This window comes from Marinobacter caseinilyticus (genome assembly GCF_011074955.1).
Taxonomy (GTDB): domain Bacteria; phylum Pseudomonadota; class Gammaproteobacteria; order Pseudomonadales; family Oleiphilaceae; genus Marinobacter; species Marinobacter caseinilyticus.
In genome coordinates, this window is the sequence record NZ_WUQJ01000013.1 from 115,344 (window position 1) to 172,182 (window position 56,839).

Here is a 56,839-nt window from a genome sequence, read left to right on the forward strand (position 1 = left end):
CAGTTCCCTGGCGAGCAGTTTTTTTAGTGGCTTGTTGTTCAGTAACGCCATCGATTTGCCGGTATCGCTCCCCAACGCCATACGGCTAACTATGCTGGTCATATTGCGAACGATATCGGCCGCGCCACCTTTGTAGACCTGAGTGATGGTCAACTCCGACCATAGGCGTTCAAGATTGGCGACATTGTGTCGGAAGATGGCATTGCCACTGGCGAGTGCCGCCGCATTGATGGCGCCCGCCGACGTGCCCACGATGACCCGGAATGGATGCGACCAGTCCGGATACATGTCGGAAATCGCCTTGAGCACCCCCACCTGATAAGCGGCCCGTGCACCACCGCCCGTCAGAATCACTCCGGTTTCCGTCATTTGACCTCACCTGGGATGGCTCAACGCTTGCTGAACGGTCGTTGTGAAACACCCTGGAGACCACGCAACCCCATGAGTCATGGCAAACATCAGAATGACCAGCCACCTTCCAGTTCGGCTCACCTCTTGGCTAAACCCCGGACGATGGAACGCCGTCCACGGCAAGAATCGAGGTTTTTTAAGCATAGCTCAGGCCTATCGCTTTGCCGATGTGGGCGGAAAATACCGCCAGCTCGCCACGACCAGCAAAGCAAAAACGGTATAGGCCACCCCAAACACCCAGGCCGGCGCGTCGTAATACAGCAGCTCTTGCAACCAGTGCGCGACAAAGCTTCCGCCATAGACCGGTGCATCCGCTTGGGTTCGAAGCCACATTTCCAGAGTGGTCAGGGGGCAGACGACACCCAACCAGGCCTCGGCCACAACAACAAATATGACGGCAAGATGCAGCAGGCGAAACCACACATTGTTGACCCACCCCCAATGGCGAGCATTGCCTATCACCACCAGCACCAAGCCCAGCACAACAAACCCCACAAGGCTCACATGGACAACCAGCACTGCGTCCGCAAGCCACTGATACAGTGTCGAGGGTTTCACATTCGGCCTCCTGTCTGCGTTGCTATCCCGGCAAACATGGCTATGCCCCGCGGGATCGCCAACCTTTGCCGTCGAACGGGTTTGTGTCGCCGACACTTCAGCTTCGGAAACCCGCCATAGCCCAGAGGGTCTGTCAGGCAGCTCTAGCCTGCGTTAAAGCGGAAGCGGGGTGACATTTGCAAGCTGCCGTCTTCGCTGACCATTTGCAACGTCTGTGCTTTCGCGCCCAGCTGCGATGAACCTCAAAATGCCCCAATAGCCTATGTGCAAAGACCCTACCCCGACACTAACCGACTCAGTTGCCGGTCGTGGACGCGCGACAGAACCGCCAGCGAAACCAAAGCGCCTGCCAGCGCCCACGCCATGTCCGACTGGGTATCCCATATATACCCCTGAGTCCCTAAAAAAGCATCTGCGCCCTGACCGCTGGCGATTGCGACCCACCATTCAATCAGCTCATAAAATGCGCTGAAAGCAAGACAGATTGAAACGACAAACAGGTAAAGCCAGGCTTTTCCGTTCACGACCCGCTTGCGGATCAGGATCTCCCGGGCCAGCAAGGCAGGGACAAAACCCTGGAAAAAGTGGCCTAGTTTATCGTAGTTGTTTCGACCGGAGTCCGTCAGCTCTGCCAAGGTGTCAAACAGCGGCACCTCGGCGTAGGTGTAATGGCCACCCACCATCAGAACGATGCAATGGGCCAGAATAAATCCGTAAAGCATTGGGGTTAACGGAAAGGACCTGTACGTGGTGACAACCAGAATGCCCGCAATCATCGCCGGCGAAGCCTCCAGGAACCACGTAAAGGGGTCTTTTGGCGCAATTCCAGACCAGACCAACACACTCAGAAACACCACCAGCCATGCGTATTTGATAGCGTAACCTCCGGGTAATGGGCCGGACGACCGATTCATCCCACCTGAGACGTTCGTCACTGCATCCTTCACACGCTCTTAATCATTACGTGATTCGACAATACACAACCGTTGATCGTAAAACTCCGTACTCCGGCAGACTGAAAACCAAAGTGTTCAAAAAAAGGCAGCGCGGTATGGCTGACATGGGAGTGACAATGCTCAAGCCCCCTTTCACGAGCGGTCTTTAGCAGAGTTTCCATCAATGCCCGACCAATGCCCTGTCCCTGGTAGTTTGCATGGCAATAGAACACGTCGATGTAGCCATCTGACTGGAGATTGGCAAACCCGACAATCTCGCCGTCCCTGACTGCCACAAACGGGTCGCAGGCGCGGATGCGCTCACACCAATCGGCCGGATCATAGCTTTCCGGCGCCCAGGCGCTGACCTGAGCCTGGGTGTAGTGCTTGCGGTTCACTCGCCTGACCGTATCGAAGAACAGCTGCCGCAGCGCTGATTCCTCGCCTGGTTGGTATTTGCGAATGCTGAGCACGCCAGTCTCGCGGTTGCCCATCAACGTTGCTAGACGCCCAACTCAGACCAAACGGCGTATTCGTTACCGTTTGGGTCCGTGAAATGAAAACGACGGCCACCGGGAAATGCGAATATCGGCTTGGTCATTGCTCCCCCTGCCTGTTCCACCCGCGCCAGCGTGTCTTCCAGATCGGCACTGTATAGCACCACCAGGGCGCTGCCCTTGGCGGTGTTAAATTCAAGATCCGAGTGAAAGAAACCACCGTCCATGCCCGCATTGGAAAACGCCGTGTATTCCGGCCCGTAATCGGTGAAGCGCCAGCCGAAAACACTGGAAAAGAACCGCTTGGTAGCCGCTAAATCGTGGGTGGGAAATTCCAGATAATCGATTTTTCCTGATTCTCTCATGTCACTGTCCTTTGTAACGATGAAAAACGTAACGACGAAAAAACACCAAGCCGATTGATGACTACCACCAAGTCTCGCGTCTTACTCCATCGGCCCTTCATATTGCAGTTTCAATTGCTGGTATTCAGGCGTTTCCCGGTACTCGCGAAGACTCCGGTCAAACCCCTCCACCAGCGATTTTGGCACATTGGCAGAGAACGCCAGATAGACGTACCCGCCACTGATGGCTTGCCTCGACGCGACCAGTTCCTCTGCGACACCCAATGCCCGCGCCTCAAACCAGCCGACGCCGCGGTCAACCACGAAAGCGTCCGCGCGACCTAACAAAACCATCTTCAGGCCTGCGTCAATGCTGGACACTTCCAAGCGTTCAAACTGCGTCGACGTCCACACTTCTTTGGTATAACGATAACCTGCGGAAACCGCCACTGTCAGGCCTTTCAGGCTCTCAATACCCTGAAAATTGACAGGCGTTTGCCGTCGGGAGAAGACGACGGTTTCAATCAACAGCAGTGGCTCCTGCGGAAACTGGAGCTGCCGGACCCGTTCCGGACTGCGGGCCACGCCCACAACCCCAGTCATTTGTTCGCGAGCCACCAGGTTCAAGGCACGCTTCCAGGGCACAAACGTCAGCGTGGCATCGTGGCCCATACGCTTAAGCACCTGCTCGCTGAGCGCCCATAACCGACCCGCCGGTTTACCGTCGATTTCCTGTACCAGTGGCGGCCAGGCCTCCGTCACCAACGGCAAGGTTTGCGCCGGCAGTCTCTGACTGGCAACGGCCATTATCATGACGATCATGACCCCCGCGGTATTGCCAACACATTTACAGTTCAGTAACACCTGCCACATAGGAATACCGCTCTTAAGTTCCTGGCATTGCAGCACACCATGCAGTAGCACTGCCGCTGTGGGTCAGGGGCAGAACAGAACGGCCTCGTCACCACAACCGACAAGCCTGGCACTGCGCCGCACACGTCATTGATTTTCATGCTGAAAATGCGCGCTTAACTGCTCTCGAATGCTGTCCGGAATCGGTCTGGAACGTTCGGCTTTATAATCGAAATAGACCAGCACCGACACCGCCCGGGCAACCAGTTTGCCGGCCTGCCATGCCTCCTGAACCAACTGGCACGACGCCGTGCCAAGGTGCCCGATCCAGGTCTGTATCTCAACCGGCTTTGACCAATACGTCTGGGCTTTAAAATCCACTTCCAACCGGGCCAGAATCAACGGCCAGTCGTCCATCGTCAGCGCCGGATGGAAAATGGCAAACACCGGCGTCCGGGCTTGCTCAAACCAGACGGGGAATGCGGTATTACTGATATGCCCGAGGGCATCGGTATCGTTAAAGCGCGGTTCTACGGTTAACTGGAACATGGCTGGGTCTCTGTTCGGGCCGAAATGATAAACGAGTGTCACGCGCCTCAGTCAAAATCACAAACTTTTATCGGCGCCAGCCGGGGGCTCGTCGCTGGCCACCGCGCGGATTTGTCAGATCCGAGAATCACTGATCCAGTGATGCTTTCATAGCGGGCCAGAATTGAAAAACCGCCCTTTCGCCCCAACCGTTGAGACCTCGCCCGACGGCTGGCCAAAGGACACAGCATCCATGCCAGAATCATCGACTGCCAGCGCTGAGCCATCCGCCAAGACGGCGACCAACCTGCGCCCCAATGACCTGCTCACCTTTGTGATGGCCGTCGCCTGCGGCGTCGCCGTGGCCAATATCTATTACGCACAACCACTGCTGCATACGTTGGCCCGGCAGTTTGACGTTCGCCAGGGCACCGCCGGCATCATTATCACCACGACTCAGTTGGGGTATGCCGCCGGACTGATCTTGCTGGTTCCGCTTGGCGACTTACTGGAACGCCGGAGCCTGATCGTCGGCATTACCTCAATGACCGCTGTGGCACTGATAGGCATGGCCCTTGCCCCCACGATTGAGACCTTTATTATCACCGCGCTGGCGACTGGTGTCACCGCCGTGGTGGCACAGATTCTGGTTCCATTCGCCGCCCATCTCGCCAATGACGCCGAACGTGGGCGGGTGGTCGGCCGAGTCATGACCGGTCTTCTGCTCGGTATTTTGCTGGCGCGTACCGTGTCCGGCGCGGTTGCCGACGTCTTTGGCTGGCGCGCCATGTATTGGATTGCCGCTGGCCTGATGCTCGTCCAGGCCCTGATGCTGTCGCGTTTGCTACCCAGGGAGCCGGGGCAGAATTCCCTCAAATAGGGTCGCTTGCTGACGTCGGTAATGGCCCTGATGCGCGATGAGCCACTGCTGCGTCGGCGGATTTTTTACGGTGCCATGGGGTTTGCCGCCTTCAGTGCGTTCTGGACAACGCTGCCTTTCCTGCTGGCACAACCGCCTTATTCCTACTCGGATTCAATGATCGGATTGTTCGGATTATTGGGCGTCGCGGGGGCGCTGTGTGCCAATTTCGCCGGTAATCTGCACGACCGGGGGCTGTCCCGCAAGGGCACTGGGCTTTTTCTTGGCCTGATTGCGCTGTCGTTTCTGGTGATGGGCCTGTTTGCCGATCAACTCACCGCCCTCGTCGTCGGCGTCATCCTTCTCGACCTCGGGGTTCAGGGCAATCAGATTCTCAACCAGAGTGCGATCTACCAGATCCGGCCAGAGGCGCGCAGCCGCATCACCACCGCGCACATGACTTGTTACTTTCTCGGCGGCGCGGTCGGCTCCGCCGGGGCCGCCCTTCTTTTCGAACGGACAGGTTGGGTCGGCGCCTGCGGTCTTGGTGGCGCCCTCGGACTCGCCGGGTTGTTATTCTGGCTCACCGAGTGGCGCAGCGATGCCGCCGTTCAGGAAACTCCTTCGTAAGCTTTTATTTCGGGTGACAAAACGCCGCCCGGATTAGGCAGGCCGGTGTCAGGCTTTTTTGCCGGCATGCCAGAGCGGTGTTTTGAAAAACCGATCAAACTGTTTCCGTTCAGACTGCACACGGGCAACGCTGGCAAACTCGAAGGCAACCTTGCTGCCGGGCACGCATTGACTCAGCCGGGCGGCATCCAGGGACGCGACGCATCCGATTTTCGGATACCCACCAATGGTCTGACGGTCTTTCAACAATACGATGGGTTGGCCATCCTGCGGGACCTGAATCGCCCCATAGGCAATGCCCTCCGAGATAAGGTGGCGCCGAGCGGCGGAGATCGGCGGTCCACGCAACTTGTACCCCATGCGGTCGACCTGATCGCTCACTTCGTACTCAGTCTGGGCAAACAGTTGTCGGTCGGCTTTGGAGAACTCTCGGTATTGATAACCTGGCACAACCTTCAGTGTCAGAGCCTGTGAATAATCGGGCACATAGTGCGGGTTGACCTGACGCAAGACCGATTCTCGATCGTACGCATAAGGCAGCACATCCTGTTTTTTGAGTGCGCCACCGTCCAGGCCACCGAGCTGTTCGCGCATCACCACCGAGCGGCTACCAAAGCAGACCGGCGTCTGCCATCCGCCAACCACACCCAAGTAGGCCCGCAGCCCCGATCTGGGCCGCTCAAAGGCAATCGCATCGCCAGCTTCGACGCGGTGAGTACACCAGGTCTCGCATTCAACACCGTTGATCCGGAAACTCAGGTCGGCGCCAGTCACCGAAATCACCCCAGCGGCGCTGAATTCGGCTTCAAACTGACCCATGAGCACCTCGATACAGGCACTGCTCAGGTCATTGTCGAGCAGCTTGTTGGCCCAATAAAAGGCGTGAACATCCATCGCCCCACCTTCGGATAAGCCCTCGCGGTAATAACCTCGCCGGCCTTCGTCCTGAATGGTGGACTGCCAGCCGGGCCGACGGATCACCAGCTCACTCATGGCTGCCCCCGAGCCGGTCAAATTCCTGGCGATCAATGGCCCGGAAGCGGACCCGGTCGCCAACCCGCAAAAGAGAGGCACACCGATCCCCGCGGGAACGATCAAACATGCGTTGGGGGCTTCGCCCGATGATGTTCCAGCCGCCGGGCGACTGCATTGGGTAGACCGCGGTTTGGGTGTCCGCAATACCCACACTGCCCCGAGCGACGGCAGCCCTTGGCGAACTCAGCCTGGGCATGGCGATGGCATCGTCGACTTTACCCAGAAACGCAAATCCCGGGTTAAACCCGATCGTGAACACCAGGTATTCCTTGGCGCAATGAATGTCTGCAATGGCCTGCACCGACAATCCCTTGGCATCGGCCAAAGTCTCCAGGTCATAGCCGACTTCGGGGTCATACCAGACCGGAATGTCCACCCGTGAACCTGACAGGCGTCGTTCAGTCTCAACGTTCACTTGCCTCGTCAGCTTTTGCAAGGCGTCCGCCATCCACTGGGTGTCCACTTTATTGTAATCGTAGACACAGAGCATGGTGGTGTAGGACGGAATCAGGTCAATCACAACGTCACTCAACTCTGCTTCAATCCTGCGCTGAACCGCCATTATTACCGGGACCAGAGCCTCGGAAATCACATCCCCGAATTCAAGCAGCATGGCATTTTCGGACACAGCATCAACCCTCATACCCAGAGCCTCCGATGCGCCTGGCATGAATGGGCGATCCAAATCGGACTTCGATGCCCGCAAGCCTGGTTGTGCGGCTAATAGCTGATCTTGTGACGATCAAAAATTTCTTTGACCTCCCGCTGTTCTTCCTGAGGGATAATGACCTTGATCACATCCTCATCCTCGTCAATGTAGATATTGTCGCGGGGAATGCCGGTTGCAATCAGATCGTCCCACACGTTCTTTGCCTGATCCTTTGACGTAAAATGCCCGTTCAGCGCCTTGCTCATTGGAATACCCTCCTGTTATCCCACACGCCTACAACTCCGTGCTCCTAACCAAAGATTAGAGGACTGACCAACAACTGTAAATCCGGCTTGAGCAACAGGGTTGAATGGCCCATGAGCGCGTTCAAAGACCTTCTCACCGGGCCTTTACGTTGGTTTTCCCCATGCCACCCTGCTACTTTTGGTCAGGGAACCTCGGATTAACGGAGTTGCAATGACAGGTTGGAGCAGAGCGGACCATGTCCTTTGACGATATATTCGACGCAAGCTACGACCGTGTCCTCAACGCTGAGCCCGATCATGTCGACTTTTTCGAGGCGTTCTATCAGCGTTTTCTAGGTTCATCCCCACAGGTTAGCGTGTTGTTCCGCCATACGGACATGGCCCGGCAGCGCAGTATGTTGAAAAAATCTTTCTATAGCCTGATTGCCTTCTACGCCAGTGGTGCCGTTGATAACGTACTGAGGAAAATTGCGTATCTGCACAGCGAAAGGGAACTCAACATTCAGCCATACCTCTACGACCTGTGGCTGGAAAGCCTGATCAGCACGGTGCGGGACTATGACCCGGCATTTGATGATGAGGTGGAACTGGCCTGGCGGCTGGTTCTTAGTCCGGGAATCACCTACATGAAATTCGGATATAACCATTTCTGATGCTAACCAGACCCGACCGGGCGCCGTTAGTGCCAGTACCCGAGCAACGTGACCAACAGCGGCAATGGTGCGATGGCAACAGCGATGGTGGCAAGGTAGGCGGGAAAGGGGTAAAGACCACTCATGCCGGCGGCCAGGGCGATACCGCCACCACCGCCTAACAGTGTATTCCCGGGCAGGTTGATGACCACCGCCAGTGCGACAAATCGGTGTCGCAGTAAGAATGGAACGATGCGGGCCGGAGCCCTTGACATCAGCAGTTTGAGCCGAGCATCTGTGGACAGGGGCTGCAAACGAAAAACCAGATTGCGGGCCCGGTTGAGTCCCAGAAAACCAAAACAACCCGCGATTGCCCGGGCCGGCAATAAGCGACCCACGAGATAGGCAAGGGTAAGCGCTGCCACCATGCTGATGTAGACCAGACCGGCCACTGAAGCCCCTAATGTCACCAACAGGGCAAAGCCAATTTCAGCACCGGGGATAAAGGGCACCGCAGCCGCGACAATGTAGACCAGGGTGGTGAACATGATCATGCTGTGTATTTCGGGCTCGTTACCAGGGCGGACATCCAGGTTCAGCACATCCGGCAAAAACCGTCCAACAGCGGCGCCCGTGATGAGCAGTCCAAAATAGATCAATACCACCACCAGTAAACGCCGACGCTTCATGGTGAACAATCGACACCATCCTGGGGCTCAAGTGCGGACGACACCGCCTGTGCCGTTGCGGCCTGAGGCTCACCGGCATCAACGCTCCGAATCGCCTGCCCACGAAACCAGAAATTGCGATGAACCGTCCGGTACCATCGAACCCGCGTCCAGTGGATGTCTACGGCCAGTGCCTCACCGTCAAAGAACCCCTGGTAGGTAAAAGTGCCTCGCTCGTCACTTTGCAATGTGCCGAAAAAGTGAATTCCCTCCCGTGTCTCGCGAACCCAGTAGGGCGCGGGCGGAAACCCGCAGGGAATACAATTTTCGGACCAGAACATGCCGTCGGAAAAATACAGCGTATCCCCCCGGTCCGCAGGCTTGCCCTCGTCGCCGAATTGGCCGCTGAACACCCTGCCATCCAATGGCTGCACCCCCGCCGCATTCGTTGCTGTCATGGCAAACATTAAAACAGCACAGACAGTCACCAAAACGCGGAAAATGCCCAGCCGACAATGTCTGCTGCTCATATCATCTGCTCATGGTGAATAAGCCCTCGGGTCTCATGTTAAACCCGGCGGTGAGGCCTGACAATCGGTGATCGGGCGGTCAGACGACCATCCCGGTCAGCCGCGTCCCCGCCGTCGCAGACTCAGACTGTTGTGCCGCAACGTCCCTTGTTTGAAATCGGCCTTGACCACAACAAACACCAAAATTGAGGAATGTGTGCCTTAATTCGACCATTTCACCCACTTAATGACGCATTAGCGGCTATAGTTGAGTCATTCTCCACCTTGCGCATTACCGGCGGTCAGGGCAACAGGCATGAACGAAACCGAAATCGAACAGCGGATTACTTTTGAGGCCTTGGTACCCCATTTCGAGAAAATGCGCGAATGGGCTTTTTTCACCACCTTGGTGCCGATCACCGTCGTGGTGGTCATGTGGTCCCAGGTTGATCAATGGATGCTGCTGGGTTGGCTGCTGCTGGTGCTTGCCGGCATTGGTGCCCGCTTCGTACTCACCACGGCCTACCACCGGCAAGCAGTGCATTATCAGAACGCTCGCAAATGGCACGTCCGATTACTGATGATGTCCGTCTATCTGGGCGGCCTGTGGGCAATCGCGGTGTTTGCCTTTTATGTTCCAGACTCTCCGCCCCATCAAATATTCATTATTACCCTGTCGGTCACCTTAGGGGTTGGTTCGATCACCTCGGGAACCTACTGGCTGCCGCTCTACTTCGTCTATGGCGTCCCCATTCTGACGGCACTGCTGATCCGCTTCGCACTGATGGGCACCCTGCCATTCGCCGCCCTCGTCCTGATGATGATGTTTGCGTTGCTGGCCTCCTTTTCCTTTGCAAAAAAGCTCAACATGCTTGTGCGTTCCGAAATGCGTTTACGACTCGAGTCCGCCGACATGACGCACAAACTTGAGGTTAAATCCGAAGAGCTACAAGACGCCGTTTATGCCAAGTCCCGCATTCTCGCCACCGCGAGCCATGACCTGCGGCAGCCACTGCATGCACTATCATTGTTCATTGATGCCCTAAAACAGTCCGACTCACCGGCCGAGAGCGCCCGTATCTTCCGGCGCATTGACCTGTCGATGGAGTCCATGCGCAAGCTGTTTGATGCACTGTTCGACATGTCCCGACTGGACGCCAATGTTGTGCAGCCGGAACTCAGTCATTTTGATATTGCCCAGTGCCTTGCCGAGCTGCGAGATGAATTCGCGGCAAAAGCCGAAAAAAAACAGCTTCGCCTGATCGTTCATGCCCGATCTGACGCCGTATGGTCGGACCAGGCATTGCTGGAGCGGATACTCCGGAATCTGATCGAGAATGCTTTGCGATATACCCGGTCCGGGGGTGTGTTGTTAACCGCAAGGCGACGCAAGGCAACCATTCTGATTCAGGTCTGGGACACAGGTATCGGCATACCCCAGGAAAGCCAAAACAAAGCTTTTGCCGAATTTCAGCAATTGGAACGTCCATCGGATGAACAAGATCAAGGCCTTGGGTTTGGTTTGGCGATCGTCCGGCGCCTGTGCAATTTACTGGATTATCCGCTCGAGCTGCATTCAAAAGTAGGCAAAGGATCCATTTTCAGCGTAGAGGTGCCGGTCGGGGAAATCGCATCGTCTCAGGTTCAGCACGACGGCAGTAACAAGCCGAGCTGGCACGCCTCGGGACAATGTATTGTAGTGATTGATGATGACATGAACGTGCTTAATGCCATGGAAACACTGCTGGCCAGTTGGCAGTTCGACGTGATTGCTGCCCCTTCTCTCACGGAAATACAGGATCAGCTGCGCACATCCGACCGGCGGCCGGACCTGATCTTGTCGGACCTTAGCTTGAATGGAGCGGACAATGGCATTGAGGCCATCAACAGCTTGCGAAACCAGTATGGTGACCCCGGAATCCCCGGCATCCTGATTACCGGTTCAACCGGAACTGAGCAACTCAAGTTGGCCGAGGAGAGCGGTTTGAAACTGGTTCAGAAACCGGTTCGCCCAGCCAGTTTACGAAGCATCATTCAGCATCACCTTTCTGCAACGACCCCACTCTCTGACGTGACGGTCTAGGTTCAGACGCTGGCTTAAAGCAATCCCCGGCTACTGGCGACATGCACGCATTCGGTCCTGCTTGAGGTTTTCGTTGCCTTGAGTAGAGCCGCAACATGAGCTTTAACGGTATGTTCGGTGAGGTAAAATGTCGCGGCAATCTGCTTGTTTGAGTAGCCTTGCGCCAACAGCCGGAGGACCTCCCTCTGACGCCGGGTGATGCTGCCACAGTCCAGTGTTCGGCGGGCGTCATAACCGGCCAGCCTTTTCTCGATATCCGGGGGTATGTAGACTTCACCGGCCAATACCGCCTCAAAAGCGGTGCGCATCTGCTCGCCATTGTGGGTCTTGGGAATGAAACCCGAGGCACCTGACGTCAACGTTTCATGGATTTTGGTTATATCCTCTTCAGCCGAGACGACAACGACCGGCGTGTAAATACCCTGCGCCCGCATCCGTCGTAAGACGGACAGGCCACTCATTCCCGGCATGCAGAGATCGATTAACACCAAATCAAAGGTCTTTCCCGATTCAAGAATTCGGATGGCATCCTCCGCCCGGAAGGCTTCCTCAACTTCCTTGGTCACCAACAGTTTTTTCAGCAAGTAGCGCATTCCGTCTACAAACAGCTGATGGTCATCCACGATGAGAATCTTCACTCCGAATCCTTTTTCTGAGTTTGAATACGCGGCACCCGTCGCCGGGACTGAAAATAGCTCTTATGGCTAGTACCGCTAATCGGCTCGCTGGCTAATACTTACATTTACAAATTAACAGCAATAGTCGGGCCAACCGTAAGGGCCTTTCACCAACTGCCTTACCCAAGCGGCGAGACGTCCGAAGCATTCCGGTCTGCCGGTTACTTCGATCGTTACATACGGCCAGGCGGCCGTTTCAGAGCAGTCTTTTCAAAATGCGCCTGGGATTGGCCAGAAACACAATAATTCCGGAGACCCCATGACGCTTCGCCCTGCCATTACCCTTGCACTTTCGGTATCGCTCACAGTGGTTATTTCGATTGCCGCGACCTATGGCCTTATAAAAGCCCATATCAATGAAGAAGTCGAGACGCAGGTAGCCCGCTACGTCGAAGAAAACCCTCGAATTTTCTTCAACGCGACCGTCGCCGTCGCCCGAGCGGATGCCGAGGCCCATAGCCAGTTGCAGCAAAAACAGCAATCCGAAGCACTTCAGTTAGCCGCCAATGGGAGCAACCTGTTGATCAAAGGCAACCCCGACGGCGATGTCAGCATTGTGATGTTTTCCGATTATCAATGTGGGTACTGCAAGCGCAGTCACGCAGTCCTCACCGAACTGCTCGAACAGGATTCGGGCATCAAGCTTATTGTGAAAGAATTCCCAGTACTCGGAGAGCTTTCCTTGACGGCGGCCCGCCTGGCCATTGCGATCCACACCATTGCACCCGAAAAATACCCCGCGTTTTCGGACCATGCACTTGAAGCCAACCTCAGCAGCGTTGAAAGCCTTCTCGACATCGCCTCATCACTGGACATCAGCAATGGCGACCTGCGCATTGCCTTGACTGACCCCGCTATTGATCAACACATCACCGACAATGCTGCCCTGGCTGAACAACTGGGCGTGAACGGCACACCGGCATTTATCGTTGGCAACACGCTCTATCCGGGGGCCCTGGAATTGCCACAACTCGCTGCGCTGGTTGAAGCGCAGCGAGGAACCGTTCAATAACAATCGTTCAATAAAATAGAGACCTCCTATTCAGCCCCTTGGCCTCGTGTGAAAGGCAGTGGATAAGAGCTCAGATCGGGTTAAGGAGAATGGATATGAGCCTGTTCCAGCGACTGTTCAAGCAAATCATGATCATCCTGGTGTTAACCATCGGGACCTTTGGCGTTGCCAACGCCGCCCTGGATTATTGCTGGAAAGACAGCTATGGGCGTGGGGTCGGAACCATTCCGAACAATTGCCCGGCCGGCATGAAAAAAGAAGGCGCACTCTGTTATCGGCCCTGCGAAGACGGCTACGAGTCCAGCACCCTTGGAGCCTGCCTGCAAAAATGCAAGCCTGGCTACCGGAATGACGGCCTATTCTGTCGCAAAGCGGAATATCACGTCGAAGAATTCCCCTGGCAATTCAGTGACCCGCTGGACGATTCCGGCATGTGGGACCGCTGCAAAGCAAGATATGGTGCCAACGGCTGCGAAAAACGCGGGGCCGTAGTGGTGCAAAAATGCCAAGCTGGCGAAACCCATATCCTCGGTTTTTGCCGCCCCCCCACACCCGATTGCAAGGCCGAAGGTTACGCCGGTCAATTTGATCTGTCGTGCACCAAGAACACCTATTTTAAAAAGATCTATGAGGCCCAGTGTGCCAGTGATCAAGAGATAGACGCGGGCCTGTGCTACAAGACATGCGCCGCTGGCTCTTACGGTGTCGGGCCAGTCTGCTGGAATCGATGCCCGACCATCCGGGGCTCGAAATGGGTGGAATGCGGTGCCGGATGCTCGGCAAGCGCGGCTGCCTGTGCGTCAAACACCACCGACATGGTGTTGTCGGTGCTTGATGCTGCCGTCAGCATTGCAAGTCTTGGCACTGCAAGCGGCGGCATCAGCGCCATCAAGAATGGCGTCAAAGAAGGCGCCACCGAAGGGATCAAGGCGGTTGCGAAGCAGTATGGCAAAAGCTTCAGCAATTCATTTACCAAGGGCTGGGGTGATCTTGGCTCTCTGAGTGGGCGGGTCCAAAAAGGCATCGATGCCGCTCAATTGGGCAACAACATACAAGCACAAACCCGAACCACAATCGCCTTTGTCGGCGGTGTTCAGGAGATTGTCGGGAAAGACATATCCCAAGCTGAAATGGATTTTCAGATTGCCCAACTGGCGCTGGGCACCGCCTCCTTACTGGATCCCTCTGGCGTCCTCGGTATTGCAGCGGCCTACACCAAGCCGGTGTGCAGTCTCGTGTCAGCCGGCAGCGAGGAGACACACCCGACCGGCCCGGCCGAGCTCATGATGAGCGATCCCAACTCACTGTATTCGGTTATCGCCCGTCGGCTGGACCTTCTCAACAGTGAACTCACAGTGATCAATGCAATGCGGGCCGAGGCCAAGGCAGCGACGGACAATTTCCACGCGGGCATGCAGACCTCCTATGCGTCAAAACGCGAACCCCTTGAAAAAAGCTTTCTCGCTCTAGAGCGCAAAGCAACCTTCTATGCCAGCCGAATGACGGATGCGCAAAAACAGTTTGTATCCGCCGAATTAGACGTGCTCAAGACTCAACTGGACCGAATCAATGGGTATCTGGGCATGTGGGGTAACGGCGTGCGGCAATACCCGGAGCCAAAGAAAACTCAATACGGTCATCTGATGAAGACTCTCAATAATTTCAACAATGAAGCCGCCGCGTTGGCTAAAGAGCGCACAGAGAAAATGGCCATGCTAAGAACGGTGATCGCCGATGCCGAAAGGCTGGCCGGCAGCGGTGCACCATCCACCGCTGCCAGGTCGGTAACCGCAGCCATCACCGCTGGCAACAACCTTGCCACCTACCTGTTTTACAGCGACGGCAGCTACGCCCGCAGCAGCAGCAATGTTGCCGTAGGCTTCGACGCGGGTTATCCGACCAACATGCCCGGCGGCTGGAAAGGCATTCCCTCCGGCTGGCAGTCGGGCATTAACGCCGGCCTTCCTTATCGGGGCACGGCCAAAGGCTACATGTGGTCTAGTGGAGACTACCTGCGCCTGAACGGTTTCACGGTCGATGCTGGGTACCCTATTGGGATGCCAGGCGGCTGGCGGAACATGCCGGCTGGCTGGAGCGGCCAGGTTGATGCTGCACTGTACTTCCCCCCGTGGGATAAACACTACTTCTTTAAAGGTAACGAATACGTCCGCCTCACCGGTGTGACGGTCGATGCGGGTTACCCGGCGAAGCTACCCGGCGGATGGCAAGGCATGCCGACGGAATTCAGCGCAGGTATTGACGCCGCCACCTTCCGCAACGGCCATGTCTACATGATCAAGGGTGACTATTACATCCGGTTTACCGGCACCAAAGTGGACGCCGGCTACCCGAAACCCATGTCGCGCTGGCCGGAATAGTCCTCCGGTCGCCGCGTTCATTGTGGGCAGAAGACGGGGACGGGCGAAGGATCGCCCCCTATCCGGCACAAGTGAAAATAGCTCTTTTGGCTAGTACCCGTAAAAAGGAACTTCCCTAATACTTATAACCAACCATTATTTCCAACCAATAACAGGGCTGCATTTTGACTATTCAAAAGTCCGCAATAACCCTTTCGGCTACTTTGTTTCTCAGTGCATGCTCCAGTCAGCCTGTTTCGGACACCCCGGAATCGATGCCGGTCAGCCCCCAGGTTGAGCTTATTACGGCCGCAAGGGATGCGGCGGCCCAGATGCCGGAAATCGATCCGGTGACAGCCTTTTATTCCGATATTGCAAGCTGCGAGAGTGGCTATTTCCAGTTGCGGGACTTGATGGTCGGTACCCTGGGTGTATCCAACAGCACGCTGCCAACCATCGCGGCATCATTATCTGCTATGGGCTACAACGTGATGGACCTGCAACAGCCCGCTCTGGGCGGCGCAGGCTACACCTGCCAGGATTTGCCAGTCGTCACCATGCTGTCTCAACCCGGTGATATGAAGGTGACCTTCGGAGACACTATTACCAGTGTTCAGGAGTATGGCCAGCAAGCGTCTGGAATGCAGCAGTATGGCCAGCAAATGCCTGGTATGGCTCCCAGCCCCACCAGCCCGGGAGCATCTCCGAACTCTTCGGAGCTGGACCATTTCCTGGTGTATTACCACCCCGACCAGGCCGGCAAGTTCGAAAAACTCCAATGGTTAGTCGCTAACAAACTCGATGCGCCGGCCGCTCAGGTGTACATCGAAACCATGGTACTGGAAGTGCGGGATGAGGACAGCCAGGAATTCGGCGTCGAATTTACCGAAAGCTTCAGAGACCGGACGCTCGGACTGGGCGCCCTTGAAGCGGGCGGTCCGTCGCTGTCGTACATTCGCAGCACACTGCGTGATGCAGAAACGGGGCTGCGCATTTTTAATCCCGGTACAGGCTACCGGGTTGAACTGAAGGCCCTCATCGAGGAGGGCAAAGCGGAGGTGCTGTCTCGCCCTAGCGTGTTGGCCATCAGTAACCGCCAGGCACTGATCCAGATCGTCGACGTCATCCAGACACCCATTGTCTCCAGTACGCTGACTGAATTTGGTGGGCTGCAAATCAGCTCTTACACGTTTGAACCGCTGCCCATCGGCATCACTCTCAATCTCAAACCCAGGGTATCGGCTGATCGCAAATGGTTGACCCTGGAGATTGACGCAACCGTAGACGCCGAAGATGACGAAAATTCAGGTGCCGTATTTGCGGATTCGGATGACGGCCAAGTCCTGCTGGCCGAGAAACAGGGGTCAAACAGCAAAAAAGTACGGACCTTCGCACGAGTTCCTGACCGGACACCCATCATCATTGGCGGACTGGTTGGCAAGAACAGTGAACAGGTCGAGCGTAAGATTCCCTTCCTGGGCGACATTCCCTACCTGGGCAAGCTGTTCACCTCCATAGACGACGAATATCAGAAGCGCGAGATTATCATCGTGCTGACGCCTTACATTCTGGCGGAAGAAGCCACCGGCATTCGCAGCAACCAGCCCGGTCAAACGGTAAGAGAAAAATCCGACGATTCCCTCCTATTCGAATCCGACGACAACTACTGATCATCTGCGGGTCAGGTAGCTCCCACACTAGGGCTTCCTGACCCGAATGCGTCCCGCCAGCGCTCGCAAAGCATGAACACACAATGCCCAGTCGGAATGGCTACCAGAAAATTCCATTTCGGCGCTTCATCTCGGGCGGTCCTGCGTTTTGCTTCATTACTCTATCGGCAAGGGGAAAGGTCACTGCGGTCACCCTGGCGATAAAAAAAGGAAAATAGTCGGGTGTACCGAACCCATTCCCGGCTTTCACCCGTGTCGGTAACCGGAAGCCGCTGAACTCCTGATACCCCGACGCAAATCCGACAAAGGGCTGGCGGCGGTACATTTTCTGTGGATTGGCGCTGCTCCAACGGGCAAAACAGATCTGCGTGAGTGCGCCATCGGCGGCGACCGTAACATCAACCGCCTGCCTCAGGCCATTATGCTCGATGAGAACTCTCGCTGTGCTGGCATCAACCGGCAGCCAGCGGACACCGGCTCCAGGCAACAGCGCTGCCGGGGTCCAGAACACCGCTTCCGCCACATAACGTCCGAATGCAGATCGTCGGTGATCCACGTCGTCCCCCAAACGTGTTACCGGCAAAAACCCCATCAGCCAGAACCGTGTCCAGTGCTCGCTGTCCGAGCCGGAGAGGCAAATCAACCCACGGCCTGCCCGCATCTTCCAGATAAAACCGGTTGGCATTGCCAGAGTTTCGCGCGCGGTCATGTTCAGATAGCCGGGCTTGCTGCGGGTGCCCAACCCGAAATGCCCTGTCATAGTGATCCGGGCCACCGTGTACAGAGGCGTTCCCGGAGCGATGCAGTGTAAAAAGTAGCGACGTGCCGGAGCCGGCAGTTGGCTGACCATGGACGGATGGAAGCACAGCGGGCTTTGGGGCTGCATCGCGGCTAACCGATTCATGGCTAACCGGTCGGCCCGGTGATCGGTCTGGCGCCACACCCACAGCGCCACCAATGTACCGGCCGCCGCCAACCACATGACGATAAAAAAGGTTGTCATAAAACGGTGCTCCGTAGAGACCATTCAGCCCCGGATGAACACACCTGCATTTAGCACTATACAATTGCGAAACGACTGAAACAGCGGCCTCCCGTCAGGCCGGATTGATGTCAGTGCGAACGACGACTCCGCGGCAAACAAATCAGAGTGCTCATATCACGCCCTGTTATGGTGATACCCCGGCATCACACTCAGGGGACGGTGCCCGCCAATCCTTGAATTCCGCCGGGGGCGACAACCCACTCCGGCTCTTCGAACTCACCCAACGGGTGAACCTCACAGTACGGTGCCGCACTGCGAATGATGCTGGCGATGGTGGGATTGTGCTGTGCCTCCATCGCGTCCCGGCTGGCCTTGCTGTCCCACTGCGCGATGGCGATCAGCGTTCTGGGATCTCCTATTTTCCGATGCAGAGCCGTACCGCGCGCACCTGGCGCACGTTGGATCAGTTCGCTGGCACGCACCCAGGCATTCGCATACTCTTCAACGCTGCACCCTTCGTGGATATACACTTCGAAGATGTATTTCATCGCCGCTTTCCTCTGGCCTGATCACAAAACGATCCACTACCGGCGCTGTATACCGATGATTACGCTGCCAGTACGGTCTGAAAAATCGCCTCGACATGCCGGTGGTTGGTCCCGCAACACCCGCCAAGCACATTGAGTTGGGGCAGTCGGTTGCGCAGATCGCCATATTGCCGGGCCAGTTCATCCGGATCACCTTCATCCAGCTCCTCGGCCTCGTCCAGTTCGGCATGGCTCTTGGTGGATGCATTCGCCCGCAGGCCATGAATTCTGGCAACCCAGGACGCATCCGGCTCCAGCACATCGGCAAAATGGGTAGGGTGGGCGCAGTTGATCATGTAATAGACCGGCGCCCTGTCAGTGGCGGCATCGACTTGTTCAATGGCTTGCCTGAGTGTCTGCCCGCTGGGTAGTTTGCCGTCGATTTCGACGGTGAAGGACAGGACAACCGGCACACCAAGCGCCTTTGCCGCCCGCGCGATACCGATGGCTTCATCGACATACGTCATGGTGATTGCCGTCACCAGGTCGGCGCCCGCATCACGGAAGGCCATCACCTGCGGAGCATGGTAGTTCTCTGCGGTGGTTGCGGTCATGAAATCCACCGGGTTGTAGCCATCGCCCCGCGGCCCGATACAGCCGCTGATAATGATGGGTGTCTGCGCCGTTTCGTAGCTCTGCCGCACTTCTTGCAGCATGGCAACGGCCCGACGATTGACCTCTGCCAGCGTCTCCGGGGTATAGCCGAGCTTTGCGCCCCAGTCTGCGTTGGCGCGCCAGGTGGCACTTTCGAGAATACAGCCTACGCCGTACTGTTTGGCCAGTGCTGCGTAGGTGCTGAAATAATTCCGCAAGGCCGCCTCTCCTGCTGGTGTTTTCAGCAGGTCGAACGCTGCGAAATACGGTAATTCAAGACCTTCATGGAAGATAAGCGTCGTTTCAATGCCGCCATCGGTCAAAAACACATCACCCGAAAGTTGCGGCAACGCTTTGCGATAAGTTGCCATGTCATCCCTCTGCGTCTTTGGGTGGAGGAGTATCCATACTGCCCTTAGAAAGTATCGGCCTGTTTTGTCCTTCGATAAAAGAACTTGAAGTAGTAAACGCAACCGGTCTTCTTCCAGTCTGTTCTGAGCATCCTACCGAGGCACTTTTTATCGCTACAAAAGCGTTGTATCGCCAGCATCGGCGAGACGCTCAGTCAATCCGGGTGCGCTATAATAAAAAAGTCCCTGGCGTACCTCCAACCAGGATAGGGCGACCCGACACGGCTGTGTTTGTGTATAAGGAGGACCATTATGGGTACGCGATACAACAGCATTCTGGATACCATCGGCCACACCCCAACGGTGCGTATTAATAACCTTGGCCCGAAAGGCATTAACCTGTTCGTCAAAATTGAGGCGTTCAACCCCATGGGCTCGGTCAAAGACCGTCTTGCCCTGGGCGTGATCGAAGATGCTGAACGCCGGGGTGAGCTTCAGCCTGGACAGACCGTCATCGAAGCCACCAGCGGCAATACCGGTATTGGGCTCGCCATGGTGTGTGCCCAAAAAGGGTACCCACTGGTGGTGACCATGGCGGAAAACTTCAGTGTCGAGCGGCGTAAACTGATGCGTTTTCTGGGGGCCAAGGTGATACTGACCCCGGCAGCCCTGAAAGGCTCCGGCATGGTGGCCAAAGCCGAGGAACTGGCTGAGGCCAATGGCTGGTGGCTTGCCCGGCAGTTCGAAAACCCGGCCAACGCCGCCATGCACGAAAAAACCACCGCAGTGGAAATTCTGGACGACTTCGCCGACGTCAAGTTGAACTACTGGGTCACGGGCTTTGGCACCGCCGGCACACTTAACGGCGTGTCCCGCGTCTTGAAGCGCCAAAGTCCGACCACCCGCATCGTGGTGTGTGAGCCAGACAACTCGGCCATTCTGGCCAGTGGCATCCCCCAGCCACGAAATGCCGCTGGCAACCATTCCGAAAGTCATCCAATGTTCCGGCCCCACTTGATGCAGGGCTGGTCACCGGATTTTGTGCCCAAGCTGGCCGAGGAAGTATTGCAGGCTCATGCCATTGACGAGTTCTTGCCCATTAATGGGAACGATGCCCTGAAATGCGCCCGTGATCTTGCCCGGCGGGAAGGGATCTTTGTTGGCATCTCCGCTGGTGCGACCTTTGCCGGGGCGCTGCAGATCGCCGAAAATGCCCCGGAGGGATCTCACATTCTATGCATGCTGCCGGATACCGGCGAACGCTATCTGACCACCCCGCTGTTCGATGACGTACCGGTGGAAATGACCGAAGAAGAAATGGCGTTGTCTCGCTCTACGCCTGGCTATCGGTTTGATATCACCGGGCCCCAGGCCCCCACCGCCTCAAGCGAGCCGGTCGACCTGGACCCGGCCGCCGTAGCGGAGGTCGACGCGTTAATCAGCGATCCGGACAACCCAGTGGTGATGTTCGCGCTGGAGTGGTGCGAATTCTGCTGGTCGGTCCGCAAGGTATTCAAGGAGTATGGCATCCCCTATATGTCAGTTGATCTCGATTCGGTGGCCTATCAGCAAGACAACAGAGGCGGTCTCATCCGCGCTGCGCTAAAAGAAAAAACCGGATGGGTTACTTTGCCGCAGATCTTCATAAACGGTGAGTTCGTAGGAGGCTGCACCGATGTGTTCGACCAGATCAAAGACGGCACGCTCATGCCCCGTTTGCAGCGTCAGAACATTGGGTTCAACCCGGCGGTCCATGTCGACCCCTACAGCTTGCTGCCAGGTTGGCTGCACCCCCGTTAACCCACGACAACACTCATTCAAAGGGGGCTTGCCGCCCCCTTTTTTTGTTCATCCGCTTGACCGGGATAAACCTAGCGACCTCCGGTACAAACGCCAGCATCCGCCGACAAATGGTTGTTGGTAACCGACGTTTGTGGTTCCAGGTCAATCCGCGATGAACGTTTAATGACTGGATGGCGTTGCGACGGGCCTGCAGTGCCGCACCCGGGTTCCTGGCATTTGGCACTCCCGTTCAATACTGCGGCGCCGTGTGCGAGTGTTTTTTTGGCCGTTCAGGGCTAACATGCGGGGAGCGGATGCACAGCAACGGCTGCGCTGGGTTAAAAAACTCATCAGGACCAGGCCTGTCAAGGGCGGCACATGAACGCCCGAGCCAGTCTCTCGCATGGACCACAGAGGTACAATGAACATGAGCACACTGGATACGACATCACCCGTCATGGTGACCGGCGCGACCGGCTACGTTGCCGGCTGGCTGGTCAAGAAACTGCTTGAAGAAGGCTTCACCGTACACGCAGCCGTGCGGGACCCAGCCAACAAGAACAAGGTTCAGCATCTGGATGCCATTGCCCAGACGGCGCCCGGCACGATTCGGTATTTTAAAGCCGACCTTCTGGACAATGGCTCCTACGCCGAGGCTATGGCTGGCTGCGGCGTGGTGTTTCACACCGCATCACCGTTCATTGTTGAGTTTTCTGACCCCCAGACCGAGCTGGTGGACCCCGCCAAGCTGGGCACCCGCAATGTGCTGGAACAGGCCAATCAAACGCCTTCGGTAGAACGTGTCGTTCTGACCAGCAGTTGCGCCGCGATCTACGGCGACAATGTCGACCAGGAACAGACCCCTGAGGGCGTGTTTACCGAAGAGGTCTGGAATACCTCATCAAATCTACAGCACAACCCCTACGCCTATTCCAAAACCGTCGCGGAAAAAGAAGCCTGGGCGATTAACGAAGGCCAGCAACGCTGGCAACTGGTGGTCATCAATCCGTCGCTGGTCGTCGGGCCGGGGCTCAACCCCCACGCCACATCGGCCAGTTTCGATCTGGTGCGCCAACTCGGCGACGGCACCATGAAAGCGGGCGTTCCCCACTGGGGCATGGGCGCCGTCGACGTCCGGGACCTGGCCGAGGCGCATTTCCGGGCCGCCTTTAACCCTGACGCCAAGGGTCGGCACATTGTCAGCGCACACAACACCAGTTTTCAGGCGATGGCTGCCACCCTGCTCGATACCTACGGAAACAGCTACCCGTTACCGCGCAGGACATTGCCTAAATGGCTGCTCTGGCTGGTTGGCCCACTGGCCAATAAGGCGTTTACCCGCCCACTGATCGCCCGCAACGTCGGCTATGACTGGACGGCGGATAACCGCAAGAGCCTCCGGGATCTGGACATGCAGTACCGCTCACTGTCCGAGTCCATGCATGACATGTTTCAGCAGTTGATCGACAGCGGTCAATTGAAACCCGCGAAAAAATAACCACACCCGCCCGAGCCTGGCGCAATGCCGCCAGGCTCGGGCGGGTGGCATGTTTGTTCGGGTGCCACCACGCCAACTGCTCCCTGGGTGGCCTCCGGCAATCATTAACAATCAGTAGTGTAAGCCACGCGTCACCCTCGATAGACTAGTGCCCTGTCTTGCACTGTGTACCATCCTACGAGATCCCTTTTATGAGTCGCATTTTTCGCTATCCCCTTGCGCTGATCACCGTGTTAGTGCTCTCCGCCTGTACCGGACCGGAAACGCCGCAGGAGGTCACCGAGGCTTTCTGGCACTCGGTCATTGAAAACGATGCCGGTGACGCAACTGAATTGTCGACCCTGACCGACGAGGCCGACTTTGATGGTTTCGCCCGTGACTGGCAGGACGTGACGGTTTCCTGGGGACGTGTGGTCATTGATGGTGACGAGGCCAGCATCGTAACAACGCTCGACGGACTGGGCGATGGCGATGGCGATGGCGACCGTGACCCCGTGCAAACCGCCACCTATCTGACCCGGCAGAATCAGCAGTGGCTGGTGGATCACCGCCGCACAGGTGACGCCCTTGCAGACCGCCCGATGTTTGACCAGGTTATGCGGCAACTGGGTGATCTGGGTGATAAATTTCGGGCCCGGTTCTCGGAATCCTCAGACGATGCTGCCCGGGAAATGGAGCGCATGGCAGAAGAACTCGAGCGCAAAATGACGGCCGCTGACCAGCAGTTCTCACGCACCATGGAAGCCTTTGGTGAACAACTGGAAAAAGCACTCGACGAACTGTCCCAGTCCATTGAAGACGCACTGAAAGACCAACCCTCGGCATCACCGGATGACCGCCGCACGCTCAACCAGGCGGTGATCCGTCTGGATCAGAACCGTGAGCAACTGGGGGACGAGACCGACCTGCGATCCATCTCCCAGGGCAGCAAGGCACTGGCAGAAACCCAGCTGTCCCTGAACTCGGTGGGGCGGGAATTCGAAGACTATAAAATACAGTGGCAACGACAGATGCGCCGCATTGAGAAAGACATGGCCCGGTTCATGGACGAGCTATAACGCCTGCATCGCGGTTTACCAACGATGACCGCCCCGGTGCCATGCACCATCATCGGCGGTCACTCTGCAAGCGCACGCTTGTATCTCAACACACTGGCTTCCGGCCAGTACTGGCTGCGCCGATAGTAAGCCTCCACCACGGGAATCCCGGTACTCAGCGTTACCCAGTGCTGTTTTGAAGCGGTGTAAATCTGGATATCCGGAGGGCATACGTCGGGGTTGTCCAGCGTACCGACTCGCAGAAAACTGACCCGATCACCGGCCGCACCGTAATGGCTCCACAATGCCGTATAGCAGGTACCGCACCGAACAACCTGCTGCCCTTTCCCGCTATTGGAAGGCAAGCAGGTTGTGACGGTTGCGCCCGTGAGCAACTTGATACACTCCGGTTCCACCATCGCATTGATTGCAAAGGCCGAGCCGGTTTCTCTCTGGCACCTGCTGCAATGGCAGCAATGCACAAACATGGGTGCCATCAGCAGGCGGTAGCGAACCTCTCCACAGGCGCAGGCGCCCTCGGCAGGAAATGTCTGTCCGTTGTCTGACATCGCAGGCTCCTCGTTTTTTCGAGACCCGGTTATCGGTTTCCCCAACAGGCTTACGCTGGCTTGGCCGCCGATTTTTTTCCAGCGGCCCTTCTAAAAATACCCCCGCCCGCCAGCGGCCGTTACTGATTTTTTAGCCAGTGGTGCAACACTGGCCGGTGCTCCCCTGAGGTCGCCGTCGCCAGTGCGCGGTCCCGTAAAAAAGGCCCCCAAATTGGCGGGCCCATTTCAGCCATGGCGAGATGCGACACACTGCATTAGCGGACGGCGACGGTTCGCTCAAGCTCGGCCATGTCGTGCACCAGTTGCCAGCGCCCGCCACTCTGTTCCACCTGCTGTTGCCAGGACGCCAACCGCTGATGGTACGAAGCCGGATCGTTATTATCGCTGACCTGACGCTTGACATTGATCGCGACGACCTCGACACCCTTGAGGTTCACGGCCATGTCTCGCTTCAGCCGGGGCGGCAAATCCTCATGCAGGTCCGACAGGATGAACAACTGCTTGTCGGTGGCGTCCATGCCCGCCAGGTAGTCCGACGCCAACAACACACCACCGGTGATATCGCTGTGGTAGCTGGGTTGGCGAAATTTGTCGACGAAGGTGTTCATCTCAGCCTGGAACGCCCGTTTCTGCTGATTGGCGACACTGGGACGAAAATCAAAGGTCTCCTGTGCGATGATGTTACGCTCGGTGAAACTGCTGTTGTCGATGAAAGCGATGGCCAGTGAATCACCGCTGTTGAGCCGGGTTAGCAGGTAGTGGGTCAGGCGCTTGGCCTTATCCAGTTCAACCGCATAATCCCTGGAGATATCCACCAGCACAAACGCGGCCCGGCTGTAATTCGCGGCTTCTCCGCAGCCCGCCATCATCAGGCTCAAGACCATGGCGACCGCGAAACGCATCTGAACGGAGCAAAAACGAATCGTCTTGTTGGTCCGGGCAGTCGTCTGAATTGTCGTCTGAGTAGCTGCCTGAAAAGTAGTTTGGGTAGTCATGGCTCACGCCTCCCCTGTGGTCAGTGGCATCTCGGTTCCGAACGATTCCTCGTCGGTTTTCTTGCTGTTACGGGCTTTACGCACCGGCTTTGGCGTTTTGCGCTCTGCGCTAGGCTCTGCCATCGCCTCGGGCTCGTCGTAAGCGGCCACCGCTTGCGGATCAGCGGATCCGGCCGGCGCCGCGACGGCCCCTGATGCACGAGCCTCCCGATGATGCAGAACCATGCGCTCCAGACTCAGCGGCACCATAATGAAAACGTCGTACAGGTTGACCAGAATTTTACTGAGGTGGTTGGAGAAGCCACCAATCAGGCGCAGCACCACCCGGATCGTGCGCAACACACCCAGAGCCACCAGCCCCATCACCGTGCGCAGTGAATGCACAAAAGACTCCAGCGGAATACCCACAAATGCGAGCGCAAAGGGCAGGATGAAGCCAAGCAGCATCTGACCAATGGACGGTACCCAACGGAACTTCGCCTCACCGGTAGCGGTTCCGGCCAGCGACTGCTGCAGGGCTTCGGTGTCCAGGGCGAGCAGGTCCCGCATGTACGCCAATGAGGATTCGATACTGGCAAAGATCACCAGAATGGTGAACGCGGCGATCGCCATGCGCTTGCGCATGCGGTCGTCCAGGCTGGTGATGACCGGGAACAGTCGGGTCACCTGCAACGCTTCGAGCAAGAACAGGCCCATGGCAATTTCCACCAGAATGATCACCATGGCGGCAATGTCAGAGGTACGCACAGACCCGATATAGCTGGACCCACCGACCATCTCTGCCATCGGCATGGATATTAGGTGGAAGTTGATGATGCCGCCGAATACCGCGATCGCCAACACCAGGCTGGCAATGAAAAACTGCGTCAGTGAGGACGACGTCAGCGCGTTGATCGCCTTGTCTTCCGCCTTGCGCATGCTTTCGTAGTCCGCCATCTGGTTGTCGATCTTGCGCGCCCGGTCCTCCAGACCGGTAATGGTCTGCTGCACTGTCTTCATGGTGCTGCTGAGCGTGCGCCACTCCGGCTGCATGCCTTTCAGGATGCCGTGCCGTTCGTTGGTGTCCTGCTGGTATGCCTTCAGAGTCTGGTCGTGGGAGTCTTCCACCACTTCCTTGATGTTCTCGAGGATACTGGCGACGGCCGGATCGCCGGACTTGGGCAGGGCTGAGATGGTTTCCAGTACTTCCTGCCACGCCGGCGGCAGCGGCGCATTATCGATGGACTCGTGGTAATCCCCCTCGATCTTCTTGAGGGTGTCGGCAAGCCGGCGGTGCAATACCGGGTATTGACTCAGATCCCGCTCTACGATGGTATTAACGCGATTGAATTCGCGCTCGATGGTTTTTTCCGTGGCTTCACGGCCCATTGCCAGCAACACGTCGTGGTTGCGGGCGATCACCCGTTCTTCCAGTCGGCGGATACTGACCCCCGCAACCCGTAAGGTGGCGTAGATGGCGCGCCCGGAACTGCGCAGCAGTTGATGCGCATGGGGGCGCCCGGCATAAAGCAGCGTGATGGCAATCACCAGCCAGGTCGCCAGCGACAACGCCGGAGAGTCGGACCAGATGGTGAGCAGTTCATTGAACATGGGGAGTACCTCGCTTGTGTTCTCGTGTTTTGACACCCCCATCGTCAATCAAGCCGGTGAAAAATCTGTGAGTAAAAAACGGTCTGTCCAGAAGTTTTGTAGCTTTCTGTAGCACCGGGACGAGCACCACAGCACGACTTGCTAAACTGGTGTCATCATTTACAACGCTAACTCGACAAGGCATGGCGCATGGCCAACATCCTTTGGGTTGAAGATCAGTCTCACTGGATCGACAAATTCAAACCGGTACTGGAAGCCACAGACTTCGACCATCACCCGACCCAGGTACAGGTTTTCCAGTTTGCGGAAGCCGCGTGCCAGCATATTCGTCTGGCCGAGCCCCAGACACCGCCCGACCTGGCGCTGCTGGATGCCAACATGAACGGCAACGACGCGGCGGGCTTTTCGGTGTCTCGGGCGCTGCAGCGCAAATGGCCGGATTTGCCCATCATCTATCTGTCCGAGCACAGCGGCACCGACATTGAGCAGGAAGCCTTTGAAACCACGGGCGCCCAGGACTTCATTGCCAAGCACCAGCGCAATATCGAGTCAGTGCTGTGCTGGCGCATCAAGGCCCGCCTGCGCCAGCAAAGCCTGAGTCAGGCCGGACAATCACAGACCGGCGATGTCCTGAAAAGCGGCGAACTGATGCTCGACACCACCACCTGGGAAGCCTATTGGCGGGGCCAGAAACTGATGAACCCCAGCAACACCAAGCGGCCCCTGCCCCCGACACCGCGTAAAATCCTGCGTTACCTGCTGGAGGCATCGCCACGCCCACTCAGCACCGGGCAGATTGCCGACAAGCTGGACGCCGACCTGGAGCGATTCTCCTACGCCAACTACCGCCAGCACATCCGAACCCTGCGGCTGTCAATCGATCAGGCCATGGGTGGCAAGGGGCACTTTGTGAGCCAGTGCAAACAGGGCGCGGGCATTGTGACCTTCGGTGATGAAGGTGCTTACAGCTGGAAACCCCTCGGAGAGACCCAGACCCAATCATGAAAGCCTCCAAACCCGTTGCCGACACCAGCACTATGACCGAGCAGCCCAATGACCGTGTCCAGACCATTACCTTCCCCTGGCTGGGAATGGTGGCCGGTTTAGGCCTGGTCGCCTTCCTGCTGCTCCAGACCGATCCTTTGCTGCGCAGCTACTATCCCGTTCCCGACCAGTGGCTGCGCCCGGAATTCAATACCGCCGCCCTCGGCCTGTTGATCCTGCTTATCTGCATGGACCTGCGCCGGTATCACCGTCAGTTCGTGCGTCAGCAAGCGGACGTGCAACGATTGCGGCGCCGGGTCAACGAAATCTGGGATAGCAAAAAGCACCTGCAACGCAAGGCGCACACCTATTCCGACCATGCCGACAAGCTCAAGCGTTTTATCAGCGACAAGCTGTTGGACTACATTGAATACGACGAGAAGTTTCTGCATTTCAAGAGCATCGCCGCCGAGGTCCGTCACAACGGCGTGATCAGCTTCGACAAAGTGCAAACCGCCCTGCAACAGGCGCAGCAGTCTGCCCGGTCCGAAGGCTCCACCCTCGAACCCGGGAAAATTGATGCCGCACTTGAGGCCATGCGCTATCTGTGGGACCTGCTGGACCTGTCGACGGCTGACAATCTGGCCCTGCATATCGGTAATCTGCTGTGTGAGTGTGAGGAACACTATTATCAGCAGGTGCTCAACAGCGATGCCACCGGCTCACAGCCATATCAGGCGGTCTATGCGCCGCAAACGGCCGCTTTGCGGGCGCTGGTTCAGGTCTCCCCGGATGCCCTGCCGGTGTCTGAAAATGCCGGTGACTACACCCATATCGATGCGCAATGGTGCGTCCGGCTTGCCCCCGTGGGCGAATTGCTCGGCAACGAAAACCACTTGATCCTGATGTTGGAAAACCTGCTGAAAAACGCCCAGTTCTTCTCCCGCAAACGCGGCTTTAGTAGTCCCTTTGCCCCTGTTGCGCTGACCCTGACGGAATACCAGGGCCAGGCGTGCTTCCGGATCTATAACCGGGGCCCACACCTGCGGGATGAGGACCGCCAGAACCTGTTCCAGCTCGGGTTCTCTACCCGCCGGGTACGGGAACACCATGGCCGCGGCCTGGGCCTGTATTTCGTCAATGAAATCGTTAAAGGCTATGAAGGCCAGATTTCAGTGCACAACATCGACACCCCCGAAACCCAGTATGCGGTCCGCATTCAGCTTGAAAACGACGAGGTCATGACCGAGCGGGTGGACATCGTACTGCAGGACGGCAAACCCCAGTGCCGGTTGCCCGGCGGCGAATGGGACAAAGCCCTGGAGTGGGCGTTTAAATCCCCCGTGCGCAGCGTCGAGGTGACCACCACCGGCGACAACGTCAGCGAGCGCACCCAACGCATCGACGGTTTCGATAACAAAGGCAAACAGCACCGCTTTGACCCCGGTCAACCTGAACGCCCGCGCTGGCGCCTGACCTATCAACCCAAACGCGGCGGCCACAAACTCGGCTTTGAGCCATTGGATATCAACGGCGTTGAATTTGAAATTCGCCTACCCACCGCGCAGTACCGGCTGGACAGCAGCGAAATGGCGATGGATGGAGAATTCGACGCGGAAGTGGAACGGCTGGACGCCCATTTTCGGGCCCAGTCACCGGATGATTCACGGTATTGATTGAATGGAACAGTTGTGGCGCACGGGACGCAGTGGGATTAAGACCGCCGGCAGGACCGATACTTCCAGCTATTTTGCGGGCAGGCCAGCCTCCGTGGCAATAAACGACGGCTGCGGATTTCCCGGCTCCGCTGAAACCTACCGATCGCCCCAAATCCGCGACACGGCCTTGTCCGAACCCACTGTGCCCACCGTCAGAGAGACAAACGCGACGACTGAAAATATCACCGCCGGGATAAGGGCGCCAAGCTCTCCGGTGTAAATCAAGCCCGCAACCGAAATGGAGGACAGGACCAGAAACAGCACACCGACAACGATCAGGATAGCTCGATACGACTTCTTGTAATTTGGCCCAATTTCCCCGTTTTCAAAGTGTTTGAGAATAGGCCATAAAATCTTCCGTATTGCCTGCTTCATAAAACTTTCATCCTTCTTCGTCGCACTGTATCTGGTCCAGTTAAAGGGTGTGTGACGATGGTATGACCTACCGCCACGCTCATTGAGTCCTCATTATGCCTTCATGAGCGCCACAGGTAATCAGTAGAGCCGGAGTTTCGGACGCTGGCATCCTGGTGTTCGCTTCCAGGCCGTCACCAACACAGCCAACCGGAACCTGGCCGGACGCCGTGAGCGATGGCCGGGTCAGGCACTCATTGGATAGGTGAACAGCAAAAAGTGACTCATATTCAACGCCCAATGCACCAGCACTGCCCAGACCAGCCTACCCGTCCACAGGTAGGCGAGACCGTATAGCAGACCGGCGGCGCTTGCCAATGCAACGTAAGCCCAGCCACCTGCCCAATGCGCAAGTCCAAACAACACACTGGCAGTGGCCAAGGCCACCAGTTGGCCCAATCGGGACGCCAGGCAACGCTGCAACACACCCCGGAACAGCAGCTCTTCGGCCACACAGGTATTCAGCAGGTTGGACACCGCAAACACCAAGGCCCACTCCGGCACCCCGGGCCGCCACTCGATTAATCCAGGCAGCACCGCCAGCAACAGCACTGCCCCGATACCGGCCACGAGAATCAGCAGCGTCGCCGGCCCTGACGAGGCGCCCGGCGAAGCAAGGCTGCGCCCGAACAGCGGCAGCCAATTCAACAGCGACCATGCGACCAGTACCTTGTCGTGATTCAGGTAGAGCGAAGTCGCGACACTGCCCTCTTTGAACACGACGTGGTCGGCGATCAGCAGCCCTTCGTACCCGGGGACGGAGTGGGTCACCAGCGCAGCGCTTGCGACCAGCCATAGCCCGTAACGCAGCCAATTCAACCAGGTCGGGCCGGGGCGTTCGCACATCCAGAGCGTCAACACCACGTAACTCAGCGCCAGCCCGGCGAAATCCCAGTGGTTATAACCAACTGCGACCGCCAGCAGAATCGCCAGAACAGCGCCGCCGTAGCGCAACCGGGCGTCCGGAGTCAGACCGAAAACAATCAGAAGCAAGGAATAGAGACTACCCAGCGTCAGCATGACGATCCTTTTCGAGCGCTATCAATGCGGGCGCATCCTGCGGATGTTCCCGCCACGGGTGAGTCGCTCGCCCTGTTCATTCAAGATAAAAAGCCGCACCAGAATACATGAAAATAAATCAGCAATGATTATAAAGCGGCGCCTTCTGCGAGGGGTGGCCGCGTCCTGACCATGACGTACCTCAGCGGCAAATAACCACCAACACTGCTGGAACAAAAAAATCGTTGGAAGTCTGTTAAAAGAACGTCTTTTTTGAGTTACGTCAACCACCGCCATTGCCGTAGGTGCATGCTGGCAAAAGGTATAGCTCTTAAGGAGAGGAGGGCTCAATGAAACACTACACCGGCGTTTGGATGGATCACAGAAAGGCCATTATCGTGCGGCTGGAAACGGGGGAGCCCCAGATAGTCACGGTCACATCCGATGCTCATCGCCCGTCAAAATCGTCGGGCGGCCATCACCAGAAAGCACCCAACGCGCATCAGGATGTGGTCGCGGAAGATCATCGTCAGCATCGCTACTTGCAGGAGATGAACACGTTTTACGAGAAAATCTTTCAGCACCTGCTGACAGCGGACGAGATGTTGCTTCTGGGCCCCGGACAAAGCAAGAAGAAGTTCAACCACTTTGTGGAACAACGGCACCCTGGCACACTTCGCCTGAAGGCGATGCATGCAACCGGTTTGATGGAACCCGCCGAGGTGATGGACTATGTGTGCCGCGTCTTCAAATACCACGTCCATTAAAGGATTGGGCGCGGCCTGCATCAAATTCGACGATCTGGAGCACCTGTCAGAGACAGGTCTGCTGGAGCGTATTGGCGATGCCCGCCTGGTCATGATTGGTGAGGCGTCCCACGGCACATCCGAGTTCTATGAGGTGCGGGCCGCAATTTCGCGTTTGCTCATCGAGCGGGAACACTTCCAGTTCATTGCCATCGAAGGGGACTGGCCAGACGCCGCGCGAGTGGACCACTACGTGCGACACAAGGAGTACCCGCCGTCCGAGTGGACGGCCTTTGCACGGTTTCCAACCTGGATGTGGCGCAATCAGGAAGTTCGGCGTTTCGTCGACTGGCTCCGGGCATGGAACAGCGATCACCGGGCGGCGTCGCGGGTCGCGTTTTACGGGCTGGACCTCTACAGCCTCTACACCTCCATGTATGAGGTGCTGACGTATCTCCAACAATACGATTCCGATGCGGCCGAAGAAGCCTTACGACATTACCGGTGTTTACTGCCTTACCGCGATGACCCGGTGGGGTATGCCCGTGCGGCGCTGAGCCCTGCCTTCAAAAGCTGCGAACAGGCCATACTGAAACACCTGAACACCCTCCATGAGTCTCAAAAAGAGCTGGCTCGGCATAATGGCGAGCGAGTGTTCGACTTGTGGCAAAACGCACAATTGGTGGCCAGCGCCGAGGCCTATTACCGGACCATGTTCTTTTCCGGGCACAACGGCTGGAACCTGCGGGACACGCACATGTTCAGTACGTTGGCGCGCCTTCTGGAGCATTGGGGCGCAGACAGCCGTGGCATCGTCTGGGCCCACAATTCCCATGTGGGCGACAGCGAGGCCACGGATATGAGTCGCCGGGGCGAGTACAACATCGGTCGCCTCGCCCAAGCCCAGTATGGCGATAATCTTTTCACCATTGGTTTCGGTACGCACACCGGGACGGTGGCCGCTGCCTCAGACTGGGGTGGGCCCATGGCGACAAAGCGGGTAAGGCCGTCTTTGCCGGGCAGTTATGAGCGGTTGTTTCACGACACCGGACTGCGCAATGTGCTGTTGCCGCTGCGCGATGGTGACCCAGACCTGATGTACGAATTAGGCCTCAAACGGCTGCAACGGGCGATCGGTGTCATCTACCGCCCGGAAACCGAGCGCCAGAGTCACTACTACGACGCCTCCCTGCCGGCCCAGTTTGACGAGTACATATGGCTCGACGAAACCCGGGCGGTCACGCCCCTGCACACTCACCTACTGGCCGGGCTGCCGGACACCTACCCTTTTGGCCTGTGATTGCTCTTGTCGTCCGTCAATGGCACGCGGCCGGGCTTGTTCGCACGGCCTTGAGTGTTGCGATCCCGGCTACGCGCCTGCGCTTCCTTGAGGGCTTCAATCACGGTGCTTTCCGGTACCTGGTGGAAATCCCGGTACCACAGGCCAACCGAGCTGAATCCTTGCGGCTCCATAAGGCAGATACACTGATCGGCCAGGTCGGTAAAACGTTTGACTGTTCCCACCGGCCCCACCGGCACCGCAACAATTATGTGCGATGCCCCGCGTTTGCGCAGCAATTGGATGGCCAGCGTCATCGTGGTGCCTGTGGCGATGCCATCGTCCACCAGGATCACCGTCCGCCCCGACACCTCCGCCGGGGGGCGTACCGCCCGGAAGCTGCGAATGCGGGACACCAGCGTCGCCAGTTCTTCAGCCTGCACTCGGGCAATCTCTGCCTCCGTCACGCCAACGTTGGCGATCAATTCGTGGTCGAGCAAACGGGTGCCATCCTCGGCGATCGCACCCATGGCGAGCTCGGGATGGTAAGGCAGCCCCAGTTTGCGCAGATTGAGGACATCCAGTTCCAGGTTCAGTAACTGGGCTATTTCTTCTGCCACCGGCACGCCACCTCTCGCCAGCCCCAACACCAGCGCATCGACCGGAACCGTGCCCTGCTTGAACCGTCGCGCCAGAGCGATCCCGGCCGCCCGCCGATCTCTGAACCTTGTATCTGTCATAATCGCCTCCTGTATCGATTGGCGATCAATCCCATTATGAACCCTGAACCTTTATTGGAATCCTCATTGGGCCTACACAGTTTGACCCAGGTCAGAATAGATCGTTCTCACAGGAACGCCGGCCGGGAGATGGCCTGCACGCGACGACTGTCTAAAACACTGTGGATGCGCGAAGGAAGGCAGACAGGGGATGGGACCTTTGCCGATCACCGCCTCCCCTGAAGCTGCGACTCGTCATTTCGTAAACAAATCGCTACACCAAAACCGTTCGCCTTGGATCTCTAATGGCGATAGGATTGCTGTATTGCCCAAAATCAAGAATAAGAACGGAAATTTCAGTGGCGGTCATGGACGAAGCGTAGTTGTAAATATTTATATTCCAATTGCTTACGCCACGCTTGCTCAACGACAAAACTCCATGACCGACTTCCTGGTTAGCAGACTGTGATTCCATTTCGCGCCCTACGTGCCGTTTTGGCCGTTGTGTGTTTTTGGGCAGGGAGTCACGCCTATGCCGAAACGCACCCCATAATCGTTACCCAGTCCTCCCCCATTCAGAGCCAGTTCCAAACCATCGAGGACACCTCGGGGCAAGCGAGTATTGAGCAAATAGCCAAGCAACCCGACGATCAGTGGCAATGGATACCGACCGGCAGCGCCACCTTCGGCATCACCCCATCGACCTATTGGCTGCGATTTTCTGTGCGCAACCAAACCCGGCAAAACCTTAACCTGATCGCCGAACTCGCCTATTCCCAGCTTGATGATGTGACGTTCTACGTTTTCTCAGGTAACAACAAAATTCGCGAGTTCGCCACCGGGGATACCCGTCCCTTCTACCCGCGGGAGGTTGACCACCCGAACATGTTGCTGCGTTTCACACTGGCGCCGGAGCAGTTGAAGACCCTTTATGTCCGCGTCAAAACCGCCGGGTCGATGATTGTGCCGCTCAAAATATGGCGCGAAAACCAATTCTTCGGCGCTGCGGCTAACGAACAGAAACTGCATTTTTTTTATTACGGCTGCCTGACCGTCATTATCCTGATCAACCTGGCGGTATTTCTGACCCTGCGGGAAAAACTGTATCTGTACTATGCCCTGGCGATTGCCGGCTACCTGCTGTTTTTCACATCCATAAAGGGCTATAGCTTCCAGCATTTCTACCCGCAATCTCCCCTGTTGCATGCCCGGGCACTGTTGGTATCGATGCCGATTCTGGCGTTATTCTCGGTGCTGTTCTGCCGGGAGTTCCTCAGGATAAAATCCCACAGTCCCAAACTGGACATCGCCATTCGGGCAATGATCTGTTTCGAAGTCCTCAATTTCCTCTCAGCCCTGGTGCTGAGTTACAACGCCTCCGTCATGCTGTCGTCGATTTCGGCCCTGTTCTTCTTTTCCCTGCTGTTTGTCGCAGGCCCCATTACCTGGGCAGCCGGCGTGCGCGCAGGCGCTTTTTTCACCATTGCCTGGACGCCCCTGACCATTGGCGTGCTAGCCACGGCGGGCCGGGCGTTGGGGTTTTTCCCTGAAAACTTTGTCACCGAATACGCCATGCAGATCGGCTCCGGGCTTGAAGCCTTTATCTTAACCGTCGCCCTGGCGGATCGCCTGTATCGCGAACGTGAGCACAAAATCGAGGCACAAGCCGATAGCCTGCGTAAAGAAAAGGCCAGGAATGACGCCCACAATAAACTGACCGAAGCGATGACCCACGATCCGGTTACCAAACTCCCCAACCGTAACCGGTTCGAATGGATGGTCAACCAGCAACTTCAACTGGAGCCAGACGGCCATTTCATGGTCGGTGTGGCCCGGGTGACGCGCCTGGATGAAATAAACCGCACACTGGGGCTCACGCACAGTGAGCAACTACTCAACCGCGTCGCCGAGCAGATGAAGGCGCTGGCCGCCCGGCTGCCCGGAATACAGAGTGTTTGTGACGATCGGGGCCGGGTTGAACAGGTCTACCAATTGTCTGGAGACTGCTTTGGCCTGCTGGTCGATGCGCATAAAGTCGGTGACAACTTCACCAGCCTTAACAAGGCGCTCCAACTCCTGTCTGAACCGATGCTGCTGAAAAACCTGGCCATTGATCTCCACCCCAAGTTTGGCGCCGCCAGTTATCCCATGCACGGCGACAACGCGGCGCTGCTGATTCGCAATGCCCACGTTGGCATGGAGATCACACCCCATGGCCGGTTTGAAACCGGGTACTACTCGAAAAACTACGATATCTACAGTGAAAGCCGCCTGACCCTGATGTCAGACCTCAGAGAGGCCCTGTATAACAATCACACCGAACTTCACTACCAACCCAAAGTCTGCCTCACCAACGGTCGGATTGTGGGCCTGGAAGCACTGATTCGCTGGCATCACCCGGAACGGGGGTGGGTCTGCCCAACGGACTTCATCCCTTTGGCGGAAGAGACCGGGGTTATTACCCAGTTAACCCGATGGGCCATTGAGCACGGCATTCGAGACCTGGCAGAACTGCTGCATGACAACCCGACGCTGGACGTATCGATCAATATTTCCGCCCGTGACCTGGCATCGAGGGAACTCACCAGCCTGATTGCGGCCACGTTGACTCAGCACCGTGTCGAGGCTGCGCGACTCACGGTGGAACTGACCGAAACGGCGGCCATGGAAGATCCCGAGAAAGGCCTGGTCGCACTGCAAAAGCTGGCTGATATCGGACTCCGGATATCCATTGACGACTTTGGCAGCGGCTATTCGTCCCTGTCCTACCTGAAGCAGTTACCCGCAACGGAAATCAAACTGGACCGGTCACTGATCATCGACCTGTGCACCAGTGAAAGTTCAAAAGTCATTGTCGAAACCGCGATCAATATGTCGCACAGCCTGGGCTACAGTGTGGTCGCAGAAGGCGTTGAGAAAGCAGAAACCGCTCACATGCTGAAGCAGTTGGGCTGCGACAAACTCCAGGGCTTCTGGCTGTGTCATCCCCTGCCGATGCAAGACCTGAAGCCGTGGCTGGCCGAATACCAGTCAATTGTTTAGCCAAGGCTTGTCATGGCTGTTGGTGGTCTGTGTTTCATAACCTGGATGGTCTGTGTTTCGTAACCATGGCGAGCGCAGAGGCCTAATGGCGAAAATGACCAACATTATGTCGATTATGACCGTTAGATTTCCCCACCACTACTGCCATACTGACACCCACAAAAAATGACAACGCCACTGACCGAGTCCTTTGATATGAGCGAATCCAAGACCCACTACCGCACCTGCAATATTTGCGAAGCCATGTGCGGCCTTGAAATCAAACTTCAGGGCGAAGACATCCTATCGATCAAGGGCGACAACGACGACCCCTTCAGCCGGGGCCACATCTGCCCCAAGGCTGTCGCCCTGCAGGACTTTTACAACGACAAAGACCGGCTGAAAACCCCGCTCAAACGGACCAGCGACGGCTGGCAGGACATCAGCTGGCAACAGGCGTTCGAGGAAATCGCCACTCGCGTCCGGGGCATCCAGGACACCCATGGCCCTAACGCGGCCGGCGTATACCTTGGCAATCCCAACGCCCACAACTTCGGCAATGCCATCATGCTGCCGCGGTTTTTCAAGGCCCTGGGCACCAACAACCGCTACAGCTCGGCGTCGGCCGACCAGCTTCCGCACCATGTGGCGTCCAACTACATGCTCGGGGCGGGCATGCTGATCCCCATTCCTGACATCGACCACACAGATTTCATGCTGATCATCGGTGCCAACCCGCTTGTCTCCAATGGCAGCCTGATGACCGCGCCGGGGGTCGGCAAACGACTCAAGGCCATCCAGCAGCGTGGCGGCAAAGTGGTGGTGGTCGATCCGCGCCGCACAGAGACGGCCAAAAAAGCGGACCAACATCTGTTTATCCGTCCGGAAACGGACGCGCTGTTGTTGCTCGCCATCGCCCATACCCTGTTTGATGAGGGGCGGGTAACCCTCGGCCACCTCGCCCCCCTGATCGAAGGGCTTGACCAGCTTGAAGACGCGGTCAAACCCTACTCACCGGAACGGATCGCGGATGCGTGCGGCATTGGTGCGGACACCATACGGGGGCTGGCACGACAATTGGCGGACGCCAAAAGCGCAGTCTGCTACAGCAGAATGGGTGCCTCCACCCAATCCTTTGGCGGTTTGTGCCAGTGGTTGAATAATGTGCTCAATCTACTCACCGGGAATTTTGATCGCCGGGGCGGCGCGATGTTTCCCCAGCCCGCGTTTGATCTGGTCCGGGACAAGAAGGGCAAGCCGAGTTCTTATGGCCGTCACGAATCCCGGGTCAGAAAGCTGCCCTTCTTTAACGGCGAATTTCCGGTGGCCACCCTGGCCGACGAGATCCTCACGCCCGGCGAAGGACAGATCAGGGCAATGTTCACGATTGCCGGCAATCCCGTGCTCTCCAGCCCCGGCGGCGCGCGACTGGAAGAGGCTTTTGACGCCCTGGAATTCATGGTGTCCGTGGACATTTACCTGAACGAAACCACCCGGCACGCCGATATCATCCTGCCTGCGACCACCGGGCTGGAAGTGCCTCATTACGATGTCTTCTTCAACTCGTTTGCCGTGCGCAACACCGCCAAGTTCTCCGATCCCCTGTTTGAAAAATCCCCCGATCAGATGCACGACTGGGAAATTCTCCGTGAGTTGACGTTGCACCTGACCGGGCGCGAGGACGATGGCGTTACGCCAGAGATGATGCTGGACGGTGGTTTGCGCCACGGCGCTTATGCCGATCAGGGCATGAGCCTGGCCCACCTCCGGGAGAACCCGCACGGCGTGGATCTTGGCGCCTTGCAACCCTGCCTGGAACAAAGGCTCCAGACCGAGGACGGCCTGATCCACATCGCACCTGAACTGTACCTTGACGATCTGGCACGCCTGGACGCCTCCGACGTGATGAGTCCGAGCAAAGACCCCCACTTCCCGTTTTCACTGATCAGCCGTCGACTGCCACGCAGCCACAACACCTGGACCCAGAATTCTCACCGACTGGTCAAAGGCAAAAACCCCTGCACGATTTTGATCCACTCCGCCGATGCAAAACAGCTTGGCCTTGAGAATGGACAGACGGCGCGGGTAGCCTCGCCCACCGGCAGCATCCAGCTACCGGTGGAAATCGACGACGACATGTTTGAGAGCGTGATCAGCATTCCCCAGGGTTGGGGCCACAACCGACAACACACCGGCATGGCCATTGCCGAGGCCCAACCGGGGGTCAGCATCAACGACGTCACCGACTCACAACGCATTGACCAGCTGACCGGCAATGCGGCGTTTAATGGCACGCGGGTATCCGTGCAGGCGGTCTGATCGCTTATACGTTTACCGGATGACGGATTGACCGCGTCATCACGGATGCACCCGTCACAGAGGGCAGATCGGCGTTGTTGCAGTCGCGCTGCCCTTTTTGTTGCCCGGCTCTTTGTTGTCCTAATCCAGGCGCAAAACAGCCATATCACGTGGCGCTTTACCGTGTAACCCCGCAATGCCAAGTGCCAGGCTCCACAGTGGAACAGTGGTTGTAGCCGACGCTTCAGCTTCACAGGACCCGCCAGGGTCATGAAGGTCAAACCGGCATGCTTCGAAGCTGAAGTGTCGGCCAGCTTTGCACACAGCCGTCCTTGGTGACCGCTCCCGAGTCTGGACTCCGTTAACAATCCGCGACGCGCCGTAAATTGCCCGGCCCCGGGACTTGCAGGAATGTCGCTCAAAACGACATGGACGCCATTCAAACCCTTCTGGTCAAGATTTCGGGTGCTTAGTAATAACTGCTTACTTCTGAACTGTTAATGCATATAGAAAAATAGTCTCAAACATTAAGAATTCGGAGAAATTCAACCCCTGCCCACGTGTCTAATCAAAACGCTCAAAACGGCAAAGACCGTTGTGAACGGATACTTGGCGTACCAACAGGGAGATTTGCAATGATGACTCGAACGAAAGCGCTTCTGCTTCCAGCTTGCGCGTTGACGCTGGTATGCGGCCTGGCTCAGGCGGAAGGATTGGTGGATCGCAAGCAGGACCGCCAGACCGATCAAGCCATGGACCCAATCGAAAGAATCCATCAAACCTATGGTCCCACCGCAGCAGGTCCGGGACAACCAGGGCAGGATCAAATGATGGAGCGGTCGAACGAGCGGGTTTACGGCCAGCACAAGCTGCCCGAAGAAGCCGACACCGCCTATAAAAGAAAACGTTTCATCTTCAATTCAAACCAATTCTGAGATCTGATGAGCAACAAACAGAATCACTCCTGGCCTGACCGCTTCAGGTCGGTCGGGAGTGACCTTTTCATAACGCCCCACCTCACCACTCCCCATACCCGGACCCACGGCGTCCCCGGCCACTCAGGCTGGCAAGCATGACCTGAGCCGTGCGCAACAGGCCCGTGAGCAGCGGACTCAACAGCCACAGCAGCCAACGGCCAAGATAAAGGGCCGGGAGCAAGAGCAGGAACCAACCCACTATCTGCACCGCCAACACGGGGTAGTCCAGGACTTCCGCAAGCCCGGCAAACAGGTCACTGATAAGGCTGGGGTGGGACACCACGAGGTAGCCGGCGCCGATGATCAGGGGCCATTTCGCGTAGCGGGCACTGTTCAGTACCAGGCGTCCACTCTGGCTGACACGGACGGCCAGGGCTGCCGAGCGGGTGCCTCGGCTGGCGCCCTTGGTGGTCGCCGCGGCGGCACGTCCCACACCGAGCACTTTCACTGCGCTGGCGAACATTAGCACGTCAACCGATGCCCAGCCGAAATCCCCCAAGGTCAGCTCTTCACCGGCGCGATAATTGGTTTCCAGACCGCGAATGCCACTGGTGAAAAACTGATTCACCCCTTCCAGCACGCGCTCTGTCACGATCCACTGGGTGTCCCCTTGGTCATCCACAATAAACTGGCCGAGAAAATCATGGCCTTCACTGTGAATGAAGTTGACGGCAAACCAGCCACGCTCTTCCGGCGACAGCGTCCGGCGTCGGTTCTGGGCTTCGTTGTCGGGAGCGCTGTTGGGGACATCGCTGGCCTGGGTGCCGTTAAAGTAACGTTTGACGGCCTGATAGCGCTGGGCGGCCTGGTTCATCAGCTCAATGGAGTGGATCGGCTGGCTGATAAAATGATGAATCGGAGGCAGGATGTTCTCGCCGTATTGCCGCAAGATGTCCTGAAATTCCGGTTCCGTGCCGTAGAGCCGAAACTGGTTGCGAGCCATGTCCGGGTAACGGATAAACGCCGCCTGTGCCTTCAGGACCAGCAACGGGTCATCCGCAAGGTCCAGCAGTATCGCCTGGACTTCGACCGGCTCGTCTTCGATGCCAGGAAATCCATCCAGCACATCGCTGGCGTGAATCTTTATCAGTTTCTGCTCGATGGGAACCGGGCGGGCGATAAGGCTGAAAACGGTTGCCAATATCAAGGCCAGGCCACACACCATGAATAGTTTCTTCATGTGCTCACCAATCAATCTCTCTTAACAGACATGGGCAAAGCCGGCCTGTTCCACGTCAATAATGATTAACTATACACTCATTTGAGCACCAGGCACTGACCGGCGCGGGCCAGGGATAAAGGGTAGGGATAAGGCTAAGCGTAAGGGAACGGAGACCGGGACAACCCAAAACACAGGTCGGAGCGGCTTACTGAGAGGACCAGGCAGCACATACAGCCCAGAGGCGTCGGCGCTGCCTACACACAGCCTTTAACACGCTACATCTTCGACTTCACCCTGATCAACCGGTCACGGGAGCTCTTCCAGTCAACAGCACGATTGATCGAGCTGAATGGGGGGGCACGGCGTGTCGCCGTACGAGCAGAATACACAGCAGTCACCGGGCTTTGGTTTGAGCAATGCCCGGCAACCTTTGCACTCATAAAAATACTGGCAAGCATCCTCTGGCATCGTCTCCACTTCCTTGTGACCACACGCCGGGCAGGTGATCTCTGAATCAAGTTTCGGTTTCAACGTGGGTTCCTCCCAGCAAAGCAAATTTGAACGCATCATTGCCCAGGCATCTGCCGCCGGCGTCAATGCTGCCGTGTGACGCCTGTTATTTAATAATTTCCTGACGCTCTCGTTCATACTCATCATAGGACTTACTCGCCCTTTCCATACAGGCGGCGTATTCCGACGGCGGGCGTTTTGAACAGTCATTGCGGTTATTGATCTGAATGTTCTCATAAACCGCCCGATGACTGCAGCCACCAACAGACAATAGAACCATCAGCATCCCGATTGCTTTCATTGAGGTATCTCCATCCCTAAACTGATGTTGTCAGTCTTTCTGACCTACGCCCTGACTTTACCCAAGCAAGACACGAACGGGTGTGGCCACCCCCCCAGCACCCAGCGACGTTCGAGACACAACACCAGCCTCGATTCCGGCTCGGACGCTGCGCCACTGCATTGAATCTCCGTTAGGCCCGATCATGCCCACCTGAAAACTCAGATACATGGCCGACACTCGAATGGCCACTGTTTCCCACCCGACGGGCTTTCCGGAATTTACGGACCTCCGACAGATCGCCGTCAAACAACAGGTCTGCAATTTCCCGCAAGTTCTGATTGTAACGCTTCGCGCCTTTGAAATGCCGGAGTGCCGCCCTTTTCGATAAGAAGACCGCATGGCTGTAGGGGTACAAAAATCGTTTGGCGTTCAGCACTTCCAGGGTTGTTGAGACCTGGCCCTGGGTGCAGTCCAGAGTTCGGCCATATCGATTGGACAGTGCCATCGCCATGTTTGAAAGGTGTTGTTCGACTTGTCTTCGTCTGAACCATTGAAACAGCATGGAATAGTATCCTTTGGGCGCGGCAACGGCGCCTCTTCCGGTGCATTCTCGGGGCATCCGATCGACACCTTGGCGGCCAGAAACCGTGGCCGGGTGATGCGGCGCCGTCCGTGGCAGTCTGTTAACCGGACAGCAGTTCGATGGGGCAGCCACGACCTGCTCCTGCTCTTCCCGCTTCTGTTCGGGCAGCTTGATCCAGGTAATGTAAATCGCCATCCCAAGAAAAATCGGGCAGATCACGGCAGCAATAGCGATCAGCCGTTTTCACTCTCCCCTATTCCTGACGCCAGGCCAGGCCGCGCATACTTTACAATCAGGCCCCCTGCTGCACAGTCTGGCTAACCGCCAAAGAAATGCTGGCGTAACCGGCGTCCACACAGGTGGACATGATTTTTTTCAGCAGCTCGTAGGGCAACTCCCGGTCTGCCAGGATGGTAATCGGGCGACCGGCCTCCGGTGCCGGTGTGTTGGCACGGCCGGCCTGGTAATCCAGCTCCGCTTTCAGGGACGGTTCCACGTCACCGTCGAACGCCTGCAGAACCGCCCGTTTCATGACCGGGCGACCGTTAACCAGAATGTCGTCGTCCAGCACGGTCAGGGCCAGCACGTCTTTTGGCGCCTGATTGGCGCTGGACTCCGGCAGTTTGATACCGGCTTTGGGATTAAGCACCTGAACATCAGACGAGGAGTTCACCATCAGGAAGAACACCAGAATGGTGAAGATATCCATCAGCGATACGAGGTTCAGCGCGCCGGTTTTCTTACCGCGTTTGTAGTGACGTTGCAGGCGTCTTGCCTTGGCTGACGCTTTCATTATTTCGCCCTCACTGGGAACCCTGCCCTATCAACTGACCGCTGGCGCCCGCAAGCTCAGGCGCATCGGCAATGGAAATTTCCGGGAACAATTCGGCGTCCACCACACTGCCTGCCACAACGGCTTCAAAGGACCGCACCGTGTCCATGACACTGACCAGTGTTTGGTAGGTGGTGTCTTTTTTCGCCATGATGGTGATATCGTCTTTTTCCGGCAACCGCGCCTTGATGCTCTGCATCACGTCGCTCAGCAGGCCGAAGTCGTGGCCCGCATCGGTTTTCGGAATCGCTTTGATCACGGCGCCTTTGTTGTCTGCCACCACCAGTTCAGCGTCCAGAATCATCACTTGCAGTTGCAGCGACTCTTCCTGCTCGGCCACGCTGCCGTCCGAATTGGGAAAGTTCAGTTCCAGCACGCGGGTGTGGGCAAACACCATATTCAAAAGCAGCACCGGCACCAGCACGATCATCAGATTCATGAACGCGGTAATGTCCAGATCGGCTTCGCTGTGCAATCGGCGATGTTTGCGCCTCATGGATTACGCTCCCGTGGAACCGTGTGAGTGAATCAGCGGTTAAGCAACTGAACCGGCCGGGCTCGCCGCCGCACTGGCGCTGGACCCATCTGGCTTCTGGGCCGCCGTCGGCGCCGTAATCTGGCCATCGGAGATCAGGTTCAATACCTTGATTCCGGCCATCTCAAAGCTGTCGACAATCTCATTGGTCTTGGTTTGCAGAATCGAGTGGAACATCAGTAGCGGAATCGCAGACATCAGGCCAAAGGCCGTGGTGTTCATCGCAACTGAAATACTCTGAGACAACAGTGACGCTTTTTGGGCGGGATCGGCTGACGCAACCGCTGTAAAGGCGGCGATCAGACCGATGATGGTGCCCAACAGGCCCATCAGGGTCGAGACGTTGGCCAGCGTGGCCAGGTACTGCGTGCGTTTCTCAAGACGCGGCATCACTTCCAGCAGGCCTTCTTCCATCGCGTATTCGATGTCTTCCCGCGATTGACGGCGCGCCAGACGCAACAGGCCGGAGCCAATCATGCCCGCCATCGCACTGCCGGAACTCTGGGCGTAGTTGAGTGCGCCTTTGAGGTCTTTATTGCCGATCTTCTGATGCAGCTGTCGAAAGTCCTTGCGATTGGTCATCTTCTGGGCCGAAAGGTACACATAGCGTTCGATAGCCACGATCAGTCCGAGTACCAACACGATGGATATTGGGTACATGAAAAAGCCACCTTCCTGGAAAAAACGCATGGCTGTTTCGATCATTGTCTGGGCACTCCCGGTTGAATGTTGAGGGAACCTGGGTTCCACCGATAATAAGCCAAATCGCTGAATTCCAAGCAGTGTAAGGGCCTGCCCCGCCAAAGGTTGTGACATCCGTCACAACGGTTGCCCAGTTGCCAGCCTGTTCCCTGGCTATTGGTTGTTAATCACCCCCGCAGGGGCCGGGTTCCGCCCATCTATTCACAGTATTAATACACATAGCCTGCGGTCATGGCTCTAGGTCCTGTATTGACCATCGCCTGTTTACCATGGCCGTCGCGGCGTTACCCCATCGGCAGACCGTTGGCGCTCACCCTGCCGCCACGCTATGTTTAGTGCATGGCCGTTCGTTTGACCTGAACCCTTTGATTCATACCACCGGTTTTAACCACGCCACAGCTGTCGCTATCAGAAGGAACTGATATGTCATCCCAGCGCCCGAACCGGGACAGCCCCGCAAGCCCGCGCCCCCTTCAGTACTTAAGCTCTTACCTCACCGGCCTGGTGAGGGAGCGGCTGTGGCTCAAGGTATTGATTGGCATGTTCGCCGGTCTGATCACCGGGGCCTTGCTCGGTCCCTCCGTGGGACTGGTTGAGCCCTCAACGGGGGCGACACTGGGTAACTGGCTGGCGTTTCCGGGGCAGCTGTTTCTGGCCACAATCCAGATGATCGTGATTCCGCTGGTCGTGGCATCCGTGGTGCGGGGGCTCGCCGCCAGTGAAAACCTGGACCAATTGCGGCGCCTGGGGTTGCGGGTCACGCTGTTTTTTGTGGTCACCACCGCGGTGGCGGCGTCCATCGGGTTGTGGGTGGGTGGGCTCATTAACCCCGGGCGGATGATGGCCGGCTTGCTGGCCTCCGATGAGGCCACCGACTTGCCGGGCGACGCCGCCAGCATGCCGAGCGTAAGTGAACTGCCGCAGACCTTGCTGGGCCTGCTGCCCGGCAACCCCCTGGGGGCCATGGTGCAGGGCCAGATGCTCCAGGTCGTGATCTTCTCGATCATCATAGGCATAGCCCTGGTGACCATGGCGCCGGCCCAGGCAAAACCAATGCTGGACCTGCTCGATTCCTTGCAGCAAATCTGTATGACCGTCGTCCGCTGGGCCATGCGGCTGGCGCCCTATGCGGTGTTCGGGCTGATGGCGCAGCTCACCACCAGCATTGGATTCGGAGCGCTGCTGGGGATGGCCTCCTATGTAGCCACTGTTATTCTCGGGCTGGCGCTGATGCTGGGGATTTACCTGGTGTTGCTGCGGCTGTTCAGCGGCCTGCGGCCCTGGCAATTCATTCAGGACGTCCGCGATGTGCTGTTACTGGCATTTTCGACATCCAGCTCCGCCGCCGTGATGCCATTATCGATCCGCACGGCGGAAACCAAACTCAACGTGCGGCCGTCCATATCACAGTTTGTGGTCCCTCTGGGTGCGACCATCAACATGAACGGCACCGCCCTTTACCAGGCTGTGGCAACCGTCTTCCTGGCCCAGGTGTATGGCATTGACCTGGGGATGGGCAGCATGGCGCTGGTCGTGGCAATGGCGGTCGGAGCCTCCATTGGCTCGCCGGCCACGCCGGGTGTCGGCATTGTTATCCTGGCAATGGTTCTGCAAACCGTGGGCATTCCTCCCAGCGGTATTGCGCTCATCATGGGCGTGGACCGGATTCTTGATATGTGCCGCACCGCAATCAATGTGACCGGAGATCTGGTGACCTGCCGGCTGATGGAAACCTGGGCCGGTAATTCGCTGCCGTCACCCGTGAGCGGTGAGTCAGTCGGGGGATAACCGGGGGACCGTCGGATGCGAGCCTGATGGGGGCTGAACTCTGTCCCAACTCTGCCCCAACTCTGCCCAAATTCAGGCCGATTACTGGCCTACCACTGGCAAACAATGGCATGCCTGTCAGTCCCCCACCGTGCAAGCCAGGATGCGGGACAAATGGCTGTAGGGCAGCCCGGTTTCCCGGTGCCAGTCGTTGAACGCCTGCTGGGCCTGGAGCAGCGATTTTTTGCTGCCCGCCGATGCGTCCAGCAATCCTTCCCGCCGCAATGCGGTCGCCACATCCTGGGACAGGATAAAACAATCCCATCCCATCCGCCGTAGAAAATACTGAGCCGTGGCGCCACCCAGCCGGGCGCCGTGGCGCTTGAGCCACAGCAGCAAACCCGCCTGATCTTCCGATGGCCACTGGCTCAGAAAAACCCCAAAACTGCCATGTTCACGGGCGGCATCCACAATCATCCGGGCGTTCTCCGGCACCGTGCGAATTTTCTGCAGGTTGCGCACAATGCGCTCGTCCTGCGCCAGCGCCTCCAAGACCTCGGGCGGTACCTGCTGCCAGTAGAGCGGCACAAAGCCCTGGAATGCGGCCTCAAAACCCGGCCACTTGTTCTCGATGACCCGCCACACAAACCCTGCCTTAAACACACACCGGGTAATCTCGGACAGGTAACGGTCGTCCCCCTGCGCTTCCAGTTCCCCCGCCTCCGCGACGCGGGGCAAAAGTGAACGTAATTCTGCCTCTCCACCTTTGCGGGCGGCGGCCTGTTCATAAATTCTGGCAAACGACATGGGGGTTTATCCCGGCATCTGGTTGTAGGTCTGAAGCTGCTTGGTCCACTATAAAGGAAACCAACGTAATCAGGGAGTCACCCATATGCCCGTAATAGGATGGTTTTTCCTCGTTCTCGCCCTCTGCCTGATTGTCGGCAGCCTGCTCATCCTGCGCGACAACGCCAACAGCATGCGAATTCCCAAGGACAAAATGGAAAAGATCCTCAAAAGAAAGGCGGAGATGGAGGCCCGGGATAAAGCGGAAGAAGACCGGTGAGTCCGGTTTCAAAGGATTGGCACAAGCGCGTAGCCAGCGATGAGCACTTCAACGAAGGCCCGTCATCCATGATGCAAGCGGCGCAGTCAACACGCAGCAGCACGGGCCTCGCACTCGCTTTAACCGGTACTCATCAGGACCAGCGCTGACTCTGATAAGCGCTATCTCTGATGAGCACTAACTCTGGTAAGTGCCAACGCGATTCAGCCAGCCTGCAATCCACCGCTTCGCTTCGATCCCTTGAGGGGCGTTTTCAGCCCGGCGAATCAATACATCCGCGGCCGCACTGCGGAAGCGGTCCAGCGCCGCACCGTCTTCGATCTCGCCCATTCGCTCCAGCACCTGTCGCAGGCCCCAGCCCTCGCCAGCGTAGGTTTCTTTGGCCGACAGGCCCTCACCCTTGAAGTTCACATAATCGATCAGCGCATAAATGCCGCCCAGCGTGCTGGTCAGGGCGTCAATGTCCTGCTTCATCGCAACCTGCTGCGGCTCTGGCGTCACCTTTAAAATCGCCTCCAGGGTCTCCTGGGCTCTCTCGTACATAAACTGGGCCTGTACATGCTGGCTGTAATCCAGCAGCCACCTCAGGAACTCCACCTGCGGCTCCTTACTTTGAGCCAGGAAGGTTTCGCGGTCCGGCCAGGGCGCGTTCAACGGTTCCATCTCAGCCAGCCAAACCGGCATCTCCACCGATTCAGACTTCATAAACTTGATCAGGTCGGGAAAGCTCTCGGCAAAGGATCCCTCCACGTCCTTGGGGTACCATTTAAAATGGCCGATACCGAGGGATAGATAGTCTTCGTCCTCCCCCCAGGAAACCAGGCAATCCAGTTCACCGGAACATTCGTTCTGGAATATTTTGTCGGCAATCCAGGACAACTGCTGGTCCGTCAGCGATAAATCAACGTCCGGCTTGTAGAGCGAAGCCCCAAGAACCGTCAAAGTGACCGTCAGCAAAAGCGTGGCAATAATGGCGTAAAAATATTTCACGAGACATACCGAAGATGTGTTGTAAAGGCGGCCAGAATACGTCAGAAACTACCCCCAAGTCGGCTTATCGATTTGTCATTTAAGAGGGTTGCGGATAGACGATTGACAAACCTGAATAATCCCCTGGAATCCCTTCAAGGAAGGCGTTCGGAAAGTCGCGTCGGGTGCCTCTAAAGGCAGGTTTTAGGCGTCTTCGTTGCTCGATGTTAATGCACGGAGCGAAGTTTGAGGATTTCTCGGTTGGCGGGTCGGTTAACGTCGGGGAAACGCCCACTCAGTAAACGACACCCTGGGCCCGAAGACATCAGAAGAATGGGCGCTGTTTGAATAAGTGGCAGCCACCCGAGCGTTAGCCACCGTAGTCAGAAAGGCTGGTTGAACTGTATCCTTTTAAATCAGCCGGAACCCTTCGAGACTTCTCACGGGTCGGTCTTATTGTGGGCTGTTTAAATCAGCCGGCGCTGCCGTTAGAACTGCAGCCGATACGTCTGCAAGAGTTCAATCCGGGATTTAAGGATTTCGGAGTAAAACGCCAACTTGGATACAGACGCTGAACTACCAAAGTTCTCCTGGGTCCAGACACTGTCCACAAAACTCATTTCCGCTTGTCGATAGGTTTGCCATTTCGCTTGAGTCTCAAAAAAAAGCGCCCTTTCAGAGTCAGAGAGACTGCCTTCCAGCGCGGTCTCGACGAGTTGGAGCGCCTGCTCCAGAAAATCGATATAGCCCCGGTACTCAACAATCATGTCTGCGGTCGTTTGTGACTTATTGTTGATGGCTAGCTCATACGACGACGCTTGTGCCCTAAATTGCTCCAAGTAGTCCGGCGCATCGGGGTTGTCGATGGCTTGGCATGCCGCAGAGGTGAAGGTGATTAAGAGTAGTAAAAGCGTGCGGCCAAATTCAGACGACGTATTCACTGGTAGATTCCTTGTTCAAAAAGCTTCCATTCTGCCGCTCGACGATTACCGAGGCCCTTCATCACCTTACCTTGCGATTGATTCCAGGCTCTCCAGGCGCTTTCCAACGATGGGTAGCCAGTCTTCGCGTTCGGGTTATTCACTAATCGAACAACGGATGAGCCTGAAAATGCCCTCTGCCCGATATTGAACGCAAAGATCACCAGTGCATCAAACTCAGCTTGCGACAAGCTGCGTGTAATGACCTTTCGGATCTCTCGTTCATAGGGCGCAACATTCCGGACTAGCAGCGCTTCAGCGTCCAGCTGGCTAATTCCGGATGCAAACTTAGACCACTCGGACTGATTAATGAGGTGACCAACACTGATTGTTGCGCCGGCTACCCACTTGAACGTGGCGAAACCGGTTTGGTCGTCGTAGGGTTTGAGGCTGATGCCTTCAAGACGTTTTAACAGGGAGCGCCCCGAAGCACTCAGCACCCGATTGCGAGCGAGTGGCGTTTGCCTTCTTTTGGCGGACTGAGTCCTTGTGCCATTTATTCCATCCCTTGGTTGGCAAGACAGGTTTGAAGTCTATTTGAAAGAATGTACTTGTTCAATTTATCCAAAACCAAGATGACATATCCAACACTTCCCTCTCCAGAATCATTCGCGCTGCTGCCATGAGCGGGCTGGGAAAAGCATTACTATCCTGCGCTGACTGACTGTTGTAGAAGCTCACCCAAAGAACGCGCGATGATGTCGAGGACCGGCCATGGAAACGACAATTGGCCTCTCTATGGCTCTGGCCTGGTCGCTGTTCGGCACAAACCCGTGGTGCCGGTGTCAGCCGCTCGCTTATGATAAAGAGAACTCGCGGTGCCAACACCGGCTTCAAATATGGGCCAGAAGGAATCCGGGGTAATTGGAAACGTGCACCCCGGTGCCACCAACAGATTGCGCTCGCACCATTATCGAGTTGCATCAGTGCGTCGCGGGCCAGAAGCGCACCAATCGGAGGCATCGGAGCCCCGACAAGCCCCCCGTCGCCCTGACGCTGCTTTCGGGGCCTGCCGCCGCAGCCGATGGGTGCTTTAGAGGCGGTCATTGGCTGTGTGCGTTGCCCCGGCAATCAGGCCAGGGCCTTGCATTCGTGCCAGTGCAAGGGCTAGCGCCGGGCGCTTGCAGGGCCCGCACGAGACGGCCTTGCACCGGAGCCGGTATGAAACCTGCATACACTGTTCTACAGGGTCCCTTGGTTCAGCAAAGCTTTACCCGTGCCACGCGGCGCCTATCTCGACGCAACCGTTTGCTGAACTGTCGGAATTAAAAAAGATTATGGGACCCTCCGAAGACGTCATTTGACGATTCTGCAAGCCATGGGGGCCTGCCTGCAAAGACCACCTTGATTCCGCATTTCGGGGAGCGCCAGAATCGTCAATAAACGTCTTCAGAGGGTCCGTACAGGAGTACACCATGCTACTGGCCACCGACCTCGACGGCACCTTTCTCGCGGGTGATCCGGAAAACCGCCTCACGCTTTACCGGCTCATCTCGGCCCACCCGGAAATCGATCTGGTGTTCGTCACCGGTCGGGGACTGGAGTCCGTATTGCCCTTGCTCTCGGACCCCACCATTCCCGACCCGGACTACATCATCTGCGATGTCGGCTGCACCGTGGTGCACGGCGACTCGCAACAGGCGATTCAGCCATTGCAGGGCGAGATTGACGACCTCTGGCCCGGCGAGCACATGGTCGAGAATGTCCTGGCGGACTTTACCGGCCTACAGCGTCAGGAAGTACCCCAGGAGCGCCGCGTGTCCTATTTTTGCGACCACGATGTGGTCAGCGACGACCTGTTGGCGGGCATAGCCGCCCTGTCCTGTGACGTACTGTTCTCAGCCGGCAAGTATCTGGACATACTGCCCGGCGGCGTGAACAAGGGGCGCACCCTGTCGCGCCTGGTCGAGCACCTGGGAATAGACCCGGAAGCGGTGCTGGTGGCCGGTGATACCCTCAATGACCTGTCGATGTATCAACACGGTTTCAAGGGTGTCTGTGTGGGTGATTCCGAGACCGGTCTGCTCGCCGCTACCGAGCAGCAGGCCCGGGTGCTGCACGCAGGTGCGACCGGCTGTGGCGGCATCCTGGAGGCCTTTGAGCATTTCGGGTATCTGGGCCATGAGGGCATTGACGCCGAAATCCCCGACTACATGAATTCGGGCAAGTCCGACCTGGTGATTGTCTACCACCGGCTGCCCTATGAAGAGGTGGTCGAGAACGGCGAGCTGATTCGACGCCGGCCCAAATCCCCGAACGGCATCATCCCGACGCTGTTGAGCTTTTTTGCCGATGGCAAGGCGGGGTCCTGGGTGGCCTGGTCGATCGATGATCCTGAGCTGGGTCCCTTTCAGACCCATACCGAGGTGGATACCGGCCGGTACGAAAAACTGGTCGCGGCTCGGGTGCCATTGAGCCACGACGACGTTGAGATCTTCTACAAGCGGTTTTCAAAAGAGGCCTTCTGGCCCACCTTGCACACCTTCTGGGAGCGCGCCACGTTCCGGGACGACCACTGGCAGGTTTTTCTGAAGGTCAATAAACGGTTTGCGGAGTGCACCGCGGCGGAAGCGGCGGAAAACGCGGTGGTCTGGATTCACGATTACAATTTGTGGATGGTGCCGGCGTTTTTGCGCGAGATGCGCCCGGACCTCACCATCGCCTTTTTCCATCACACCTATTTTCCGTCCGCCGACGTGTTCAACGTGCTGCCCTGGCGCCGGGAAATCATCGGCAGCCTGTTGCAGTGTGACTACATTGGGTTCCACATCCCCAGGCAGGCCGAAAACTTTGTCGATGTGGCACGAGGCGTCACCCCCCTGGAGGTCACCCAGAAAATGGGGTGTGCACCGCGTTTCCTGACCTATGGCTGCGCCGTCGGGCTGGATGAAATGAGCACCGAAATTACGGTCAATGACCGCAAGATCGGCCTGGGGGCGCACCCGGTCGGGCTTGATCTCAACCGCGTCCGTCGCGCCCTGTCGGATCAGAGCGTGGTTGCGCGGATGGAAACCCTACGCGAGGAACTGATGGACGTCCGGCTGATCCTGTCGGTGGAGCGTCTCGATTTCACCAAAGGCATCATCGAGAAACTGGACGCCTACGAGCGCATGCTGAACGAGCACCCCGAGCTGATAACCAAAGTCACCTTGATGCTGGTCTGTGTACCGGCAGCGTCTGGCATGACCATTTACGAAGAACTGCTGTCGCAGATCGAGCAAACGGTCGGGCGCATTAACGGGCAGTTTGCCCAGGTCGGCTGGACCCCGGTGCAGTTCTTTTTCCGCGCCCTGCCCTTTGAAGAGCTGGTGGCCTACTACACCATGGCCGATGTGATGTGGATTACGCCCCTGCGGGATGGCCTGAACCTGGTCGCCAAGGAATACATTGCGACCCAGGGGCTCACCAAAGGCAGCGGGGTGTTGGTGCTGTCCGAGTTTGCCGGTGCGGCGGCCGAGCTGCGCGGGGTCATCCTGGCCAACCCCCACCATCCCCAGGAGCTGGCCGATACCTGTTACTACGCCCTGGCGATCAGCCGCAGCGAGGCCCAGAACCGGCTGAGCGAAGCCTTTGAAGTGGTGTCCCGTTACGACATCGACTACTGGGGGCGGGAGTTTATCGACGCGGTGGAACAGCGACGCACCTCCAAACTGGAAAAGATCCTGCCGATAGGTCATTGCGCGGCCTGAGCTGACAAAGCAACCGGGGCGCACTGTTTTCGCGCCCCGACATCCTCTCAATCCAGGAGCCAAACACATGCTGCTCAAAAACGCAGTACAGCTGATTTGCTACCCCAACCGGATCGGCAAGGACCTGAAAGACCTGTACACCGTGGTCGAGAAACATTTGCCCGATGCCATCGGTGGGCTGCATATCCTGCCGTTTTTCCCCTCCAACGCCGATGGCGGGTTTTCACCGCTAACCCACAAGGAAGTGGACCCGGACTTTGGCACCTGGAATGACATCGAAGCCTTCACCGCAAAGTATGATTTATGCGTCGACCTGACCGTCAATCACATTTCCGACGAGTCGCCCGAGTTCAGGGACTTCATCGCCAACGGTTTTGACTCCGAGTACGCCGATCTGTTCGTGCACGTCGACAAGTTCGGTGACATCTCGCCGGACGACATGGCGAAGATCCATATCCGCAAAGAGAAAGAACCGTTCCGGGAAGTCACCCTGGCGGATGGCACCAAAACCCGGGTCTGGTGCACCTTCACCGAGCAACAGATTGACCTCAACTACGAATCCGATCTGGCCTACACCTTGATGGAAAGCTACATCGGCTTTCTCACCTCGAAAGGCGTTAACCTGCTGCGCCTGGATGCCTTCGGTTACACCACCAAACGTATCGGAACCAGCTGCTTCCTGGTGGAGCCCGAGGTCTATCAGATCCTCGACTGGGTGAACCAGGTGGCCCTGAAGCATGGCGCCGAGTGTTTGCCGGAAGTCCACGATCACACCAGTTATCAGTACGCCATTGGTCGCCGCAACATGCACCCCTATGGTTTTGCGTTACCGCCGCTGCTGCTCTACACGCTGCTGGACGCCAACAGTGTGTACCTGAAGAACTGGCTGCGGATGTGTCCGCGCAACATGATCACCGTGCTGGATACCCACGATGGCATCTGCATTCCGGATGTTGAAGGCGTGTTGCCGGATGAGAAGATCAGAGTCCTGATCGACAACATCGATGCGCGCAGTGCGGACCCGATCATGCGGCGCTCCGCGGCCAACATCCACAGCGTCGGCGCGATCTACCAACTGACCTGCACCTTCTACGATGCGCTGATGCAGAATGACGACGCCTACATTGCCGCCCGGGCGATACAGTTCTTCACCCCCGGCATTCCACAGGTGTACTACGTTGGGCTGTTTGCCGGCTGCAATGACCACGAGCTGATGGAGCAGAGCGGCGAGCTGCGGGATATCAATCGCCACTTTTACAGCATGGACGAGGTGGAACAGGAGTTTGAAAAACCGGTCGTGCAACGCTTGCTGGGTCTGATGAAGTTCCGCAGCAATTACCCGGCCTTTGATGGCCATTTTGAACTGAACTATTCCAACAACTCCAGCGTCGCCATGGCCTGGCGCCATGGGGACTATTACTGCCATTTGTTTGTCGACCTGAACTTCAAGACGGTTAAAATTGACTACGTCGACGTGGCCACCGGCAAGACCGAAAGCCTTCCCTGTTAAACCTGACGTCTGAGCACACCCGCCAAACCTGTCCGGCGGGTGTGCTCAGCGGGATGTCGAACCGGGTGTCAAAAAAGCGTCTGGTTCGCTGACCGGTCACCGCTATTCGCTCCAGAAATTCCACCACTTCTTTCGGTTTTCCCGGGATGCCATGCCTTGCTCTGACCCCTTATCAAGCTCCTTCTGTTCTTGATTCAGCTTCTTTTCTGCCTGCTTCTCTTTGCCCTTTGCCTGCTGCTTTTCACCATACTTTTGACTGCTGCTGGCCTTCTCTGACTGTTTCTGCTTTTGCTTTTTTACCTCGTCTTCGTCGCGCGCCCTGTATTCATCCTTGTCATCGTCGTCATCCCTGGCCTGCATCGCGGACTGATGCGCGGCTTTTTGCTCCGCCGAAGACTTGCCGTTCACCGTCCCTTCGTTTTTTGCTGCGAGCACCGGTGATGCCAGAGCAACGCTCAGCAGTACTGCGAATATTCGTATTTTCATTGGTAACCCTCTGCTTTGTCTTTCAATGGAATGAACGCGTCGCACGCGGCGCAAAGACGGTCGTGCCCTACCCACGGAATGGACCGGGACCGATTTTTAGTGCTCAGCTGGCGCTCTGCCCCGAACCCAGTCGAGGTTTGATCCAAGCACGGTTTAAGGCACGGTTCAAAGCACTATTTAAATCAACTCTTTCAATAATGTATACCCTGAATCAACTGCCTCGCTTCCGGCGCTCGGTGACGAGTTCCCCGGCAATTCCCCAGTTATCGGTTTCAACTTCATCAATCACAACCACCGTTGTGGCGGGGTTCTTGTTTAAAACGCGCTGAAGCAGTTCCGTTGCACCGGCCACCAATTCCGCTTTCTGCGCTTTCGTGACGCCTTCGTTGGTGATTTTAATGTTCACATAGGGCATAGGTTAAATTCTCCGAGTCAATGTAACGCCCGCCGTCCAAGGCGCCCAAGGCGCCGTGAGGCGATAATTCTGGCATCCGGGTGAAGGCCGGGGAAGACCTGACGCTCGGATATTAGTCCACAACAAACAGTTTGGCCCCCTGCTCGGTCGAGGACCGATGAAGCTCGGCGTTGTCTGCGACCTGATAGCTCGAGCCGGGAGGGAGCACAAAACAGCGCCCGTCTTTCAGCTCCGTGTGGAGTTCACCTTCCAGACACAGCAGGATGTGGCCTTTGGCACACCAATGATCCGCCAGATAGCCGGGGCTGTACTCCACCATACGGACCCGGATATCCCCGAAGGTGCGGGTCTGCCAATACGCCATCCCCTGTTCCCCGGTGTGTTCGGTCTTCTCTACGTCAGACCAGTCCGTCACCCCAAAGGGTAAATCCTTAATATTCAAACTGACTCTCCTTAGGCACGCACTGTCTTATGACCGGACTGGTCAGCGATGTACGGCGACCATCCGTGACCTGTGCCAGCACACTGCCGATGTCGTTGAACCCAACATCATACCTGCAACCGAAGGGGTCGGCGCGTCCGTTTTGCGTGCCCGGATTCAGCTCACGCTTCAATGCCGAGGCCTTCTGTCAGCACAGGCCCTAGCTGTCGGGCATGTGTCATCGGGGCCATGTGGCCCGCTTCGGGGATAATGCGCTGTTCGGCGTCCGGCAAGGCTGAGCACAAAGCGTCGAAAACCGATCGGGCCACCGGATGGGTTTGCGCCCCGCATATCAGGTGAAGCGTTCTCAGGCGTTTCAGGGCGGTCAAGTCGGTTTGGCCCGTCAAAATCCATTGCCATTCGCTGGCCACCTTGGGCATGCGGGCGGACAGGGCAGCGCGCCGGGCTTCCGTCAGGCTTTGCCAGGCCTGCGGCCCATTCCAGAAAGTCACGAACGCCTGCGCCGCACCCCGGTCCTCGCCTGCCGCAACCAGATCGATTTGTGCGTGACCGAAAGCGGCGATGGTCTGGAATGACCGGTCGGCGCCAGTGTGC

The 56,839-nt window shown here is 57.2% G+C and carries 58 protein-coding genes (2 of these 58 only partly in view); 21 read left to right on the plus strand and 37 right to left on the minus strand.

Going from position 1 to position 56,839, the window contains the following annotated elements:
- The 7 genes from GRX64_RS05840 to GRX64_RS05870 all read right to left on the minus strand — a co-directional run.
- Positions 1-369: the beginning of a patatin-like phospholipase family protein gene (locus GRX64_RS05840; protein WP_166264606.1), read on the minus strand. Its footprint begins 759 nt before the window's first position; the window shows 369 of its 1,128 coding nt (coding positions 1-369); the start codon lies at positions 367-369; its stop codon lies beyond the left edge, outside the window.
- A 195-nt stretch (positions 370-564) separates the two neighbouring features.
- Positions 565-969: a DUF2784 domain-containing protein gene (locus GRX64_RS05845; protein ID WP_166264608.1), complete on the minus strand. Its 405-nt coding sequence runs from the start codon at positions 967-969 to the stop codon at positions 565-567.
- A gap of 275 nt (positions 970-1,244) precedes the next feature.
- Complete coding sequence (locus tag GRX64_RS05850; protein WP_235937532.1) at positions 1,245-1,904, minus strand: DUF2238 domain-containing protein; 660 nt, start codon at positions 1,902-1,904, stop codon at positions 1,245-1,247.
- An 8-nt stretch (positions 1,905-1,912) separates the two neighbouring features.
- A complete protein-coding gene (locus GRX64_RS05855; RefSeq protein ID WP_235937533.1) occupies positions 1,913-2,398 on the minus strand; it encodes a GNAT family N-acetyltransferase in 486 nt (161 codons plus the stop codon).
- A gap of 8 nt (positions 2,399-2,406) precedes the next feature.
- Positions 2,407-2,766, minus strand: coding sequence for a VOC family protein (locus tag GRX64_RS05860; RefSeq protein WP_166264610.1), 360 nt, complete (start codon positions 2,764-2,766; stop codon positions 2,407-2,409).
- Positions 2,767-2,847: 81 nt separating this feature from the next.
- Positions 2,848-3,567 carry a substrate-binding periplasmic protein gene (locus GRX64_RS05865; RefSeq protein ID WP_166264612.1) on the minus strand — a complete coding sequence of 240 codons (720 nt, stop codon included), beginning with the start codon at positions 3,565-3,567 and terminating at the stop codon, positions 2,848-2,850.
- Between the two features lie 177 nt (positions 3,568-3,744).
- A complete protein-coding gene (locus GRX64_RS05870) occupies positions 3,745-4,146 on the minus strand; it encodes an acyl-CoA thioesterase (protein WP_166264614.1) in 402 nt (133 codons plus the stop codon).
- A gap of 232 nt (positions 4,147-4,378) precedes the next feature.
- On the opposite strand from GRX64_RS05870, the gene GRX64_RS19475 reads away from it, so the two are divergent.
- Together GRX64_RS19475 and GRX64_RS19480 are read left to right on the plus strand one after the other, a co-directional pair.
- On the plus strand, positions 4,379-5,005 hold the full coding sequence (locus tag GRX64_RS19475) for an MFS transporter (protein ID WP_207308738.1): 627 nt from the start codon (positions 4,379-4,381) through the stop codon (positions 5,003-5,005).
- Positions 5,006-5,035: 30 nt separating this feature from the next.
- Positions 5,036-5,614: an MFS transporter gene (locus GRX64_RS19480; RefSeq protein WP_207308739.1), complete on the plus strand. Its 579-nt coding sequence runs from the start codon at positions 5,036-5,038 to the stop codon at positions 5,612-5,614.
- A 48-nt stretch (positions 5,615-5,662) separates the two neighbouring features.
- Here GRX64_RS19480 and GRX64_RS05880 read toward each other — a convergent pair whose 3' ends face one another.
- Genes GRX64_RS05880 through GRX64_RS05890 form a run of 3 tightly spaced genes read right to left on the minus strand, consistent with a single transcriptional unit; the run spans position 5,663 to position 7,564 of the window.
- Positions 5,663-6,607: a 5-oxoprolinase subunit C family protein gene (locus GRX64_RS05880; RefSeq protein ID WP_166264616.1), complete on the minus strand. Its 945-nt coding sequence runs from the start codon at positions 6,605-6,607 to the stop codon at positions 5,663-5,665.
- Positions 6,600-7,319: a 5-oxoprolinase subunit PxpB gene (gene pxpB / locus GRX64_RS05885; RefSeq protein ID WP_166264618.1), complete on the minus strand. Its 720-nt coding sequence runs from the start codon at positions 7,317-7,319 to the stop codon at positions 6,600-6,602. The genes GRX64_RS05880 and pxpB overlap by 8 nt, the downstream gene beginning before the upstream one ends.
- Positions 7,320-7,369: 50 nt before the next feature.
- Positions 7,370-7,564 (minus strand): hypothetical protein, encoded by a 195-nt coding sequence (locus GRX64_RS05890; protein ID WP_166264620.1) that lies wholly within the window; start codon positions 7,562-7,564, stop codon positions 7,370-7,372.
- 236 nt (positions 7,565-7,800) lie between these two features.
- On the opposite strand from GRX64_RS05890, the gene GRX64_RS05895 reads away from it, so the two are divergent.
- Positions 7,801-8,217, plus strand: a complete 417-nt coding sequence (locus GRX64_RS05895; RefSeq protein ID WP_166264622.1) for a globin — start codon at positions 7,801-7,803, stop codon at positions 8,215-8,217.
- A 26-nt stretch (positions 8,218-8,243) separates the two neighbouring features.
- Here GRX64_RS05895 and GRX64_RS05900 read toward each other — a convergent pair whose 3' ends face one another.
- Complete coding sequence (locus GRX64_RS05900) at positions 8,244-8,894, minus strand: hypothetical protein (RefSeq protein ID WP_166264624.1); 651 nt, start codon at positions 8,892-8,894, stop codon at positions 8,244-8,246.
- A complete protein-coding gene (locus GRX64_RS05905; protein WP_166264626.1) occupies positions 8,882-9,394 on the minus strand; it encodes a hypothetical protein in 513 nt (170 codons plus the stop codon). Before GRX64_RS05905 ends, GRX64_RS05900 begins: the two co-directional genes overlap by 13 nt.
- A 295-nt stretch (positions 9,395-9,689) precedes the next feature.
- On the opposite strand from GRX64_RS05905, the gene GRX64_RS05910 reads away from it, so the two are divergent.
- On the plus strand, positions 9,690-11,456 hold the full coding sequence (locus tag GRX64_RS05910) for an ATP-binding response regulator (RefSeq protein ID WP_166264628.1): 1,767 nt from the start codon (positions 9,690-9,692) through the stop codon (positions 11,454-11,456).
- Positions 11,457-11,470: 14 nt separating this feature from the next.
- On the opposite strand, the gene GRX64_RS05915 is transcribed toward GRX64_RS05910, so the two are convergent.
- The gene (locus GRX64_RS05915; protein WP_235937534.1) at positions 11,471-12,094 is read right to left on the minus strand and encodes a response regulator; all 624 of its coding nucleotides are present in this window, start codon (positions 12,092-12,094) and stop codon (positions 11,471-11,473) included.
- 298 nt (positions 12,095-12,392) lie between these two features.
- Between GRX64_RS05915 and GRX64_RS05920 the strand changes: the two genes are divergently transcribed.
- The 3 genes from GRX64_RS05920 to GRX64_RS05930 all read left to right on the plus strand — a co-directional run bounded on the left by GRX64_RS05920 (position 12,393) and on the right by GRX64_RS05930 (position 17,172).
- Positions 12,393-13,145, plus strand: a complete 753-nt coding sequence (locus tag GRX64_RS05920; protein ID WP_166264630.1) for a DsbA family protein — start codon at positions 12,393-12,395, stop codon at positions 13,143-13,145.
- A 95-nt stretch (positions 13,146-13,240) separates the two neighbouring features.
- Positions 13,241-15,523 carry a hemopexin repeat-containing protein gene (locus GRX64_RS05925; protein ID WP_166264632.1) on the plus strand — a complete coding sequence of 761 codons (2,283 nt, stop codon included), beginning with the start codon at positions 13,241-13,243 and terminating at the stop codon, positions 15,521-15,523.
- Positions 15,524-15,687: 164 nt separating this feature from the next.
- Complete coding sequence (locus tag GRX64_RS05930; protein WP_166264634.1) at positions 15,688-17,172, plus strand: type II secretion system protein GspD; 1,485 nt, start codon at positions 15,688-15,690, stop codon at positions 17,170-17,172.
- A 100-nt stretch (positions 17,173-17,272) separates the two neighbouring features.
- Here GRX64_RS05930 and GRX64_RS05935 read toward each other — a convergent pair whose 3' ends face one another.
- From GRX64_RS05935 to GRX64_RS05945, 3 genes are all read right to left on the minus strand, one after another.
- The gene (locus GRX64_RS05935) at positions 17,273-18,175 is read right to left on the minus strand and encodes a DUF6544 family protein (RefSeq protein ID WP_166264636.1); all 903 of its coding nucleotides are present in this window, start codon (positions 18,173-18,175) and stop codon (positions 17,273-17,275) included.
- A 191-nt stretch (positions 18,176-18,366) separates the two neighbouring features.
- Positions 18,367-18,705 carry an antibiotic biosynthesis monooxygenase family protein gene (locus GRX64_RS05940; protein WP_166264638.1) on the minus strand — a complete coding sequence of 113 codons (339 nt, stop codon included), beginning with the start codon at positions 18,703-18,705 and terminating at the stop codon, positions 18,367-18,369.
- 59 nt (positions 18,706-18,764) lie between these two features.
- Positions 18,765-19,709: a homocysteine S-methyltransferase family protein gene (locus GRX64_RS05945; RefSeq protein ID WP_166264640.1), complete on the minus strand. Its 945-nt coding sequence runs from the start codon at positions 19,707-19,709 to the stop codon at positions 18,765-18,767.
- A 291-nt stretch (positions 19,710-20,000) separates the two neighbouring features.
- Here GRX64_RS05945 and GRX64_RS05950 point away from each other — a divergent pair, with 291 nt between their 5' ends.
- From GRX64_RS05950 to GRX64_RS05960, 3 genes are all read left to right on the plus strand, one after another.
- Complete coding sequence (locus tag GRX64_RS05950; RefSeq protein WP_166264642.1) at positions 20,001-21,488, plus strand: pyridoxal-phosphate dependent enzyme; 1,488 nt, start codon at positions 20,001-20,003, stop codon at positions 21,486-21,488.
- 409 nt (positions 21,489-21,897) lie between these two features.
- Positions 21,898-22,968 (plus strand): NAD-dependent epimerase/dehydratase family protein, encoded by a 1,071-nt coding sequence (locus GRX64_RS05955; protein WP_166264644.1) that lies wholly within the window; start codon positions 21,898-21,900, stop codon positions 22,966-22,968.
- A gap of 191 nt (positions 22,969-23,159) precedes the next feature.
- Entirely contained in the window at positions 23,160-24,026 is an 867-nt protein-coding gene (locus GRX64_RS05960; protein ID WP_166264646.1) for an OmpH family outer membrane protein, read from the plus strand.
- A 59-nt stretch (positions 24,027-24,085) separates the two neighbouring features.
- Here GRX64_RS05960 and GRX64_RS05965 read toward each other — a convergent pair whose 3' ends face one another.
- The 3 genes from GRX64_RS05965 to GRX64_RS05975 all read right to left on the minus strand — a co-directional run bounded on the left by GRX64_RS05965 (position 24,086) and on the right by GRX64_RS05975 (position 27,159).
- A complete protein-coding gene (locus GRX64_RS05965; RefSeq protein WP_166264648.1) occupies positions 24,086-24,574 on the minus strand; it encodes a GFA family protein in 489 nt (162 codons plus the stop codon).
- 254 nt (positions 24,575-24,828) lie between these two features.
- Entirely contained in the window at positions 24,829-25,569 is a 741-nt protein-coding gene (locus tag GRX64_RS05970; protein ID WP_235937535.1) for a VWA domain-containing protein, read from the minus strand.
- Positions 25,570-25,572: 3 nt separating this feature from the next.
- Positions 25,573-27,159 (minus strand): hypothetical protein, encoded by a 1,587-nt coding sequence (locus GRX64_RS05975; RefSeq protein ID WP_166264650.1) that lies wholly within the window; start codon positions 27,157-27,159, stop codon positions 25,573-25,575.
- Positions 27,160-27,348: 189 nt separating this feature from the next.
- On the opposite strand from GRX64_RS05975, the gene GRX64_RS05980 reads away from it, so the two are divergent.
- Both GRX64_RS05980 and GRX64_RS05985 read left to right on the plus strand, forming a co-directional pair.
- Positions 27,349-28,164, plus strand: a complete 816-nt coding sequence (locus GRX64_RS05980; RefSeq protein ID WP_166264652.1) for a response regulator transcription factor — start codon at positions 27,349-27,351, stop codon at positions 28,162-28,164.
- On the plus strand, positions 28,161-29,819 hold the full coding sequence (locus GRX64_RS05985; protein ID WP_166264654.1) for an ATP-binding protein: 1,659 nt from the start codon (positions 28,161-28,163) through the stop codon (positions 29,817-29,819). The genes GRX64_RS05980 and GRX64_RS05985 overlap by 4 nt, the downstream gene beginning before the upstream one ends.
- Before the next feature lie 138 nt (positions 29,820-29,957).
- Here the strand turns inward: GRX64_RS05985 and GRX64_RS05990 are convergent, their stop codons facing one another.
- Together GRX64_RS05990 and GRX64_RS05995 are read right to left on the minus strand one after the other, a co-directional pair.
- Complete coding sequence (locus tag GRX64_RS05990; RefSeq protein WP_166264656.1) at positions 29,958-30,236, minus strand: hypothetical protein; 279 nt, start codon at positions 30,234-30,236, stop codon at positions 29,958-29,960.
- A gap of 225 nt (positions 30,237-30,461) precedes the next feature.
- Positions 30,462-31,295, minus strand: coding sequence for a CPBP family intramembrane glutamic endopeptidase (locus tag GRX64_RS05995; RefSeq protein WP_166264658.1), 834 nt, complete (start codon positions 31,293-31,295; stop codon positions 30,462-30,464).
- Positions 31,296-31,624: 329 nt separating this feature from the next.
- Between GRX64_RS05995 and GRX64_RS06000 the strand changes: the two genes are divergently transcribed.
- Both GRX64_RS06000 and GRX64_RS06005 read left to right on the plus strand, forming a co-directional pair.
- A complete protein-coding gene (locus GRX64_RS06000) occupies positions 31,625-32,041 on the plus strand; it encodes a hypothetical protein (RefSeq protein ID WP_166264660.1) in 417 nt (138 codons plus the stop codon).
- On the plus strand, positions 32,007-33,320 hold the full coding sequence (locus GRX64_RS06005) for an erythromycin esterase family protein (RefSeq protein ID WP_166264662.1): 1,314 nt from the start codon (positions 32,007-32,009) through the stop codon (positions 33,318-33,320). Before GRX64_RS06000 ends, GRX64_RS06005 begins: the two co-directional genes overlap by 35 nt.
- On the opposite strand, the gene GRX64_RS06010 is transcribed toward GRX64_RS06005, so the two are convergent.
- The gene (locus GRX64_RS06010; RefSeq protein ID WP_166264664.1) at positions 33,302-34,039 is read right to left on the minus strand and encodes a phosphoribosyltransferase; all 738 of its coding nucleotides are present in this window, start codon (positions 34,037-34,039) and stop codon (positions 33,302-33,304) included. The genes GRX64_RS06005 and GRX64_RS06010 overlap by 19 nt on opposite strands.
- Before the next feature lie 444 nt (positions 34,040-34,483).
- On the opposite strand from GRX64_RS06010, the gene GRX64_RS06015 reads away from it, so the two are divergent.
- From GRX64_RS06015 to GRX64_RS06025, 3 genes are all read left to right on the plus strand, one after another.
- Positions 34,484-37,060, plus strand: coding sequence for an EAL domain-containing protein (locus tag GRX64_RS06015; RefSeq protein WP_166264666.1), 2,577 nt, complete (start codon positions 34,484-34,486; stop codon positions 37,058-37,060).
- 195 nt (positions 37,061-37,255) lie between these two features.
- Positions 37,256-39,358 carry a molybdopterin-dependent oxidoreductase gene (locus GRX64_RS06020; protein ID WP_166264668.1) on the plus strand — a complete coding sequence of 701 codons (2,103 nt, stop codon included), beginning with the start codon at positions 37,256-37,258 and terminating at the stop codon, positions 39,356-39,358.
- A 614-nt stretch (positions 39,359-39,972) separates the two neighbouring features.
- Entirely contained in the window at positions 39,973-40,272 is a 300-nt protein-coding gene (locus GRX64_RS06025; RefSeq protein WP_166264670.1) for a hypothetical protein, read from the plus strand.
- Positions 40,273-40,354: 82 nt separating this feature from the next.
- Here GRX64_RS06025 and GRX64_RS06030 read toward each other — a convergent pair whose 3' ends face one another.
- From GRX64_RS06030 to GRX64_RS06060, 7 genes are all read right to left on the minus strand, one after another.
- The gene (locus GRX64_RS06030; RefSeq protein ID WP_166264672.1) at positions 40,355-41,494 is read right to left on the minus strand and encodes a hypothetical protein; all 1,140 of its coding nucleotides are present in this window, start codon (positions 41,492-41,494) and stop codon (positions 40,355-40,357) included.
- 306 nt (positions 41,495-41,800) lie between these two features.
- Positions 41,801-42,133: a GDCCVxC domain-containing (seleno)protein gene (locus GRX64_RS19535; RefSeq protein ID WP_486624551.1), complete on the minus strand. Its 333-nt coding sequence runs from the start codon at positions 42,131-42,133 to the stop codon at positions 41,801-41,803.
- Positions 42,093-42,287, minus strand: coding sequence for a hypothetical protein (locus GRX64_RS06040; protein WP_235937536.1), 195 nt, complete (start codon positions 42,285-42,287; stop codon positions 42,093-42,095). The genes GRX64_RS19535 and GRX64_RS06040 overlap by 41 nt, the downstream gene beginning before the upstream one ends.
- A gap of 172 nt (positions 42,288-42,459) precedes the next feature.
- The gene (locus GRX64_RS06045; protein ID WP_166264674.1) at positions 42,460-43,047 is read right to left on the minus strand and encodes a DUF6559 family protein; all 588 of its coding nucleotides are present in this window, start codon (positions 43,045-43,047) and stop codon (positions 42,460-42,462) included.
- Between the two features lie 97 nt (positions 43,048-43,144).
- A complete protein-coding gene (locus GRX64_RS06050; RefSeq protein ID WP_166264676.1) occupies positions 43,145-43,645 on the minus strand; it encodes an ExbD/TolR family protein in 501 nt (166 codons plus the stop codon).
- Positions 43,646-43,655: 10 nt separating this feature from the next.
- On the minus strand, positions 43,656-44,180 hold the full coding sequence (locus tag GRX64_RS06055) for an ExbD/TolR family protein (RefSeq protein ID WP_166264678.1): 525 nt from the start codon (positions 44,178-44,180) through the stop codon (positions 43,656-43,658).
- Between the two features lie 39 nt (positions 44,181-44,219).
- A complete protein-coding gene (locus GRX64_RS06060; protein ID WP_166264680.1) occupies positions 44,220-44,924 on the minus strand; it encodes a MotA/TolQ/ExbB proton channel family protein in 705 nt (234 codons plus the stop codon).
- Positions 44,925-45,344: 420 nt separating this feature from the next.
- Here GRX64_RS06060 and GRX64_RS06065 point away from each other — a divergent pair, with 420 nt between their 5' ends.
- On the plus strand, positions 45,345-46,709 hold the full coding sequence (locus tag GRX64_RS06065) for a dicarboxylate/amino acid:cation symporter (protein WP_166264682.1): 1,365 nt from the start codon (positions 45,345-45,347) through the stop codon (positions 46,707-46,709).
- 117 nt (positions 46,710-46,826) lie between these two features.
- Here GRX64_RS06065 and GRX64_RS06070 read toward each other — a convergent pair whose 3' ends face one another.
- Entirely contained in the window at positions 46,827-47,495 is a 669-nt protein-coding gene (locus GRX64_RS06070; protein WP_166264684.1) for a DNA-3-methyladenine glycosylase I, read from the minus strand.
- Between the two features lie 85 nt (positions 47,496-47,580).
- Between GRX64_RS06070 and GRX64_RS06075 the strand changes: the two genes are divergently transcribed.
- Positions 47,581-47,754 (plus strand): DUF2897 family protein, encoded by a 174-nt coding sequence (locus GRX64_RS06075; RefSeq protein ID WP_166264686.1) that lies wholly within the window; start codon positions 47,581-47,583, stop codon positions 47,752-47,754.
- A gap of 177 nt (positions 47,755-47,931) precedes the next feature.
- Here the strand turns inward: GRX64_RS06075 and GRX64_RS06080 are convergent, their stop codons facing one another.
- From GRX64_RS06080 to GRX64_RS06090, 3 genes are all read right to left on the minus strand, one after another.
- Positions 47,932-48,744: a hypothetical protein gene (locus GRX64_RS06080; protein WP_166264688.1), complete on the minus strand. Its 813-nt coding sequence runs from the start codon at positions 48,742-48,744 to the stop codon at positions 47,932-47,934.
- Positions 48,745-49,211: 467 nt separating this feature from the next.
- Positions 49,212-49,664 (minus strand): lysozyme inhibitor LprI family protein, encoded by a 453-nt coding sequence (locus GRX64_RS06085; protein ID WP_166264690.1) that lies wholly within the window; start codon positions 49,662-49,664, stop codon positions 49,212-49,214.
- Positions 49,661-50,143, minus strand: coding sequence for a lysozyme (locus GRX64_RS06090; protein WP_166264692.1), 483 nt, complete (start codon positions 50,141-50,143; stop codon positions 49,661-49,663). Before GRX64_RS06090 ends, GRX64_RS06085 begins: the two co-directional genes overlap by 4 nt.
- 975 nt (positions 50,144-51,118) lie before the next feature.
- On the opposite strand from GRX64_RS06090, the gene ggpS reads away from it, so the two are divergent.
- Positions 51,119-53,392, plus strand: a complete 2,274-nt coding sequence (gene ggpS, locus GRX64_RS06095; RefSeq protein ID WP_166264693.1) for a glucosylglycerol-phosphate synthase — start codon at positions 51,119-51,121, stop codon at positions 53,390-53,392.
- 67 nt (positions 53,393-53,459) lie between these two features.
- Positions 53,460-54,902: a sucrose phosphorylase gene (gene gtfA / locus GRX64_RS06100; protein WP_166264694.1), complete on the plus strand. Its 1,443-nt coding sequence runs from the start codon at positions 53,460-53,462 to the stop codon at positions 54,900-54,902.
- A 102-nt stretch (positions 54,903-55,004) separates the two neighbouring features.
- Here the strand turns inward: gtfA and GRX64_RS06105 are convergent, their stop codons facing one another.
- From GRX64_RS06105 to GRX64_RS06120, 4 genes are all read right to left on the minus strand, one after another.
- Positions 55,005-55,442, minus strand: a complete 438-nt coding sequence (locus GRX64_RS06105; protein ID WP_166264696.1) for a hypothetical protein — start codon at positions 55,440-55,442, stop codon at positions 55,005-55,007.
- Positions 55,443-55,599: 157 nt separating this feature from the next.
- A complete protein-coding gene (locus GRX64_RS06110) occupies positions 55,600-55,803 on the minus strand; it encodes a 2-hydroxymuconate tautomerase family protein (RefSeq protein ID WP_166264697.1) in 204 nt (67 codons plus the stop codon).
- A gap of 112 nt (positions 55,804-55,915) precedes the next feature.
- Positions 55,916-56,245 carry a DHCW motif cupin fold protein gene (locus tag GRX64_RS06115; RefSeq protein WP_166264699.1) on the minus strand — a complete coding sequence of 110 codons (330 nt, stop codon included), beginning with the start codon at positions 56,243-56,245 and terminating at the stop codon, positions 55,916-55,918.
- 161 nt (positions 56,246-56,406) lie between these two features.
- Positions 56,407-56,839, minus strand: partial view of an alpha/beta fold hydrolase gene (locus GRX64_RS06120; RefSeq protein WP_166264701.1) — the 3' portion only. Its footprint extends 425 nt past the window's final position; only the last 433 of its 858 coding nucleotides appear in the window; its start codon lies off the right edge, out of view — the gene reads right to left on this strand; its stop codon occupies positions 56,407-56,409.

Coding starts and splice junctions, on each gene's coding strand:
- GRX64_RS05855 (WP_235937533.1), bottom strand. CDS start 2,398: ATGGGCAACCGCGAGACTGGCGTGCTCAGCATTCGCAAATACCAACCA.
- GRX64_RS05860 (WP_166264610.1), bottom strand. CDS start 2,766: ATGAGAGAATCAGGAAAAATCGATTATCTGGAATTTCCCACCCACGAT.
- GRX64_RS05865 (WP_166264612.1), bottom strand. CDS start 3,567: ATGATCGTCATGATAATGGCCGTTGCCAGTCAGAGACTGCCGGCGCAA.
- GRX64_RS05870 (WP_166264614.1), bottom strand. CDS start 4,146: ATGTTCCAGTTAACCGTAGAACCGCGCTTTAACGATACCGATGCCCTC.
- GRX64_RS19475 (WP_207308738.1), top strand. CDS start 4,379: ATGCCAGAATCATCGACTGCCAGCGCTGAGCCATCCGCCAAGACGGCG.
- GRX64_RS19480 (WP_207308739.1), top strand. CDS start 5,036: ATGCGCGATGAGCCACTGCTGCGTCGGCGGATTTTTTACGGTGCCATG.
- GRX64_RS05880 (WP_166264616.1), bottom strand. CDS start 6,607: ATGAGTGAGCTGGTGATCCGTCGGCCCGGCTGGCAGTCCACCATTCAG.
- pxpB (WP_166264618.1), bottom strand. CDS start 7,319: ATGCCAGGCGCATCGGAGGCTCTGGGTATGAGGGTTGATGCTGTGTCC.
- GRX64_RS05890 (WP_166264620.1), bottom strand. CDS start 7,564: ATGAGCAAGGCGCTGAACGGGCATTTTACGTCAAAGGATCAGGCAAAG.
- GRX64_RS05895 (WP_166264622.1), top strand. CDS start 7,801: ATGTCCTTTGACGATATATTCGACGCAAGCTACGACCGTGTCCTCAAC.
- GRX64_RS05905 (WP_166264626.1), bottom strand. CDS start 9,394: ATGAGCAGCAGACATTGTCGGCTGGGCATTTTCCGCGTTTTGGTGACT.
- GRX64_RS05910 (WP_166264628.1), top strand. CDS start 9,690: ATGAACGAAACCGAAATCGAACAGCGGATTACTTTTGAGGCCTTGGTA.
- GRX64_RS05920 (WP_166264630.1), top strand. CDS start 12,393: ATGACGCTTCGCCCTGCCATTACCCTTGCACTTTCGGTATCGCTCACA.
- GRX64_RS05925 (WP_166264632.1), top strand. CDS start 13,241: ATGAGCCTGTTCCAGCGACTGTTCAAGCAAATCATGATCATCCTGGTG.
- GRX64_RS05935 (WP_166264636.1), bottom strand. CDS start 18,175: ATGACAACCTTTTTTATCGTCATGTGGTTGGCGGCGGCCGGTACATTG.
- GRX64_RS05940 (WP_166264638.1), bottom strand. CDS start 18,705: ATGAAATACATCTTCGAAGTGTATATCCACGAAGGGTGCAGCGTTGAA.
- GRX64_RS05945 (WP_166264640.1), bottom strand. CDS start 19,709: ATGGCAACTTATCGCAAAGCGTTGCCGCAACTTTCGGGTGATGTGTTT.
- GRX64_RS05950 (WP_166264642.1), top strand. CDS start 20,001: ATGGGTACGCGATACAACAGCATTCTGGATACCATCGGCCACACCCCA.
- GRX64_RS05955 (WP_166264644.1), top strand. CDS start 21,898: ATGAGCACACTGGATACGACATCACCCGTCATGGTGACCGGCGCGACC.
- GRX64_RS05960 (WP_166264646.1), top strand. CDS start 23,160: ATGAGTCGCATTTTTCGCTATCCCCTTGCGCTGATCACCGTGTTAGTG.
- GRX64_RS05965 (WP_166264648.1), bottom strand. CDS start 24,574: ATGTCAGACAACGGACAGACATTTCCTGCCGAGGGCGCCTGCGCCTGT.
- GRX64_RS05970 (WP_235937535.1), bottom strand. CDS start 25,569: ATGACTACCCAAACTACTTTTCAGGCAGCTACTCAGACGACAATTCAG.
- GRX64_RS05975 (WP_166264650.1), bottom strand. CDS start 27,159: ATGTTCAATGAACTGCTCACCATCTGGTCCGACTCTCCGGCGTTGTCG.
- GRX64_RS05980 (WP_166264652.1), top strand. CDS start 27,349: ATGGCCAACATCCTTTGGGTTGAAGATCAGTCTCACTGGATCGACAAA.
- GRX64_RS05985 (WP_166264654.1), top strand. CDS start 28,161: ATGAAAGCCTCCAAACCCGTTGCCGACACCAGCACTATGACCGAGCAG.
- GRX64_RS05990 (WP_166264656.1), bottom strand. CDS start 30,236: ATGAAGCAGGCAATACGGAAGATTTTATGGCCTATTCTCAAACACTTT.
- GRX64_RS05995 (WP_166264658.1), bottom strand. CDS start 31,295: ATGCTGACGCTGGGTAGTCTCTATTCCTTGCTTCTGATTGTTTTCGGT.
- GRX64_RS06000 (WP_166264660.1), top strand. CDS start 31,625: ATGAAACACTACACCGGCGTTTGGATGGATCACAGAAAGGCCATTATC.
- GRX64_RS06005 (WP_166264662.1), top strand. CDS start 32,007: ATGTGTGCCGCGTCTTCAAATACCACGTCCATTAAAGGATTGGGCGCG.
- GRX64_RS06010 (WP_166264664.1), bottom strand. CDS start 34,039: ATGACAGATACAAGGTTCAGAGATCGGCGGGCGGCCGGGATCGCTCTG.
- GRX64_RS06020 (WP_166264668.1), top strand. CDS start 37,256: ATGAGCGAATCCAAGACCCACTACCGCACCTGCAATATTTGCGAAGCC.
- GRX64_RS06025 (WP_166264670.1), top strand. CDS start 39,973: ATGATGACTCGAACGAAAGCGCTTCTGCTTCCAGCTTGCGCGTTGACG.
- GRX64_RS06030 (WP_166264672.1), bottom strand. CDS start 41,494: ATGAAGAAACTATTCATGGTGTGTGGCCTGGCCTTGATATTGGCAACC.
- GRX64_RS19535 (WP_486624551.1), bottom strand. CDS start 42,133: ATGATGAGTATGAACGAGAGCGTCAGGAAATTATTAAATAACAGGCGT.
- GRX64_RS06040 (WP_235937536.1), bottom strand. CDS start 42,287: ATGAAAGCAATCGGGATGCTGATGGTTCTATTGTCTGTTGGTGGCTGC.
- GRX64_RS06045 (WP_166264674.1), bottom strand. CDS start 43,047: ATGGCGATTTACATTACCTGGATCAAGCTGCCCGAACAGAAGCGGGAA.
- GRX64_RS06050 (WP_166264676.1), bottom strand. CDS start 43,645: ATGAAAGCGTCAGCCAAGGCAAGACGCCTGCAACGTCACTACAAACGC.
- GRX64_RS06055 (WP_166264678.1), bottom strand. CDS start 44,180: ATGAGGCGCAAACATCGCCGATTGCACAGCGAAGCCGATCTGGACATT.
- GRX64_RS06060 (WP_166264680.1), bottom strand. CDS start 44,924: ATGATCGAAACAGCCATGCGTTTTTTCCAGGAAGGTGGCTTTTTCATG.
- GRX64_RS06065 (WP_166264682.1), top strand. CDS start 45,345: ATGTCATCCCAGCGCCCGAACCGGGACAGCCCCGCAAGCCCGCGCCCC.
- GRX64_RS06070 (WP_166264684.1), bottom strand. CDS start 47,495: ATGTCGTTTGCCAGAATTTATGAACAGGCCGCCGCCCGCAAAGGTGGA.
- GRX64_RS06075 (WP_166264686.1), top strand. CDS start 47,581: ATGCCCGTAATAGGATGGTTTTTCCTCGTTCTCGCCCTCTGCCTGATT.
- ggpS (WP_166264693.1), top strand. CDS start 51,119: ATGCTACTGGCCACCGACCTCGACGGCACCTTTCTCGCGGGTGATCCG.
- gtfA (WP_166264694.1), top strand. CDS start 53,460: ATGCTGCTCAAAAACGCAGTACAGCTGATTTGCTACCCCAACCGGATC.
- GRX64_RS06110 (WP_166264697.1), bottom strand. CDS start 55,803: ATGCCCTATGTGAACATTAAAATCACCAACGAAGGCGTCACGAAAGCG.